The organism is Paracoccus sp. JM45, assembly GCF_003590715.1.
Lineage (GTDB): Bacteria > Pseudomonadota > Alphaproteobacteria > Rhodobacterales > Rhodobacteraceae > Paracoccus.
In genome coordinates this window covers 286,528-328,559 of sequence record NZ_QQVY01000004.1, presented here as the reverse complement: position 1 = coordinate 328,559, position 42,032 = coordinate 286,528, and the positions used below count along the sequence as shown (strand labels likewise).

General features: G+C 58.5%; 43 protein-coding genes and 1 tRNA gene. 20 read left to right on the top strand and 24 right to left on the bottom strand.

From position 1 onward, the window contains the following. Positions 1-215 precede the first annotated feature (215 nt). The 4 genes from DWB67_RS09045 to DWB67_RS09030 form a co-directional block, all read right to left on the bottom strand. Positions 216-1,208, bottom strand: coding sequence for a phospholipase D family protein (locus DWB67_RS09045; protein WP_119807199.1), 993 nt, complete (start codon positions 1,206-1,208; stop codon positions 216-218). 264 nt (positions 1,209-1,472) lie between these two features. After that, entirely contained in the window at positions 1,473-2,936 is a 1,464-nt protein-coding gene (locus DWB67_RS09040; RefSeq protein ID WP_147385916.1) for a site-specific integrase, read from the bottom strand. Positions 2,937-3,071: 135 nt separating this feature from the next. Next, positions 3,072-3,290, bottom strand: coding sequence for a DUF6538 domain-containing protein (locus DWB67_RS09035; RefSeq protein ID WP_119807197.1), 219 nt, complete (start codon positions 3,288-3,290; stop codon positions 3,072-3,074). A gap of 115 nt (positions 3,291-3,405) precedes the next feature. Beyond that, positions 3,406-3,480, bottom strand: a tRNA-Gln gene (locus tag DWB67_RS09030). Positions 3,481-3,574: 94 nt separating this feature from the next. On the opposite strand from DWB67_RS09030, the gene DWB67_RS09025 reads away from it, so the two are divergent. After that, positions 3,575-4,750: an NAD(P)/FAD-dependent oxidoreductase gene (locus DWB67_RS09025; RefSeq protein WP_119807196.1), complete on the top strand. Its 1,176-nt coding sequence runs from the start codon at positions 3,575-3,577 to the stop codon at positions 4,748-4,750. On the opposite strand, the gene DWB67_RS09020 is transcribed toward DWB67_RS09025, so the two are convergent. From DWB67_RS09020 to DWB67_RS09005, 4 genes are all read right to left on the bottom strand, one after another. Continuing rightward, the gene (locus DWB67_RS09020; RefSeq protein ID WP_119807195.1) at positions 4,747-6,048 is read right to left on the bottom strand and encodes a mechanosensitive ion channel domain-containing protein; all 1,302 of its coding nucleotides are present in this window, start codon (positions 6,046-6,048) and stop codon (positions 4,747-4,749) included. The two genes, DWB67_RS09025 and DWB67_RS09020, sit on opposite strands and share 4 nt — an antisense overlap. Further along, complete coding sequence (kdsA, locus tag DWB67_RS09015; protein ID WP_119807194.1) at positions 6,045-6,887, bottom strand: 3-deoxy-8-phosphooctulonate synthase; 843 nt, start codon at positions 6,885-6,887, stop codon at positions 6,045-6,047. Before kdsA ends, DWB67_RS09020 begins: the two co-directional genes overlap by 4 nt. Then, positions 6,884-8,578 carry a capsule biosynthesis protein gene (locus DWB67_RS09010; RefSeq protein ID WP_255418610.1) on the bottom strand — a complete coding sequence of 565 codons (1,695 nt, stop codon included), beginning with the start codon at positions 8,576-8,578 and terminating at the stop codon, positions 6,884-6,886. Before DWB67_RS09010 ends, kdsA begins: the two co-directional genes overlap by 4 nt. A 73-nt stretch (positions 8,579-8,651) precedes the next feature. Further along, positions 8,652-9,305, bottom strand: coding sequence for an ABC transporter ATP-binding protein (locus tag DWB67_RS09005; protein WP_119807192.1), 654 nt, complete (start codon positions 9,303-9,305; stop codon positions 8,652-8,654). Between the two features lie 173 nt (positions 9,306-9,478). Here DWB67_RS09005 and DWB67_RS09000 point away from each other — a divergent pair, with 173 nt between their 5' ends. From DWB67_RS09000 to DWB67_RS08985, 4 genes are all read left to right on the top strand, one after another. Then, positions 9,479-10,060, top strand: a complete 582-nt coding sequence (locus DWB67_RS09000) for a uracil-DNA glycosylase family protein (protein ID WP_119807191.1) — start codon at positions 9,479-9,481, stop codon at positions 10,058-10,060. A 93-nt stretch (positions 10,061-10,153) separates the two neighbouring features. Further along, positions 10,154-11,119, top strand: a complete 966-nt coding sequence (locus DWB67_RS08995; RefSeq protein WP_370453580.1) for a TAXI family TRAP transporter solute-binding subunit — start codon at positions 10,154-10,156, stop codon at positions 11,117-11,119. 78 nt (positions 11,120-11,197) lie between these two features. Further along, positions 11,198-14,002 carry a TRAP transporter permease gene (locus DWB67_RS08990; protein ID WP_119807190.1) on the top strand — a complete coding sequence of 935 codons (2,805 nt, stop codon included), beginning with the start codon at positions 11,198-11,200 and terminating at the stop codon, positions 14,000-14,002. After that, a complete protein-coding gene (locus DWB67_RS08985; protein ID WP_119807189.1) occupies positions 13,995-14,420 on the top strand; it encodes a universal stress protein in 426 nt (141 codons plus the stop codon). Before DWB67_RS08990 ends, DWB67_RS08985 begins: the two co-directional genes overlap by 8 nt. 160 nt (positions 14,421-14,580) lie before the next feature. Here DWB67_RS08985 and DWB67_RS08980 read toward each other — a convergent pair whose 3' ends face one another. Continuing rightward, a complete protein-coding gene (locus DWB67_RS08980) occupies positions 14,581-15,930 on the bottom strand; it encodes a hypothetical protein (RefSeq protein WP_119807188.1) in 1,350 nt (449 codons plus the stop codon). A 217-nt stretch (positions 15,931-16,147) separates the two neighbouring features. On the opposite strand from DWB67_RS08980, the gene DWB67_RS08975 reads away from it, so the two are divergent. Beyond that, a complete protein-coding gene (locus tag DWB67_RS08975) occupies positions 16,148-17,743 on the top strand; it encodes a peptide chain release factor 3 (protein WP_119807187.1) in 1,596 nt (531 codons plus the stop codon). Positions 17,744-17,797: 54 nt separating this feature from the next. Here the strand turns inward: DWB67_RS08975 and DWB67_RS08970 are convergent, their stop codons facing one another. Both DWB67_RS08970 and DWB67_RS08965 read right to left on the bottom strand, forming a co-directional pair. Then, the gene (locus tag DWB67_RS08970) at positions 17,798-18,220 is read right to left on the bottom strand and encodes an OsmC family protein (RefSeq protein ID WP_119807186.1); all 423 of its coding nucleotides are present in this window, start codon (positions 18,218-18,220) and stop codon (positions 17,798-17,800) included. 59 nt (positions 18,221-18,279) lie between these two features. Continuing rightward, the gene (locus DWB67_RS08965) at positions 18,280-19,443 is read right to left on the bottom strand and encodes a deoxyguanosinetriphosphate triphosphohydrolase (protein ID WP_119807185.1); all 1,164 of its coding nucleotides are present in this window, start codon (positions 19,441-19,443) and stop codon (positions 18,280-18,282) included. Positions 19,444-19,519: 76 nt separating this feature from the next. Here DWB67_RS08965 and DWB67_RS08960 point away from each other — a divergent pair, with 76 nt between their 5' ends. After that, entirely contained in the window at positions 19,520-19,843 is a 324-nt protein-coding gene (locus DWB67_RS08960; protein ID WP_119807184.1) for an iron-sulfur cluster assembly accessory protein, read from the top strand. Here DWB67_RS08960 and DWB67_RS08955 read toward each other — a convergent pair whose 3' ends face one another. After that, on the bottom strand, positions 19,844-20,380 hold the full coding sequence (locus tag DWB67_RS08955; protein ID WP_119807183.1) for a hypothetical protein: 537 nt from the start codon (positions 20,378-20,380) through the stop codon (positions 19,844-19,846). A 52-nt stretch (positions 20,381-20,432) separates the two neighbouring features. On the opposite strand from DWB67_RS08955, the gene xth reads away from it, so the two are divergent. Continuing rightward, a complete protein-coding gene (gene xth, locus DWB67_RS08950; RefSeq protein WP_119807182.1) occupies positions 20,433-21,218 on the top strand; it encodes an exodeoxyribonuclease III in 786 nt (261 codons plus the stop codon). On the opposite strand, the gene DWB67_RS08945 is transcribed toward xth, so the two are convergent. The 4 genes from DWB67_RS08945 to DWB67_RS08935 all read right to left on the bottom strand — a co-directional run bounded on the left by DWB67_RS08945 (position 21,215) and on the right by DWB67_RS08935 (position 24,600). Continuing rightward, positions 21,215-22,102: a cation diffusion facilitator family transporter gene (locus tag DWB67_RS08945; protein ID WP_119807181.1), complete on the bottom strand. Its 888-nt coding sequence runs from the start codon at positions 22,100-22,102 to the stop codon at positions 21,215-21,217. The genes xth and DWB67_RS08945 overlap by 4 nt on opposite strands. 229 nt (positions 22,103-22,331) lie before the next feature. Beyond that, positions 22,332-22,667, bottom strand: a complete 336-nt coding sequence (locus tag DWB67_RS08940) for a hypothetical protein (protein ID WP_119807180.1) — start codon at positions 22,665-22,667, stop codon at positions 22,332-22,334. Then, positions 22,667-22,798 carry a hypothetical protein gene (locus DWB67_RS18300; RefSeq protein ID WP_255418609.1) on the bottom strand — a complete coding sequence of 44 codons (132 nt, stop codon included), beginning with the start codon at positions 22,796-22,798 and terminating at the stop codon, positions 22,667-22,669. The genes DWB67_RS08940 and DWB67_RS18300 overlap by 1 nt, the downstream gene beginning before the upstream one ends. Further along, positions 22,798-24,600: an extracellular solute-binding protein gene (locus DWB67_RS08935; protein WP_119807179.1), complete on the bottom strand. Its 1,803-nt coding sequence runs from the start codon at positions 24,598-24,600 to the stop codon at positions 22,798-22,800. Before DWB67_RS08935 ends, DWB67_RS18300 begins: the two co-directional genes overlap by 1 nt. A gap of 322 nt (positions 24,601-24,922) precedes the next feature. On the opposite strand from DWB67_RS08935, the gene DWB67_RS08930 reads away from it, so the two are divergent. Beyond that, entirely contained in the window at positions 24,923-25,705 is a 783-nt protein-coding gene (locus DWB67_RS08930; protein ID WP_119807178.1) for a 3-hydroxybutyrate dehydrogenase, read from the top strand. A 186-nt stretch (positions 25,706-25,891) separates the two neighbouring features. Here the strand turns inward: DWB67_RS08930 and DWB67_RS08925 are convergent, their stop codons facing one another. Beyond that, a complete protein-coding gene (locus DWB67_RS08925) occupies positions 25,892-26,278 on the bottom strand; it encodes a host attachment protein (RefSeq protein ID WP_182911533.1) in 387 nt (128 codons plus the stop codon). 54 nt (positions 26,279-26,332) lie between these two features. After that, a complete protein-coding gene (locus DWB67_RS08920) occupies positions 26,333-27,535 on the bottom strand; it encodes a pyridoxal phosphate-dependent aminotransferase (RefSeq protein WP_119807176.1) in 1,203 nt (400 codons plus the stop codon). A gap of 81 nt (positions 27,536-27,616) precedes the next feature. Here DWB67_RS08920 and DWB67_RS08915 point away from each other — a divergent pair, with 81 nt between their 5' ends. The 3 genes from DWB67_RS08915 to DWB67_RS08905 all read left to right on the top strand — a co-directional run bounded on the left by DWB67_RS08915 (position 27,617) and on the right by DWB67_RS08905 (position 28,897). Further along, complete coding sequence (locus DWB67_RS08915) at positions 27,617-27,961, top strand: helix-turn-helix domain-containing protein (protein WP_119807175.1); 345 nt, start codon at positions 27,617-27,619, stop codon at positions 27,959-27,961. Then, entirely contained in the window at positions 27,954-28,265 is a 312-nt protein-coding gene (locus tag DWB67_RS08910) for a succinate dehydrogenase assembly factor 2 (protein ID WP_255418608.1), read from the top strand. Before DWB67_RS08915 ends, DWB67_RS08910 begins: the two co-directional genes overlap by 8 nt. 176 nt (positions 28,266-28,441) lie before the next feature. Beyond that, the gene (locus tag DWB67_RS08905) at positions 28,442-28,897 is read left to right on the top strand and encodes a MarR family winged helix-turn-helix transcriptional regulator (protein WP_119807230.1); all 456 of its coding nucleotides are present in this window, start codon (positions 28,442-28,444) and stop codon (positions 28,895-28,897) included. Positions 28,898-28,939: 42 nt separating this feature from the next. Here the strand turns inward: DWB67_RS08905 and DWB67_RS08900 are convergent, their stop codons facing one another. Next, on the bottom strand, positions 28,940-29,368 hold the full coding sequence (locus DWB67_RS08900) for a VOC family protein (RefSeq protein WP_119807174.1): 429 nt from the start codon (positions 29,366-29,368) through the stop codon (positions 28,940-28,942). Between the two features lie 141 nt (positions 29,369-29,509). On the opposite strand from DWB67_RS08900, the gene thyX reads away from it, so the two are divergent. From thyX to phoB, 7 genes are all read left to right on the top strand, one after another. Beyond that, complete coding sequence (gene thyX / locus DWB67_RS08895; RefSeq protein ID WP_119807173.1) at positions 29,510-30,415, top strand: FAD-dependent thymidylate synthase; 906 nt, start codon at positions 29,510-29,512, stop codon at positions 30,413-30,415. A gap of 175 nt (positions 30,416-30,590) precedes the next feature. After that, a complete protein-coding gene (locus tag DWB67_RS08890; protein WP_119807172.1) occupies positions 30,591-31,616 on the top strand; it encodes a substrate-binding domain-containing protein in 1,026 nt (341 codons plus the stop codon). A gap of 71 nt (positions 31,617-31,687) precedes the next feature. Beyond that, entirely contained in the window at positions 31,688-32,893 is a 1,206-nt protein-coding gene (pstC, locus tag DWB67_RS08885; RefSeq protein ID WP_119807171.1) for a phosphate ABC transporter permease subunit PstC, read from the top strand. Then, on the top strand, positions 32,890-34,239 hold the full coding sequence (gene pstA / locus DWB67_RS08880; protein ID WP_119807170.1) for a phosphate ABC transporter permease PstA: 1,350 nt from the start codon (positions 32,890-32,892) through the stop codon (positions 34,237-34,239). Before pstC ends, pstA begins: the two co-directional genes overlap by 4 nt. A gap of 25 nt (positions 34,240-34,264) precedes the next feature. After that, positions 34,265-35,062 carry a phosphate ABC transporter ATP-binding protein PstB gene (gene pstB, locus DWB67_RS08875; protein WP_119807169.1) on the top strand — a complete coding sequence of 266 codons (798 nt, stop codon included), beginning with the start codon at positions 34,265-34,267 and terminating at the stop codon, positions 35,060-35,062. Between the two features lie 20 nt (positions 35,063-35,082). Further along, complete coding sequence (gene phoU / locus DWB67_RS08870; RefSeq protein WP_119807168.1) at positions 35,083-35,802, top strand: phosphate signaling complex protein PhoU; 720 nt, start codon at positions 35,083-35,085, stop codon at positions 35,800-35,802. A 2-nt stretch (positions 35,803-35,804) separates the two neighbouring features. Then, positions 35,805-36,494 carry a phosphate regulon transcriptional regulator PhoB gene (phoB, locus tag DWB67_RS08865; RefSeq protein WP_119807167.1) on the top strand — a complete coding sequence of 230 codons (690 nt, stop codon included), beginning with the start codon at positions 35,805-35,807 and terminating at the stop codon, positions 36,492-36,494. Here phoB and DWB67_RS08860 read toward each other — a convergent pair whose 3' ends face one another. From DWB67_RS08860 to DWB67_RS08840, 5 genes are all read right to left on the bottom strand, one after another. Then, the gene (locus DWB67_RS08860; RefSeq protein ID WP_119807166.1) at positions 36,495-36,908 is read right to left on the bottom strand and encodes a VOC family protein; all 414 of its coding nucleotides are present in this window, start codon (positions 36,906-36,908) and stop codon (positions 36,495-36,497) included. It lies immediately after the preceding gene. A gap of 68 nt (positions 36,909-36,976) precedes the next feature. Then, a complete protein-coding gene (locus DWB67_RS08855; protein ID WP_119807165.1) occupies positions 36,977-38,041 on the bottom strand; it encodes a glycosyltransferase family 4 protein in 1,065 nt (354 codons plus the stop codon). Continuing rightward, positions 38,038-38,973: a lysylphosphatidylglycerol synthase transmembrane domain-containing protein gene (locus tag DWB67_RS08850; protein ID WP_119807164.1), complete on the bottom strand. Its 936-nt coding sequence runs from the start codon at positions 38,971-38,973 to the stop codon at positions 38,038-38,040. The genes DWB67_RS08855 and DWB67_RS08850 overlap by 4 nt, the downstream gene beginning before the upstream one ends. Beyond that, the gene (locus DWB67_RS08845; protein ID WP_119807163.1) at positions 38,970-40,517 is read right to left on the bottom strand and encodes a sulfatase-like hydrolase/transferase; all 1,548 of its coding nucleotides are present in this window, start codon (positions 40,515-40,517) and stop codon (positions 38,970-38,972) included. Before DWB67_RS08845 ends, DWB67_RS08850 begins: the two co-directional genes overlap by 4 nt. Beyond that, positions 40,514-41,155 (bottom strand): CDP-alcohol phosphatidyltransferase family protein, encoded by a 642-nt coding sequence (locus DWB67_RS08840; protein ID WP_182911532.1) that lies wholly within the window; start codon positions 41,153-41,155, stop codon positions 40,514-40,516. Before DWB67_RS08840 ends, DWB67_RS08845 begins: the two co-directional genes overlap by 4 nt. Positions 41,156-41,335: 180 nt before the next feature. On the opposite strand from DWB67_RS08840, the gene DWB67_RS08835 reads away from it, so the two are divergent. After that, the gene (locus DWB67_RS08835) at positions 41,336-41,887 is read left to right on the top strand and encodes a cytochrome b (protein ID WP_119807161.1); all 552 of its coding nucleotides are present in this window, start codon (positions 41,336-41,338) and stop codon (positions 41,885-41,887) included. The last annotated feature ends 145 nt before the right edge of the window (positions 41,888-42,032 follow it).

Genomic DNA, 42,032 nt, shown 5'->3' with positions numbered 1-42,032 from the left:
CTTCGCCTTGAACTCCGCAGAATAGCGCTTTCGTTTCGTCATCTCAGGTCAGTCCTTCGTCAATCGCTAAAGCTTAGCAACTGGTCCGAATTCCTGCGACCACCTCTCTGCTGGCTGTCGCGCAGGAACGCTACCGGAACTGGACCAAGGCATTACTGAACCGCTCCGGGTTTGCCGGAGCGGTTCAGCATGTCGTGCCCGCATGACCCACGGCGTTACGAGACAGATTCTACCAAAAGTTCACGCAATTTTTGGGCGGCAATGGGACGACCTACCAGCTTGTTTTTGGCTCTGGATATCATGGCGCTGAAATTGCCATTTTTGCTTTTCTCATCCTTGCTCAAGCTCGGGAACCCAGTGTCGGACCATGGCAACAACTCAAAATAAGAAACTACATGGCTTTCGCCCGGCTCGTTTGGATCCTCAACCGTCAAATTCCCGACGAAGCGAAGTGCCTGACTCGACATCCCTCCATGTTTCCCACGGTGAATGCCGATGTAGTAACCGTCCAGCTTTGAAGCTTTATCGAGATCACAGTAGACATCCAGCTTTCCCTTCGGCTCCCATTGGACTGTTTCATAAACTTCCGACGAACGGTCGCGCGCCTTCATTTCGAGCCGTGGGTCGATCTGTTCTCGAGTGAGCAGATATCCCCATTCGCCCACCTTCTCTTTCGGTCCGGCGATTGCTTCAAGTAGTGTCTTTGCCTCGCTCTTGCGGCCGGACGGCGCCCCGCGCTTGTTTGCTTTCCAACGAGCCTTGGCCCAGTCGATGTCCTCGGCGCTGACGCTGTCGGCATCCTCCCAAATCTTCTCGAACCAAGCTGCTGCACGTTCGGAGGCATTATCGTCGGGTTCTAGAAAAACCGAGGCCTCGATGAGTGTCGCCTGCGACAGGAACCCAACCCCGCGGTTGGAGAGATTCGCAGACCCAATTACGCAGCCTTCGTCAGAAATGTAGACCTTTGCATGAAAGTCCGGGAGGTGCCGAAGATTGTCGCCAATCTTCTCAGACAGCACGACGAGAACCTCGGGATTGGTTCCCCCCATGCTGATGTCGCATATCACGCGAGTGCCCTTTGAGATCATATCCTCCGCTCCCTTACCGAGGAATGCAGACGCGATGCGGACATTCTTCCCTGCTAGGATGCTCTTGATCTTTGGACTGCTTCCAACCTCGGCGGCTGAGCTGACGAGAAACTGTGTCAAAAACTACTTCCTTGTAATTGCCAAATAAAAAAATCTTAGCCAACCTGCTGCAACTTAGATCGGATGGCTGCAAGATCAAACGTCTGCGACGTCCCGCATCAGCTATGTTGCCCGCTCATTCTTGCTGCGGCAAGCCTGAGAGGCCCGTCTTGAGAAGCCGCACTGCGGCGTCGCTGCTCTCCCGACCGTCTGCAATGGGCAGAAACCGACATAGGCAGCAAGGAATAGCATTGGTCTGCATACACCTTGGTTGGTATTCAGCCATCAGAACACGCGCGGCAGCGCGTCTATCAGCGGCTTCAGCAGTGGCAGCGGCGTGCGCTGTCCGTAGCGGCGATCCTCTTCCGAGCTGATGGCATGGCCGAGTAGGTGATGACGCGACAGCTCGGGCACTTCCTGCTGGTAGCGCAGCTCGTCGGTGACGTAATGGCGGAAGGAGTGGAAGTTCTTCTTCGCGGCATCCTGGCCCAACTGCGCGTGCAGCAGCTTATGCCAATTGAAGCTAATGGCATCTGACAGCGTGCCGCGTCCCTTGCGCTGTTTCAGGTCAGGGAAGATCTGTCCTGTCTCAACCTGGCCGACGTGCTCCATGAAGCCAAGCTCCAACAAATGTGGATGAATCGGCACCTTGCGCTGCGAGGGTCGATTCTTGAGCCGCCTGATTTCGGTGGGGCGGAAGTGGAAGGCGGGGATGCCGTCCTCGGTGACGATGTCCTCTCGGGCCAGGCCCGCGATCTCCTCGCGCCGTGCGCCTGTATAGGCGGCAATCAGCGGCAGCCAGTAGAGCGCATCCTTGATCACCACTTCACCGAGCTGCGTGCGCCGCCCCGCGCTCAGGCAACCTTGCCAGACCGGACCTGCGAAGAGGCGCTTCAGATCCTCGCGGCTGAATGAGGCCACCTTGTCCTGTTCATCCTCGGGGTCGGTCTCGCGCAGGTCCCGCGTATCCAGAAGGGGATCGAGTGGAATGCCCTCTGACCGTGCATGCTTGATGATCTGGCCGACGAAGCCGAGGTTTCGGTTGATCGTCGCCGCAGCGAAGCCTTGCTTGCCGCCTGCGGCCTCTGCTGCGGTGATGATCTCCTGTAGAGTCATCTCCCGTTCCTTCGGGGTCTTGCGATAAGTCGGGGGCAGGGCGTGCATGATGTTGCTGAATGCCATGAGGTGCTCTTGCCGCAGCATGCGGATGTCACCCACCCCGGTCGCTTCGCGCAACAGTTCGGCGGTCTTGCGGATCTGGTAGGCGGTCTTGTCAGTTACGCGGCCACGCTTTTCCTTGCGGCCAGCGAGGCGGTCGGCCACGGCCTCCAGCGCCGGGTCGAAGGCGGGTTCAGGTTCCGGGGCAGGGGCAGGGGCAGGGTGCTGAACGGCCTGTGGCGCTGCTTGAGGCCCGTCAGGTTGCTTTCCCTCCCGAATCCGGCTGGCCATCTGCATGGCGTCCTCAAAGCCACTCTCGAGGCCATCTTTCGAGGAGAGTAGGGCCGCTGCGCGTCCGTTCAGGTAGATACGCTTGGCGTCGAAGAACTCATGCCCGCTGATCCGCTCCTTACCTGCAATCTTGGCCACACGGCGGCTGATCTTGTTCTCCATCGCTTCTGTGGCGGCAGCACGACCAAGGTGGTGCTGGTAGTGATTAATCCAGTCAAGATCGGCCTCTGAATAGCCACGCGCGGTCAGTTCGCGGCGTTCGTCCTCGTCGAGATCGACCTCTGCACCCTTGCGCGCCACTAGGCGCAAGGCCTCGCCCGCCAGTCGGTCATGGTGAACGCTCTCCACGGGATTACCGGTCTTCGGTAGGTGGAAGGCCGCGCGTGTGCGCCGTGCCGTGTCTTCCAGCTCGTCGCGGATTACCGTCTCAAGCCACTACCGCGCCACATCGGGCGTCAGACCATCCATTCCCATGCGGTCGAATACCTTCTCACTCTCTGCCGTCACGATGACGGCCAGCCTGCGCGCTGTCCACGGGCAAGCGGTGCGAAGGGAAACCTGCAGGTTCGCTGCGTCTGAATCGGCACGTTTGGGAATGCGGCGACGCCACGTGTAGATCGCGCCCCGACGGAAGATGAAATTGGCAATGCCCATGGTGGGTCCCTTAGCTGGGGACACAGACGCCATGATGGACAGTGATGATGGACAATGGTCCAGATCGGCTGTCCGTCTTCGATAAGACGATATAGTTCAACGACTTAGAAGATATTGGCTGGGGCGGTAGGATTCGAACCTACGATACACGGTACCAAAAACCGATGCCTTACCACTTGGCTACGCCCCAACTGTGTGAGGGTGTCTAGAGAAGGTCGCGGGGGGGTGCAAGTCGAAATTTCAAAAATCTTGCTCATTTTTTTATTCAACGGTATCCGAGCCTTATGGAACAGTTTGATCTTGTGATTTTAGGGGCCGGTGCGGCCGGATTATTTTGTGCAGGCTCTGCCGTCGGGCAGGGAAGGCGCGTTCTGGTGCTGGACCACGCGGCGACACCAGCCGAGAAAATTCGCATTTCCGGCGGCGGAAGATGCAACTTTACGAATATGGCAACGGCGCCCGACAGGTTCCTGTCCAGTAACCGTCGTTTCGCGGCCAGCGCCTTGGCGCGCTATAAGCCAAGCGATTTCGTGGCGCTGGTCGATCAGGCGGGAATTGCGTGGCATGAAAAGACTTTGGGTCAGCTTTTTTGCGACGGAAAGGCGACGCAAATCACAGATATGTTGCTGGTCAGGATGCAGGGCGCGGAACTGCGCCTGCGAACGACGATCGATTCGGTTGAACGCGAATCAGAGGGGTTTGTGATTCGGACATCCGGTGGCGCGATTCGCACAGCACGGGTGGTTGTCGCGACCGGGGGGAAATCCATCCCCAAGATCGGCGCCACGGGCATCGCCTATGATCTGGCGCGGCAATTCGGGTTGCGCCTTGTCGATACCCGCGCCGGACTTGTGCCGCTGACATTTGCCGAACAGGATCTGGCGCTTTGCAAACCCTTGGCCGGCCTGTCGGTCGATGCGCGGATCGATCACGGCGGCGGGTCATTCCGCGATGCACTGTTGTTCACGCATCGGGGGTTAAGCGGTCCGGTTATCTTGCAGATTTCCAGCTTCTGGCAGGTGGGTGAGGAAATGCAGATCGATCTTTGCCCTGACCGTGATGTTGCAGCGGCGTTAAAGCAGCAAAAGCAGGAAAGCGGAAAAATCGCGGTGTCGACTGCCTTGGGATATCTGTTGCCGGACAAACTGGCGCAGGCGGTGATTGCCGAAATGGGTCTGGCCAAGGCACGGCTGGCCGATCAGCCGAATGCGGTGCTGGACAAACTGGGCGCACGGGTGAACCGCTGGAAACTGCGCCCCGTCGGAACCGAGGGTTATCGCACCGCCGAGGTGACTTTGGGCGGCATCGACACGCGTGATCTGGCTGCAAAGACGATGCAGGCCCGTAGTGTGCCGGGACTGTATTTCATCGGCGAATGTGTCGATGTGACCGGCTGGCTGGGCGGGTACAACTTTCAATGGGCATGGGCCTCTGCCGATGCGGCCGGTCGCGCGCCCTAGCGCGATCCGGGGGAGAGCAGGTCGCGGCCATCGTCCACGCGGCCGCGTTCGACCATTTCCTCGAATGCGGCGTCCGGTGCGGGGTCGGCAAGGCGCCGGTCAGCGGGGCGCACAGGGCGGGTCCGCAAAGGGGCTTCTTCTTCGGGCTGTTCAAGGCGGATGCGGTGGACGGGCTCTGGCAGCAAATAGCCTTTGGCATTCAGTTCATAGCGCAGCAAACGGAACGCCTCACCCTGCGCCAGATCGAAATCAGTCCCGTCCTGTGACACCCAGCCACCTGCGCGGATTACGACATGTTCGGGGCCTTCGGCATCCAGCCACGCAATGGGTTCTGGGCGCTTCAGCACAAAGTCCATATTGGCCAGCGTACGCAGCACCAGATCACGCGCGCGCCCCAGATCTGCCGCCGGATCAATGGTCAGATTGACCATAAAGCGACGTTCGGGGTTCAGCGTGTAATTCGTCAGCGTTGCTTTATAGATGATCTGGTTCGGGATACGGATATGATTGCCATCCAGCGTCAGAAGCGTCGTGCCGCGGCTGGTCAGACGGATAACGCGACCCCGCTGGCCGTTCACCTCGATCAGGTCATTGGGGTTGAAGGGCTGGCGCAGGGACAGGATCATTGTCGCCACAAAGCCCTCGATCGTGTCGCGTGCCGCAAAGCTGAGCGAAAGGCCGAAGATACCCGCAGCACCCAGCAAGGTACCCAGCAGAGCCCGCGCGCCCATCAAATCAAGTGCAACGACCAAGGCAACGACCCATGTGCACAAACGGATGGCCTGCGCCAGAAAGCCGGCGATGAACGGATTGGGCGCGATACTTGCCAAAGTCCGGTCACGGCGTGACAGCCAGCCCCCCGCCAACACAATGACGGCCCCGACGGTCAGGCCCAGACCCATAAAGGGCAGGCCTGCGATCACTTGTGTCAGACGCGATTGGAACCTTTCACGTACCGATTCAAGACGGGTTCCAAGGTCGGTGGACAGGCTGACACGGTCCTCGATGGCGACGACGCCTTCGACGCGGGCAATCAGAGTTTTCAGCCGTTCGACGGTCGGCTGTTCTGTCACCTCACCGGACAAGCTGACGATGCCTGCGTCGACCTGCGCGGTAATTTTATCAAAATCAGGTAGTTGCGCCAGAATACTGGAAATCCGGTTCAGGATGGCCAGATCGGTGATGCCATCGTCATGGGTCGAAATCGCCCCCGTCGGGGCCAGATTCTCAGGCGGCCCTTGCGAAAATGCAGGGGCCGTCATGAAGATCAGGGCAAAGATCAGCGCGAAACGGATCATGCGAAAAGCGGGTCGGCCTTTGCAAGACGATCAAAGGACATCAGTGATGCGATCACCGCGGGCATCTGGTGAAGATGGATCATGTTCGGCCCATCCGAAGGCGCGTTGTCAGGGTCTTCATGCGTTTCAATAAAGACACCGGCAACCCCAAGCGCCACAGCTGCGCGCGCCATCACCGGAGCAAATTCACGCTGCCCGCCCGATGATCCGCCCTGACCACCCGGCTGTTGTACCGAATGGGTGGCGTCCATGATGACCGGATAACCGGTGCGCGCCATTATGGGTAACGACCGCATGTCAGCAACCAAAGTGTTATAACCGAAGCTGGCACCACGTTCGGTCAGCAGGATATTCTCGTTACCTGTCGAGGCGACTTTGGCCGCGACATTCGGCATATCCCAAGGCGCAAGGAACTGCCCTTTCTTGATATTGATCACCGCGCCGGTCTTGCCCGCGACCAGCAACAGGTCGGTCTGGCGGCACAGAAAGGCCGGGATCTGGATGATATCCACGACCTCGGCTGCGCGGATCGCCTGTTCGGCATCGTGGATGTCCGTCAGGATCGGACAGCCGATACGGTCGCGCACGGTGGCTAGAATATCCAGACCTTCTTCGATCCCCAATCCACGGCGACCCGACAGGGATGTCCGGTTCGCCTTGTCATAGCTGGCCTTGAAGACAAAGCTGGCACCGGCTGCGGCGCAAGCCTCGGCCATTTTTTCGGCGATCATCATCGCGTGGTCCAGCGATTCCAGCTGGCATGGACCGGCGATGACCGTCAGCGGCAAGTCGTTGCCGCAGGTGATCGGGCCGATATTGATATGCTTGTGATGCGTCATGTGGACACCTGTTCGCGAAGGATGGAGGCCGTCAGGGACAGCATCAGGTAGATACCTGAAAAGATCAGGAATGCCACGATCGTATTCTGGAACGCTTTGGGATAGGTCGCTTCATCCGGTGCGATCGGCGAAACAGACAAGGACAGATAGCGCGTTTGCTTGTTCGCCTCGATCCGCGCCGTTTCCATCTGTGCAGCCGAAGCCGCCAGCATTTCCTGACGGGTCGCCATTTCCGCCTCGGCCACGCGCAGCTGACCACCGATGGCCGCCAGTGAATTGCGGCTGTCGCTGCTTTCGGTCAGTTGCAAACGAGTCTCACTGATCAGATCACGCAGACGGGAAATATCGCCACGCACGGCATCCACACGGCTTTGCAGTGGCTGCGAATTGGCCAGAAGTTGTCCCAGCTCCAGCTGTTTTGCCGTAAGCTGGCTTTCCAGTTCGGACACCTTCCCCATGACAACCGAACTTTCGGCAACAGGATCAAGAACGCCAAGGCTTTGCTGCAATTCCTGCACCCGCATCTGCGCCGCCAGCATTTTAGATTCAGCATCCTCATAGGTCTGGATGGCACCGTCCATCTGATCCGAACGCATACGTGAGGTCATCGCATCAACCTGTTGTTCCGCATAGGAAATTAAGGATAGCGAAAATTCCTGACTTAGCACGGGATCGGGGGCGATGACCTCCATGTTCAACACGCCTTCGGTCGGATCATATCCGATTTTAACCGAATCCTGATAGACGCTGAACGTCGCCTCGTTCGTGGCATCCTCGGCCAGTCTTTTGACCGGATCGATATTGGGGTCCTGATAGGCGCGTTTGAAACCCTTATCGGCATCAAGACGCAGCATCGCATCGCGTGACGTCAGATAGCTTTGGACTGCGACCGAATCCGTATTTGTGCCCACCCCTGAACTGCCTAGAAGGCTGCTCATACTGCTGCCCGATCCACTATCGGCGGTCTGGATCTGGAACTGGGTAAAGGTGGCATAAAGCGGCGATGCGACCTTGGTGTAATACCAGCCCACGGCAAATGTCGGAATAACAACGAAGAACAGCAGCCGGAAGGCCAGCATCATCATCCGCTTGCGGCGACGGCGTGCCAGATCGCGCTGGATGCGATAGATTTCCGCGGCCCGTTTTTCTTCTGTCAGATCTTCGCGTGATGGCATTGCAGGCGGTTTGCCGCGCGCATCACCCGGAGTGACGGCAGGTAGGCCCGCGGGGCGGGGCTCGGGTGTTTTGGGGGCCAAAGAGGTGCCGCCACCCTGAACACGATTGCCTTCGGTCGATAGGATCTTTCCGACGGCGCTGCGATGGGACGGATCGATGCCCCTTTCACGCAGGCGGATCAACGCCTCCTCGTTCGAGGAAAACTCGATCTTGTGCATTTCCGCAATCCGGCCCGCGATACGCAACTGTCGTTCGGTCAGCTTTTCAGCGCGAATTGCGGCCAGTTGTTCGTCCGAGACCGGAGCTGTCTGATCATCTGTTGAAGGCTCTGTCGCTTTCGGCGGGGTCATGCGAAGGTCGCCGAACCCGTCGTCGATCGGTTCTGTGGCCAGAAATTTCTGCAGGCGCGCGTCTTCTGCCTCATCGGCTTTGGGGGCGGGTTTGCGCGACACTTCAAGCCGGACGGTTGATGCAGGGGCAGGGGCAGGGGCTTCGCCAGCCGCAGATTGCGTCACATTCTGATCGTCTGCCGGCGACGCTGTTCCCGGTGTAACTGATTCCGAGACTGAGGTGTGATAACGGCGGGCTTTAGGAGGTGTAGTCATAGTATTGCTTCGCCTCGTCCAAGGTCTCGAACATGTACAATTTGCCGTCCCGCAAAATCGCGGCCCGGTTACAGAATTTTTCAATGGTTTGCGGCTGGTGGGACACGATAATGGTCGTCGCTGTCTTCAGGCGGTCAAACAGCACCCGACCGGCCTTGCGGTTGAATTCGGCGTCCGTCGTCTGGGGCATGCCTTCATCGATCAGGTAGATGTCGAAATCCAGCGCGAGAAGCAGTGCGAAGTTGAACCTTTGCCGCATGCCGCTGGAATAGGTGCCGACAGGCATGTCGAAATATTCGTCGATATCAGTCAGCCAGCGTGTAAAGGCCGAAACGTAATCCGGATCAAGGCCGTAAATCCGCGCTATATAACGCGCATTTTCATTGCCGGTATGTCGTGTGACCAGACCGCCCATAAATCCCAGCGGGAAGGAAATCCGGCACTGGCGTCTGATGCGCCCCTCATCTGGTTGTTCAAGGCCGCACATCATATTGACCAGCGTCGTTTTGCCGGTGCCATTGGGGGCCAGAATACCAAGGGAATTGCCCAGCTCGACCTGAAAAGACGCGCGATCCAGAATGATCTTATGCTGCTTTCCGGTCCAAAAAGATTTGGAGACGCTATCAAACTCTAGCATGGCTTTGTTCTACCAGCAAAAATAAGCACGAGGCATGCCATGCAGGTTTCCTCGACTGCACAGCCCGACATTAGGATGCACAACCGATGGTGTCCACCCTTGGGGCACAAGTCGCCTTGTTAGGGCGATAATGCCACCCTTTTTTGCGGCAAATTTAAGTTTAAGTGACATAGATGACATCATTGACCGACCAGATAGCCGCCTGTCGCCTGTGTCAGGACCGTTTTGCGATGACCGCGACGCGCCATGCGCCGCGTCCGGTTGTCTGGTTCCGGCCCGGTGCACGGATCCTGATTGTAGGGCAGGCGCCGGGCGCGCGCGTCCATGACAGCGGGCGACCTTTCACGGACCGTTCCGGCGACAGGCTGCGCGACTGGATGGGGGTTGATGACGGTGTTTTCTATGATCTGGACCGGATTGCCATTGTGCCGATGGCTTTCTGCTTTCCCGGATATAACGCCAAGGGGTCGGATCTGCCGCCGCCGCCGATCTGTGCAGCAACCTGGCGCGACCAAGTGATGCAGCTGCTGCAACCGCGTCTGACCCTGTTGGTCGGGGGGCACGCAATGCGTTGGCATCTGGGCACGCGGAATGTCACACAGACCGTTCTGGACTGGCGCACACATGCACCATCGGTCTTCCCGCTGCCCCATCCAAGCTGGCGCAATACCGGATGGTTGCGGCGCAATCTTTGGTTCGAAACCGAGCTGTTGCCGGAATTGAAAAGGGCGGTCGGCCAGCAACTGGGCCAGTGATGACTTGTCAAATTTACGTGTTGCTTTAACCTTGGGCACAGACATGGAGACGCTGGAATGCGTTCTCCGGACAAAACCAAGGGAGATATCCGTATGAGCAAACTGAAACCGATCCTGATGGGGGCTGCCTTCGCGCTGGCAGCATCGCCGGTTCTGGCTCAGCAGGAACAGTTCATCACCATCGGCACCGGCGGCCAGACCGGCGTTTATTACGTCGTCGGCCAGTCGATCTGCCGTTTGGTCAACCGCCAGACCGCCGAAACCGGCCTGCGCTGCACCGCGCCAGCGACGGGCGGTTCCATCGCCAACATCAATGCCATCAAAGCTGGCGATATGACGATGGGCGTGGCGCAATCCGACTGGCAGTACCACGCCTATAACGGCAGCTCGGATTACGAAGGCGATGCATTCGACAAATTGCGCGCCGTCTTCGCCGTCCACCCCGAGCCCTTTACCGTTGTAGCGCGTGAAGATTCCGACATCCTCAACTTCGAGGACCTGAAGGGCAAGCGCGTCAACGTCGGCAACCCCGGTTCGGGTTCGCGCGGCACGATGGAGATTGTTCTGGGTGCCATGGGCATGACAATGGACGATTTCTCGTTGGCATCCGAATTGCGTCCGGCGGAACAATCCGCGGCACTGGGCGACAATCAGGTTGATGCGATCACCTATACCGTCGGCCACCCCAACGGCTCGATCCAGGAAGCAACCTCGACCGTTGCGTCCAAGCTGGTGACGGTTGCCGGTCCCGATATCGACAAGCTGATCGAGGAAAACCCCTATTACGCCAAGGCGGTCATTCCCGGCGGCATGTATGCCGGCAATGATGACGACGTCGAAACCTTCGGCGTCAAAGCAACCTTCGTCACCTCGGCTGATATCCCCGAGGAAACCGTCTATCAGGTTGTCAAAGCAGTCTTCGACAATTTCGATCGCTTCAAGGGCCTGCATCCTGCATTCGCCAATCTGACACCGGAAGAGATGATTGCCGACGGCAATAGCGCGCCCTTGCATCCGGGTGCCGAGCGGTATTACCGCGAACAGGGCTGGGTCGAGTAATCCAGACCTGAGCAGGGCGGTCCTTCGGGGCCGCCCTTTTAGTATGAAACAACAACAACCTACGGAAACGGGGGCAGGATGGACGAAAAAGACGCGATGAAGCGCCAGCAGCAGGCCAGTGCGGTCGAAATGCAGGCAGCAGGCCGCGGAGAGTTGTCGCAGGCCGAACTGGACGAACTTGTTGCCTCCTCTGACACGGGGGCGCGTACGCCGCCGGGTTTTGTCGGCAAATTCATTCTGGCTGTCGCTTTGTGCTGGTCGCTGTTCCAGCTGTGGATCGCGTCACCGCTTCCATTCATGTTCAACTTCGGGATCATCAGCGCCACCGATGCACGCGCCGTGCATCTGGCCTTTGCGATGTTTCTGGGCTTTATGGCCTATCCTGCTGAAAAATCACCATTCCAGTTCGCATTGGGCGTTGCCGTCCCGCTGATCCTGTCGGGTCTGTTCGTCTATGGCGCCCCATCCTCGATGCCGCTGTGGTTCATCGGTGCAGCGGCTGCCGGACTGATCGGCGCTGTCCTGATGGGCAGCCCCAAAGCGCGTATCCCGTGGTGGGAATGGGCAATTGCGATCGTCAGCGTTCTGGTGACGATGTATGTCTTTGTCTACAGCGACGAATTGGGCCGCCGTGTCGGCGCGCCGATCACACCGGACCTGATGGTTGCAGTCGTGGGTATCCTGTTGCTGCTTGAGGCAACGCGCCGCAGCCTTGGGCCGGCCCTGATGATCGTGGCGACCGTGTTTCTGGTTTATACCTTCCTTGGCCCCTATATGCCCTCGATCATCGCGCATCGCGGCAATTCCCTGACCGAGGTTGCCAACCACCAGTGGATTACGACTGAGGGCGTTTTCGGGATCGCGCTTGGCGTCTCCACCAGCTTTGTTTTCCTGTTCGTGCTATTCGGCGCGTTGCTGGATAAGGCGGGCGCGGGCAATTACTTTATCCAAGTCGCATTTTCGCTGATGGGTCACATGCGTGGCGGTCCGGCCAAAGCGGCTGTGGTCAGTTCGGCCATGACCGGCCTGATTTCGGGGTCTTCGATTGCCAACGTCGTGACCACCGGCACGTTCACCATCCCGCTGATGAAGAAAGTCGGCTTCAGTTCCGAAAAGGCCGGCGCGGTCGAGGTTGCCTCCTCGGTCAATGGTCAGATCATGCCGCCCGTCATGGGGGCCGCGGCCTTCCTGATGGTCGAATATGTCGGCATCCCCTATTTCGACGTGGTCCGCCACGCCTTCCTGCCCGCCACCATTAGCTATATCGCGCTGGTCTATATCGTCCATCTTGAGGCGATGAAGGCCGGAATGGAGGGGCTGCCGCGTGCCTATACCCCGCCGCCGATCCTGCAACGTCTGCTGTCGGCTGCGTTTATCATTGCCGGTATCTGTGCGCTGTCGATTGCAGTCTATTACGGCATGGGCTGGATCCGTCCCGCCTTTGGCGAGGCCTCGCCCTATGTCGTCTTTGCCCTGTTGACTGCCGCCTATGTCGGCCTGTTGTGGGTCGCATCGCGCGAGGAACCGCTGGAACTGGACGATCCCAACGCCCCTGTCACCGCGCTGCCTTTGCCAGGACCGACGGTCCGTTCGGGTCTGCACTTTATCCTGCCCGTCGTGGTGCTGGTCTGGTCGCTGATGATTGACCGCCTGTCGCCGGGTCTGTCGGCCTTTTGGGCGACGGCGTATATGATCTTTATCCTTGTGACACAGCGTCCGCTGATGGTGATGCTGCGCGGCAGTGACCGCACCGGCAATAACAGCACGGGTCGTGCGATCCGCGCGGGTATTGATGATCTGGTCGATGGCCTGATCTCGGGCGCGCGTAATATGATCGGCATCGGTATCGCTACGGCGACCGCCGGTATCATCGTCGGCGCTGTCAGCCAGACCGGCGTCGGTTCTGCGCTGGCCGATGTGGTCGAGGTTCTGTCGGGTGGCAATCTGCTGGCCATCCTTGGCCTGACAGCGGTGCTGTCGCTGATCTTGGGGATGGGTCTGCCGACGACGGCAAACTATATTGTCGTTTCAGCGCTGCTGGCCCCTGTCATCGTGACGCTTGGTCAGCAGAACGGTCTGATCGTGCCGCTGATCGCGGTGCATCTGTTCGTGTTCTATTTCGGCATCATGGCCGATGTGACGCCACCTGTAGGGCTTGCCTCATTCGCGGCGGCGGCGGTGTCTGGCGGTGATCCGATCAAGACCGGCGTGATCGCTTTCTTCTACAGCTTGCGGACCGCGGCCCTGCCATTCCTGTTCATCTTCAACACCGACCTTCTGCTGATCAATGTCGATTTCGTTCACGGGATTTTTGTCTTCGTCACCGCGACAATCGCCATGCTGCTGTTCGCGGCAGCGACGCAAGGCTGGTTCCTGACACGTAACCGTATCTGGGAAACCGTGGCCTTGCTGCTGATTGCGTTCAGCATCTTCCGTCCAGGGTTTTTCTGGGAATATGCCTTCCCGTCCTTCCAGGAACGTCCCGCAACAGAGTTTGTTCAGGCGCTTGGTGACAGCGACGTGGGCGAGGGGCTGCGTCTTAATATTTCGGGTCTGGATGACATCGGCAGCCCAGTCACGTTCGTTGCCCTGCTAGAGGTTCCGGAAGGTGCCACGGGCGAGGATCGCTTGGCTGCCGCCGGTATCGATCTGATCACCAATGGCGATCAGGTTGTGATCGACAATGTGGCCTTCGACAGTCCGGCGCAGAAGGCCGGTCTGGATTGGGACCAGAAGATCCTGTCTGTCAATGCGCCTGTTGCTGCACCATCGAAATACTGGATCTATATTCCGGCATTCCTGCTGCTAATGCTGGTGATCTGGGCACAGCGCCGCCGCGCGCCTGCCACTCCCCAAAGCAAGAAGGGCCACGTACATGCATGACAACATCCTGTTGCCCATCGACCTTCAACATCCGGAAAGCTGGGAAAAAGCCCTGCCGGTCGCCAAGCGGCTGGCGGGGGATACCGGCACGATCCATCTGCTGGGGGTGGTTCATGATTTCGGCAGCTCGATGGTCGCGACTTTCCTGCCTAAAGGATATGAAACCCGCATCCTGCAAGGCATGAAAGAGGCGCTGGACATCTTTGCCGATCGCGAATTCGACGATCCTACGCGTATCCGGACCCATGTCGGTCACGGTCACGTTGCCGAGACGATCCTGAAGGCTGCTAGTAAATATCAGGCCGATCTGATTGTCATGGCCAGCCATCAGCCTGATGAATTGCGCAGTATTCTGGTCAGCCGTGATGCGAATGCTGTTGTGCGCCATTCACCGGTGTCCGTGATGGTGGTCCGTTAGGACCGCTGCGCTTTATTGATGGATATGCGGATGTGTGCTGCATGTCCATCAATCATGCTTTCACGACCTATGTTATAGGCATAGCGTCCAATGTGAAATAATCAGCAACTCGCGGCGAAGCGAAAAGCAGTTGCCCCGCGAGCTGTTACTACGCGGGGTCTTATGCTGCGGCCTCTAACTGGTGGCAGGGTTGGAACAGCTGTGCCAACAGGATCAATGTCATCAGCTTTTGCATGACTGTGTCCAGATCATCGGACTTTGACCAGACCAAAGATTGCGCTGCAATCCGTCTGGCAGCAATCCTGATTTGAGGCGTAACGTCACATACGCCGAAATGCAGCGCGATACGAACACAGCGCATGAACGATGTTGTATCATTTGCCTTCGCTGCTCTTGTCCAGAGCACGACCAAAGACTTTGGCAGCGCGCCTTTTATCATCACCGGTTTACCGCGCAGCCAGTCAGCCTCGATCTTCAATATACCGCGCGGGGCAGGTATGTCGGGTAGGACGATCAGGCGCCGGATGTGACGCGCCGATACGGGATCGCGAAAGCAGATCCGCGCCAGATTTTCCGCCTCGGTCGGGCAAAGAATACCAAAAATGGCATCACTTTTGCTGATCCAGTCACGTCCTGTGGCACGGCCAAGGATCGCAGCCTGTTCCAACGTCGGACAACGATCTGCCAATAAGTCAGATGCAGTTTCGGCACAGGTTTTTATGGCATCGCGGTATGCCTGATCCGATGTCGCCACTGGGGCGGGCCTATGCCAGCGATAATGCAGCGAGACATGCATCGCCAATGTGCAAAGCAATGTCGGCAAATTGCCCGTCGCAAAATCCTGCCGGTCATCCGCCTCGCCGATTTGGGCCGGGAATGATCCGTCCGGGCATTGTGATTGTGCCAGTTCGGCAATGATTTCACTGATATCGTAATCAGGGTCGATAAGTCGCAAGGAAAAGGCGGTTAGCGCCATCGCGTTGGTGCAGCCCTGTTCGAATGCCCAATCCGCCATGATCTGCAAATTATCAAATATTTTGGTAAAAGATTTGGCACGGGACAGGCGCGGGCGTTTTGCACCACTGCTGAACATATTGATCAGCAGCTTTGTCAGTGAGCAGATGTGATCTTCGGTGAGCTCGGGCAAGGGAAGCGTCAGCGCCTGTTCCGCAACCGCCCATAGCATGGGATCATCGCTAAGGATGACACGGGTGGACAGTAAAACGGAACCGTCATCTGCCAGCGTCGCGCAGGCCATCTGGCAAATGGGGTCATGGGGCGCCACCAATCGACTTGCCAACACCAGATTCTGGTCGCTTTGACCACGTTCTCCCTTAATGATGCGTAGACAGGCGTCACGCACAACATCGGCGGTAAGGCGGCGCAGGACAATCACCTCTAATGGTGACGTTCGTCCGTAATATCCGCTTAGAACTGGTGCCATCCTGGTGGCAAGCGCCAATGCGCCGATATCAGGGTGGTCCGCCGGACAAGGGTCCGGCAGTTCCATAACCTTTTGCCGCAGCCAATCCAGGCTTCGCGACGAGAGCGACTGCGTCAACTGATTAAGGGAACTATGCATGACTACTTCCGTGGGTACGTGGTCTTATGAACCTCGAAACACACATACGGTTCAACAAAATGATGCAGAAAATTTGACGAGTTGACCAAAAGGTCCATAAAACTGCCGATTGCCAGTCCGCTTTCGGCGGGATAAAGCCCAGTTTATGACCAATCGCCACAACCTTCCCGATGAAATCGCCCGCCGCCGGACATTTGCGATCATCTCGCATCCCGACGCTGGTAAAACGACGCTGACCGAAAAATTCCTGCTTTACGGTGGCGCGATCCAGATGGCCGGACAGGTCCGCGCTAAGGGCGAAGCGCGTCGTACGCGGTCGGATTTCATGAAAATGGAACAGGATCGCGGGATTTCTGTGTCCGCCTCGGCAATGTCATTCGATTTTGACGGACATCGGTTCAATCTGGTCGATACGCCCGGTCACAGTGATTTTTCGGAAGACACCTATCGCACGCTGACGGCGGTAGATGCGGCGATCATGGTGATCGACGGCGCGAAAGGCGTGGAATCACAGACCCGCAAACTGTTCGAGGTTTGCCGCCTGCGTGATCTGCCGATCCTGACCTTCTGTAACAAGATGGACCGCGAATCCCGCGATACCTTCGAGATCATCGACGAAATTCAAGAAAATCTGGCCATCGACGTGGCCCCTGCCAGCTGGCCCATCGGGGTCGGTCGGGAATTCATCGGCTGTTACGACATGCTGCATGACCGGCTGGAACTGATGGACCGCGCCGACCGCAACAAGGTTGCGGAATCCATCGCCATCAATGGTCTGGACGACCCCAAACTGGCCGAAAGCGTGCCCGCCGATCTGTTGGCCAAACTGCGCGAAGAGGTCGAGATGGCGCGCGAGCTGCTGCCCGCCTTCGACCGTCAGTCGTTCCTTGAGGGGCATATGACGCCCATCTGGTTCGGTAGCGCGATCAACAGCTTTGGCGTGCAAGAACTGATGAAGGGGATCAGCGAATACGGTCCCCCGCCGCAGCCGCAGAATACCGCCGACCGCGAAGTTGCCCCCGAAGAAAAGCCGGTCGCCGGTTTCGTCTTCAAGGTGCAGGCCAACATGGACCCCAAGCACCGCGACCGCGTGGCATTCGTGCGGATGGCCTCGGGGCACTTCCTGCGCGGGATGAAGTTGACCCATGTGCGGACGAAAAAGCCGATGGCGATTTCGAACCCCGTGCTGTTCCTTGCCGCCGACCGCGAACTGGCGGATGAGGCATGGGCAGGTGATATCATAGGCATTCCGAACCATGGCCAGCTGCGCATCGGTGATGCCCTGACCGAGGGCGAGGCGCTGCGTTTCACCGGCATTCCCAGTTTCGCGCCGGAACTGCTGCAATCGGTGCGGGCGACCGATCCGATGAAGGCCAAGCATCTGGAAAAGGCGCTGATGCAGTTTGCCGAGGAAGGCGCCGCGAAAGTTTTCAAACCCTCGATCGGGTCGGGCTTTATTGTCGGTGTCGTCGGTGCCCTGCAGTTCGAGGTTCTGGCCAGCCGGATCGAGCTGGAATACGGCATTCCCGTCCGCTTCGAGGGATCGCAATTCACCAGCGCCCGTTGGGTCAATGGTCCGAAGGCCAAGGTTGATGCATTCGCGGAAACCAACAAGGGCCATCTGGCGCATGACCACGACGGCGATCTTGTCTATCTGACGCGGCTTCAGTGGGATATCGACCGGATCGACCGTGATTATCCCGACATTACGCTGACTGCGACCAAAGAAATGATGATCTGATAAAAAAAGCCGGCGCAGATGCGCCGGCGTTTTGCAGTTCTAAACCGGATCAGGTCAGGCGACCTTGGCATCCATGGTGATATCGGCATTCAACAGTTTGGAGATCGGGCAGCCTTCTTTGGCTTTACCGGCGATTTCCAGAACTTTCGCCTCATCGGCATCCGACGCGATCGTCGTGGTCAAATGGGCTTTCTTGACAGCAAAACCGTCGCCCTCTTTGTCCATGGAAATATCACAGGTCGTTTCGATCTTGACCCCTGATACGCCTTCCTGTTCCAGCATCATTCCCAATGCCATCGAAAAACAGGACGCATGGGCCGCGCCAATCAGTTCTTCCGGATTGGTGCCGGGCTTGTCTTCGAAGCGGGTGTTGAAGCCATAGGGCTGCGCCGAAAGGGCGCCGGATTTCGTCGAGACCTGGCCGTTGCCCTCTTTCAGGCCGCCTTCCCATTTTGCAGAACCAGTACGTGTGATCATATCAAGATCCTTCCTTGTTCATCATGTTGTCCGGTCAACGCAAGCCCATGCCTGTTGGTTCAGTCATGTCCGATCAGGCGCTGGTGTTCGGCGATGGCATAGCGGTCAGTCATGCCCGACACGTAATCCAGAACCAGACGTGCCTGTTGGGTGCGGTCATTCATGGAACGCGCCATTGTGCCCCATTGATCGGGCAGCATGGCAGGGTTTTCCAGAAACAGAGGGAACAGGTCTTCCAGCATCTTGGTGACATTGTCGCGTTCGACGATGACGGAAGGCGCGCGGTACATCCGCTGGAACAGAAAGGATTTGATCGCCTTGATGTTCTGATAGACCGGCTTGGAAAAGCGGATGATCGGGCCGTCCATATTCCGGATGTCATCCACGGACTGCGGTTGCAGCCCTGCCAGACGGTTCTGGGCGACGGCGATCACATCCTCGACCATGACGCCAAAGACGCGGCGCAATGCCTCGTACCGGCGGCGGGTGGGGTCAAGGTCGGGGTAAAGGCGGTCCACCTCGGCGAAGGCGGGACCGATAATGGGCAGTTCGGCCAGATCGGCTTCGGTGAACAATTCGGCCCGCAATCCGTCATGCAGGTCATGGTGGTTATAGGCGATATCATCGGCGACCGCGGCGACCTGCGCCTCGGCGCTGGCATTGGTGTGCAGTTCCAGATCCCATTGGTCATTCACATCGGCCAGCGCATAGGGCAGATCGCCGGTGATCGGGCCGTTATGTTTGGCAATGCCTTCAAGGCTTTCCCACGTCAGGTTCAGCCCGTCGAAATCGGCGTAATGGCGTTCCAGCTTGGTCACGATCCGCAGTGCTTGGGCATTGTGATCAAAGCCGCCGTATGGGGCCATCAGTTCCGCCAGCGCGTCTTCGCCGGTATGACCAAAGGGCGGGTGGCCAAGGTCATGGGCCAGCGCAACGGTTTCGGCCAGATCGGTGTTCAGGTCCAGCGCACCGGCGATGGTGCGGGCAACCTGCGCCACCTCGATCGTATGGGTCAGGCGCGTGCGGAAATAATCGCCGCGATAGGCGTCGCCGTCCTGTTCGACAAAGACCTGTGTTTTATGCTTCAGGCGGCGAAAGCCGCTGGAATGGATGATCCGGTCACGGTCGCGCTGCCATGGGGAACGGAATGTCGACAGTTTTTCATCATGCAGACGGCCGCGGCTGTCGGCAGGCTGGCAGGCATAAGGCGCGAAAGCAGTCACGGGGCAGGGCCCTTCCTTGCGAGAGTAAGATAGAAAGCCTATATTCCAAACCTAGGGACGAAAACGGGAAAGCGCCATGAATCTGCCGCCAAAAGTTACAGAACGCGCGTTCCAGCGCCTTGCCCAGATCAATGCCGACCGCGACGGTGTGCCCTTGCGGGTGGCCGTGCTGGGTGGCGGCTGTTCGGGGTTCCAGTATGACATCCGCTTCGACCAGCCCGAGGATGATGATCTGATCCTTGAAAGCGAAGGACAACGTGTTGTCGTCGATCCGGTTTCGCTACCGTTTCTTGCAGGCGCAGTGATCGATTTTACGGATGAGCTGATCGGTGCGCGCTTTGTGATCGAGAATCCGAACGCTTCCAGCAGCTGCGGGTGCGGGACGTCATTTTCGATGTAATCAGCCGCAAAAAACGCTGCGGGTGGTCAGGCGCAGGTCCAGATCCCGCAGCGGCGGCGTCGGGTTCACGTTTTGCCATGTGGCGAACTGGCAAATGGCCTGATCCTGCAAAGCCGCCATCATCAAACTGCCATCCTGTATCCGCAGCGTGATTTGATGCCCCTGCCGCCTGCTGCGACCTGTGATGGCAAAGGTTAAAGGCAGGTTCACCGTATCGATAGTGGTGCCAAAGCCCTTTTCCGAGCCTTGCCAGTCGTCAGGCTGCCCCACGGTAATCGTCACCAGATGATCGCCGGGCGGGACCAGCAGGCGGAAGAATTCGCCCCCACGGATGTAGCCGCTGATCACGGGTTCACCGCTGTCCTGATCGCTTAACGCCACGAAAAAATCATGACCGACAATCGTGCGGACTTGCAAAGGGATCGTCGCGGGCAGCGGGTTGTTCTTGGTAAGGATGCCCGTAACAGGACGGCTGTCCGCCAGACCGGCCGTGGGCAGCAGCGCGATCATCAGGATCAGGGCGCGTAACATGGGCATCTTCTCTCCGGTTCCGGTTGCCAAATATATGCGCCACGCTAAAGATGCGCCTATGAAAATCGCAAGCTTCAATATCAATGGCGTGAAGGCACGCATTCAGGCGCTGACCGACTGGCTGGACCAGACGGATGCCGATGTGGTGGTCCTTCAGGAAATCAAATCCATCGACGAGGCCTTCCCCCGCGAACATTTCGAGGACCTGGGATGGATGGTCGAAACCCACGGTCAGAAGGGGTTCAACGGCGTCGCGATCTTTTCCAAGCTGCCGCTTGAGGATGTGACCCGTGGCCTGCCCGGCGATGACAGTGACGAACAGGCCCGCTATATCGAGGCGACAGTTGTTGGTGACAAGGCCGTGCGGATTGCGGGGTTGTATCTGCCCAATGGCAATCCCGTACCCGGTCCGAAATATGACTATAAGCTGGCATGGATGGAACGTCTGCGCCTTCGTGCGGCGGAACTGCTGGCAATGGAAATGCCTGCGGTCATGCTGGGCGACTACAATATCATCCCCGAGGCGCGCGACGCCGCCAGCCCGCAGAAATGGGTGGATGATGCGCTGTTCTTGCCAGAAAGCCGCGCCGCCTTCCGCACCATTCTGAATCAGGGCTGGACCGAGGCGATCCGTGCCCGTGATCCTTGGGGCACCCGTGGGCCGTTCACTTTCTGGGATTATCAGGCGGGTGCGTGGAACAAGGATGACGGTATCCGCATCGATCACATGCTGCTGTCACCGCAAGCGGCAGATCTGATGCAGGATACCGGTGTCGACCGCGATGCGCGGGCGGGCGAAAAACCCAGTGATCACGTGCCGGTCTGGGTTCTGCTGGACGCCTAAATCACCAGAACGCCGGAATGTTTGGCTTGGTGTTCCGGTTCGACATGGATGGTAATCTGGGCATCCGGCAGGCGCGACTTTAGCGATGCCTCGATCCGGTCGCAAATGTCATGGGCGTCACAGACCGTGGTGTGCCCGTCCACCACCAGATGGAAGTCGATAAAGGTGACAGCGCCTGCGTGACGGGTCCGCAGGTCATGGGCCTCGATCGCGCCGGTTGCTTTGTCCGAAATAATATCCCTGATGACGTTCAGGGTTTGGGGGGGCACCGCTTCATCCATCAATCCAGACAGCGACGCGGTCATGACCTTCCAGCCCGACCAGAGAATGTTCACCCCCACCAGCATCGCCAATGCGGGGTCCAGCACCCACCAGCCCGTGGCGACTGACAACCCGACCCCCAGCATCACCCCAGCGGACGAAATCACATCGCTGAACAGATGTTTGCCGTCCGCGACAAGTGCAGGGGACCGCAAGCGCCGTCCGTGGCGGATCAACACGCTGCACCATGCCGCATTGATAACACCTGCCACCGCGTTGATGGCTAGACCGGGACCGGCGCCACTGATGGGGCGGGGGTTCTGGAACACCTGCCACGCCTCGTGCAGGATCAATAAGGCTGCGACGATAATCAGCACGCCTTCCAGCACGGCGCTGAAGAATTCGGCTTTGTGATGCCCGTAAGGGTGGCCCTGATCGGCGGGACGTTGTGCGACACGGATGGCGATGACAGCGGCCAGCGCCGTGGCGACATTCACCGTGCTTTCCAGTGCATCGGATAGCAATGCGACCGATCCGGTCACCTGCCATGCCAGCGTCTTGAGGCCAAGTACCAGCAAGCCGATGACAATACTGCCCAACGCGATTTTCAGAGTGCTTGACACGGTCCCGGCCCCTTTGTCCGTCAGTCCGATCTGTAAGCGGGCAGCATTTGTCAGATGCCCGACATAACCTCAACCCTTCTGGCGCCAATTAGATACCATTCACGTGTCTTCGCGGTGATGTGACAAGAATAAATCCTGTCGGTCTTGCAGATATTACCCAGTTCTATGGTCTTTGAATTGCGCCGCCCGACCCTGTTGATCGGGGTGGGGCGGCAGCTTTGTCTGGCAATCAGTCGTCGTCGGGGCTTTCGCCATCATCCCCGAAAGCGGCATCGTCGCTGTATTCGTCTTCGCCCTCGTTCACATATTTGGCGCTGAGCGCGATCGAATGGTTGTCATGGCTGGGGTCCATGACAATGTCCGACGGGATCTCTCCGATCAGCCATTCGCGGACTTCCTCGCGGATTTCTTCGGGTTCCTGACCGGTGGTTTCGGTTAGATACTCAAGAAAAGCGCGCTGGTCGCCGTCGATCTCGTCCAAGTCGCTCTCATCTACCTGAGGCCACTTGTCGATGATTGCCTCGTAGAAGGCAGACCAGTTTTCTTTAACGTGGTGCCACTTCATCAATAACCTCCTCCGGATATGCCGCCTTGGGACCAGCGGGCGACTCCGGTAATATCCTCGCCGACGCCGGCGACGGTGTTGCATCCGGCCAGTATTCCACAGGCCAGCAATGTAACCCAAAACATGCGCATCAGTTCGTCTCCTGCCACCAAACTTCCGGTAAAAATCCCGGCCAGTCTCCGTAGATGGGTAATTCTTGGGGATATTTTAGGCTGTCCGAATGGGCCAACCGCGAAAAGGGCGAAAAGCTGACGGGGATCACATAGCGTCCGGCGGTCAGGACGCGGTCCAACGCATGCACAGCGGCGGTGAAATCCTCGCTGGTTTTTGAGGTGACCATCGCGTCAATCATCGCCTCGGCTGCGGGGCTGTCCATGCCCATCCAGTTCCGGCTGCCCGGTGTGGTGACACCGTCAGCGCCCCAATAAAGACGCTGTTCGTTTCCAGGCGACAGCGACAAGCCACGCTCATACCATGTCATGTCGAATTGGTAATTGTTCGTGCGTTCAATATATTGTGCTGAATCCAGCAGGGTAATGCGCGGAGTTATGCCAAGCGGGCGTAATGCCTCGATATAGATATTCACGATCTGCTGGGTTTCCGACCCCGACCGCATGGCAGACCCCGACTGGTTCAGCAGAATTTCAAAGGTGAAGGGCTGCCCCTGATCATTGGCCAGCCGTCCGTCCTGAACCGTCCAGCCCGCATCCTTCATCAGCGCCATGGCGCGACGGATGGCGGGGCGGTCCATGGAACGGTCGCTGCCTTCGGGCAGGGTGTATCCTTCCAATGTGCCTTGGGGCAGGTCATGGGCAAAGGGGGCCAACAGTTCGGCCACGCGGCCTGTTGCGGGACCATCCTCCATCCCAAGCACAGAATTCGAGAAATAGGACGTAATGCGCGGATCCGACCCACCATTCAGTGTATTGTTGATAAAGCGGTAATTGAACATCTCGATCATGGCCTGCCGCACGCGCCAGTCATCAAAGATCGGATTGCGGGTGTTCATCACCAGCCCCATGATCCCCGAAGGGCGTTCGTTGCCGATATCCGACTGGACGATCTGTCCGGATGTGGCCAAGGGGAAGTTGTATTCACTGGCCCATTTCTGCGCCGAGAGTTCACGCCAGACGTTCACTTCGCCTGCCTTGAAAGCCTCGAACATCGCATTGGCATCGCCAAAATAGTCATAACGGATCGTATCAAGATTGTTCAGCCCCGCCATCAGGGGCAGATCCTTGCCCCAGTAATCAGGATTGCGTTTGAACGTGATCGAACGGCCCGGATCGACGCGGTCCACCACATAGGGGCCGGTGCCGATCGGGGGTTCCATGCTGGAATCACTGAAGTCCTGGCCTTCCCATTGGGCCTTTTTCAGAATCGGCCGCAGGCCCATCAGCAAAGGCAGTTCGCGGTCCATTTCGTTAAAGGTAAAGCGGATGCTGCGCGGGCCGGTCTGTTCCATTTTCGACACTTTCGACCACGCCCCCAAGTAACGGGGATGCCCCTGCGTGCCCAAGGTTTGGTAAGACCATATCACATCTTCGACAGTGACAGGGCTGCCATCGGAAAAGCGGGCCTCGGGGCGCAGGGTGAATTCGACCCATGAACGGTCGGGGGCAGTGTCGATTGTTTCGGCCAGAAGGCCGTAAACGGTAAAAGGTTCGTCAATCGACCGCATCATCAGCGACTCGGCCACATGGATGCCGACCCCCCATGCAGGATTTCCTTTCAGAACCCATGGCTTGAGTGAATCAAACCCCCCCGGTTCTGCCAGCCGAATCGCACCGCCTTCTGTCGCCTCGGGATTTGCATAGGGAAGATGCGTAAAATCTTCGGCAAGCGCAGGTTTCCCATACATTGCAAGGCCATGCGCGGGATCTGCAAGGGTTGCCAGCGGCATTGATGCAACACCGACGAACATGGCGGCCATCGCGGGCAGGGCCCCCCTCGATGTGCATTTGTTAAGGATTTTTAAGATTCGCATCACCAGCGGCCCCGATTGTCGTTGTTTGGCCATGATAACAACAGCCTCACCAAGCGGGCGTCAACCAAAGGGGCAAGAACTCTGTTGGACTCGGGCGGTTCCTCGCGTATAAAAGACTTACTGCTCGATAGGTTTCTTGCCTGTATGAAACCTGCCTCAAGACTTACGCCCGCCTTGTGCGGGCGTTTTTTTTTGACCATGCTGCGGGTGCAACATCGACCGAAGGTCCAGAACGGCCAAAGGTCGCGGCCAACCCAAGGAGCAGCCGATGTTCGAAAAATTCCTGACTGGCAAGACCGCAATCATCACCGGATCGAATTCCGGTATCGGGCTGGGCGTGGCCCATCGTCTGGCAAAAGCGGGCGCTGACGTGGTGCTGAACAGCTTTACAGACACTGACGAGGATCATCAGCTGGCCGAAAAGCTGGCGGACGAATATGGCGTCAACGTCCGCTATATCAGCGCCGATATGTCCAAAGGGGATCAGTGCCGCATGCTGGTCGAAAAAGCAGGTGCATGCGATATCCTGATCAATAACGCCGGCATCCAGCATGTTGCCGCAATCCCCGATTTTCCCAGCGAAAAATGGGATGCGATCATTGCAATCAACCTGTCTTCGGCATTCCACACCACAGCGGCAGCATTGCCCGTGATGCGAGAAGCGGGCTGGGGCAGGATCATCAACATCGCATCCGCCCACGGTCTGACGGCAAGTCCTTTCAAATCGGCCTATGTGGCCGCCAAGCATGGCATCGTCGGGCTTAGTAAGGTGACCGGTCTGGAAACCGCACGTGAGCCGATCACCTGTAACGCCATCTGCCCGGGGTATGTCCTTACGCCATTGGTGGAATCGCAGATTCCCGACACCATGAAGAAATACGACATGGACCGTGACGAGGTGATCGAGAAGGTTCTGCTGGAGCGCCAACCCTCGAAGGAATTCGCCACGACCGATGAATTGGGCGATACGGCGGTCTTCTTGTGCAGCGATGCAGCGGCCCAGATTACCGGCACGACAATCAGCGTCGATGGCGGCTGGACGGCACTTTAAGGGAACCTGCGACCATAGGCCGCGTTACCCGTCATATTGTGCGTAAGGAGAAACGCCATGAAGGGTATCGTCGCTTGGTTTCTGGGCATTCCGGTCGTTGTGATCATCATTCTATATGTCTTGGGCATCTTCTGATGCAAAAAGGGCGCCCTGATCAGGGCGCCCTTTATTCAAATCGGTCAGCAATCAGTTCAGCGCGGTTTCCACGGTCCGGATGTCGGAATTGGTCATAGTCTTGGCCACCTCTTTACGCAGGCGGAATTGCAATTCCTTGTGGTAATGCTTGCGCATGACCCCCAGCGTAGATGGATCAGCAATGATCGCGACGTCGTCCAGCTTGTTCTGCAGCATCATCGTGTTCAGGCGATGCGTCAGTTTGACAGCAAAATCTGCCTCGTCCTGATCCTCGCTTTCGGATGCCTCGTCATTGACTGCGATGGTTGCAGGGTTCGACAGGGAATTCGGCGTCAGATGTTCGGTCGGGGACAATTCCAGCCCGTATTTGGCGGTATTGCGGAATATGGTCGCGGAATGGCCGTCAGCGACGACCACCATGGTGTTATGGGGCAGCATGATGGATCCTTTCCTTATGTCTTCGTTCATGACCTCAACGCGCCCCACTGCGCCCTAGTTGCACCCGTCGCAGAAGCTGCGGATACGTGCGACAGCATCACGCAGCACATCGTCACTGGTGGCATAAGAAATGCGGAAGTGCGGGCTGAGGCCGAAAGCCGCCCCGAAAACCACCGCAACCCCTTGTTCATCCAGCAAGGCATTGGCGAACGTCTGGTCGTCGCTGATGACGGTCCCGCCCGCCGATGTCGTCCCGATCAACCCTGCCATCGAAGGGTAAACATAAAACGCCCCCTGCGGCACCGGACAGTCCAGCCCCTTACAGTCATTCAGCCCTGCCACCACCAGATCGCGGCGACGCTGGAAAATGGCGCGGCTGTCGCGAATGTAATCCTGCGGGCCATTCAGGGCCGCCTCGGCGGCATATTGGCTGATCGAACTGGGGTTGGAGGTCGATTGCGATTGCAACTTGGCCATGGCGCGGATCAGCGGTTCGGGCCCCGCGCCATAACCGATACGCCAACCGGTCATGGCATAGGATTTGCTGACCCCGTTCATGGTCAGCACACGGTCCTTCAGGCGCGGTTCGACCTGTGCGGGGGTGCAGAATTCGAAATCGTCAAAGACCAGATGTTCATAGATATCATCGGTCAGGACCCAGACCTGCGGATGGCGCAGCAACACATCGCACAGCGCCTGCATCTGTGCATGGTCATAGCCCGCGCCCGACGGGTTCGAAGGGGAATTCAGGATCAACCACTTGGTGCGGGGGGTAATCGCAGCCTCCAGCGCCTCGGGGGTCAGGCGGAAGCCGGACGACAGATCGCATTCGACAATGACCGGCGTGCCGCCCGCCAACAGAACCATATCAGGATAGCTGACCCAATAGGGGGCGGGGATGAGCACCTCATCCCTGTCATCCAGCGTGGCCATGAAGGCGTTAAACAGGATCTGTTTGCCGCCCGTTCCGACGGTAATTTCCGACAGCTTGTAATCCAGCCCGTTTTCCCGCGCGAATTTATCCGCAATCGCCTTTTTGAACGAAGGCGTCCCGTCAACGGCGGTATAGCGGGTGTGACCGGCGTCGATTGCCGCCTTGCCCGCATCGCGGATGTTTTCGGGGGTGTCGAAATCAGGCTCGCCCGCAGATAATCCGATGATATCACGCCCCTCGGCGCGCAGTTCGGCGGCGCGTGTCGTCATGGCAATGGTGGGTGACGGCTTGATGCGGGTCATCCGGTTGGAAATGAATGCCATGAAAGGACCTCGTCGGTTTGATCTGTGGACCGCCTTGGCATACGCTGCACGCAAGTTTGCCACAAGTAAGGGATTGGGGACATGGACAGCTATGCCGAACCGGTGGCGACATTGGGTGACCGGCTGACGGCCGCGCGCGAAGGTGCCGGTCTGGAAATCGCGCAAATGGCCGGACAGCTGGGCCTGCCCCCCGAAACACTGGAGGGGTGGGAGGTGGATCAGGATGAACCGACCGCCACCTTGCTGGGGCGGATTGCCACGCTGTCGGGTGTCTCGGTTCTTTGGCTGTTGACGGGGCAGGGCGCGGGGCCGCAAGACACAACTGCGGGTGCGCTGATGCGCGAGGAGCTGGGCGCATTACGCCAGTTGCTGGCAGAAGCCTGCGCCCGCGTGGAACGCTTGGAAGAGGCTTTGGGTCATGGCTGAGACGATGGAAACCCCCGAAAACCGGCTAAAGCGGCTGCATATGCGCAGTTGGCGTCGTGGTATGAAGGAAATGGACCTAATTCTGGGCCATTTCGCGGATGATCATCTGGCAGATTTATCAGCAGATGATTTGAACCTGTATGAACGCATGCTGGGTGAAAACGATCAGGACCTGTATCTGTGGGTCACGGCGCGTATCGGTGAAGATGAAGCAGGCATCCGCGATCCTGCCTCGGTGATGTTCGCGCCGCTGCTGGACCGCATTTCACATCACGCCAACGCGCGGTTTTCAGCAGATAGATAAAATTGTTCTGAAATCCACGCATGGGGCGGGGGTAAATTAACTGAAGATTGTCATTTATCCGCGATTGTCAGGTCATGACGAACAGGACAGGACATCTTACCGCCATGCTCGCACCCGCCCCACGCGAAACGCGCCCGACGACCGATCATTCCCATACCGCCGATGTCGTGTCGGATATGACCTCGGCCTATCTGGAATCCTTGCAGCTGCTGGAACGGATGCACAGGCTGATGCTGGATATGATCAAGGACGAATTCGAACGCCTGCATCACGGCGATCTGACGCCCGTACAGGCGATGATCCTGTATAATCTGGGCGAGGCCGAGGTATCAGCCGGAGAGTTGCGGTCCCGCGGTATGTATCAGGGATCAAACGTAAGCTATAATCTGAAAAAGCTGGTGGCGATGGGCTATATCCACCACGAACGCTGCGATTCCGATCGTCGTTCTGTGCGGGTCCGTCTGTCCGAAGAAGGCCAGATGGTCCGCGACATGGTGCGCCAGATGTTCATCCGTCACGCCAAGGGACTGGCCATGTCGGGAGTGCTAGAGGACCCGATGCTGGATCTGGTCAATCTGCAGAACCGCCGGATCGAACGTTTCTGGACGGATCAGATCCGCTATATCTATTAGCGTGTCACCGCGCGCACCCCACGGCTGCGCGCGACGGTTTTTTTACCAGTGACCGGTGTTTTCCATGCTGGCCCAAGGCTCTTGCGGGGGCAAAGGCTTACCGGCATGCAACAGCTCGATCGAGACGTTGTCGGGGCTGCGGACAAAGGCCATATGGCCGTCGCGCGGCGGGCGGTTGATTGTCACGCCGGCATCCATCAGGGTCTGGCACAGGTCATAGATATTTTCGACCCGATAGGCCAGATGCCCGAAGTGACGGCTGTCCGAGGGCAAGCCTTCGTCGCCATCCCAGTTATAGGTCAGTTCAACGGGGCATTCGGGCTGTCCTTCAGCCGCCATGAAGACCAAAGAAAAGCGGCCTTCCTCGTTATCGATGCGCTTTGTCTGCTGCAAACCCAGCAGATTAAAAAACGCCATCGTCTTTTCCAGATCCTTGACGCGAAGCATCGTGTGCAAATAGCGGATTTTCATAGATATCTCCTGTCGCTTTCGTCGCGCAGACTGTCACGCGGTTTCTCCGTGCGCAACATTCGGCGGACGAAGCAGTTCCGCGACAGTTGAAAGCGTCGCCCCCGCATGTCAAAGGAAGGCCTTCCATCCAAGAGGACCGCCATGCCCCTGACGCCCGAACAGCAGGCCGAGATCGACAGCCAACGCCAATCCCCCCGCCAGACTTTGCGGGCCGTTGCCGAGGGCATGGAACAACATCTGTATACCGCCCATCCGGTGCTGGACCACGGCTTTGTTCGCGTGATCGATTATATGGGGGATGACGCTGCCATCTGTCAGGCAGCGCGCGTCAGCTATGGCACGGGCACCAAGTCGGTCCAGAACGACGAAGGTCTGATCCGTTATCTGATGCGCCACTGGCATTCGACGCCGTTCGAAATGTGCGAGGTCAAGCTGCACGTCAAGCTGCCGGTCTTTGTCGCCCGCCAGTGGATCCGCCACCGCACCGCCAATATCAACGAATATTCCGGGCGCTATTCGGTGATGGACCGTGAATTCTATATTCCGGCCGAGGATCAGCTGGCCGCGCAATCCAGCCAGAACCATCAAGGCCGCGGTCAGGTCCTGCAGGGCGAGGAAGCGCAGCGCGTGTTGAACCTGCTGCGTGAGGATTCGATGCGCAGCTATGACAATTACGAATCCATGCTGTCACAGGACGGGCAGCAAGGCTTGGCGCGCGAACTGGCACGGATGAATCTGCCGACCAATATCTATACGCAGTGGTACTGGAAGGTCGATCTGCACAACCTGTTGCACTTCTTGCGCCTGCGTGCCGACAGCCACGCACAATACGAGATCCGCGCCTATGCGGATGTCATGTGCGACATCGTCAAGGACTGGGTTCCGGCGGCTTATGGTGCCTTCCGCGATTACCGGATGGATGCCGTCAGCCTGTCGGCGCAGGCCGCAACCGTCCTGAAACGTCGCCTTGCAGGCGAGACTGTCACACAAGAAGACAGCGGAATGAGCGCACGCGAATGGCGCGAATTCCAAGAGGCTTGGGGCTAAAACGCCAATAATTGCTGATGAACGGCTCCCGTATCGAAAGATGCGGGGGCTTTTTCATATTTGGCACCAAGTCGCGCTGTCATATAATTGTCACGAAAATCATACATAGCCGTCACCTGAAGTTACTAACCCTGCCGTCATGACATTCAGTTCAATCCAGTTTCGGAGAACACAAATGAAGACCATCGGCTTTACCGCAACCGCAATTTCCGTCATCGCCCTGACGGCTGGTGCTGCTGCTGCCCGTGATCAGGTGCAGGTTGCAGGGTCCTCGACCGTGCTGCCCTATTCGACCATCGTGGCCGAACTCTTCGGTGAAAACAGCGATTTTGGCACGCCGGTCGTGGAATCTGGCGGTTCGTCCACCGGTCTGCGCCGTTTCTGTGAAGGCGTCGGTGAAAACACCATCGACATCGCCAACTCCAGCCGCTCGATCCGCGACAGCGAAGTCGAGGAATGCGCAGCCAACGGCGTGACCGACATCATGGAAGTCCGCATCGGTTATGACGGGATCGTCTTCGCGAACCTGGCTGACGGCAATGCTTTCGAATTCACCCCGACCGACTGGTTCAAGGCTCTGTCGGCCAAGGTCGTTCAGGACGGCAAGATCGTCGACAACACCGCCGCCAACTGGTCGGAAGTGAACCCCGATCTGGCCGATCAGGAAATTCTGGCCTTCGTTCCGGGCACCCGTCACGGCACCCGCGAAGTGTTCGAGGAAAAAGTCATCCTGCAGGGTTGTGAAGACAGCGGCGCGCTTGAGGTCTTTACCGCCGAAATGGGCGAAGACGACGCCGAAGCTGCCTGCATGACGCTGCGCACCGATGGCAAATCGGTCGACATCGACGGCGATTACACGGAAACGCTGGCACGCATCAACAGCTCGCCCAATGGTATCGGTGTCTTCGGTCTGTCATTCTATGAGAACAACACCGACACGCTGCAGGTTGCGACCATGTCGGGCGTCCTGCCGTCGACCGAGACCATCGCTTCGGGCGAATATCCCGTGTCGCGCCCGCTGTTCATGTATGTGAAAAAAGCCCACATTGCCGAAATCCCGGGCGTCAAGGAATTCGCTGAATTCTTCGTCTCGGACGAGATTGCAGGTCCCGACGGCCCGCTAGCCGAATATGGTCTGGTGTCGGATCCCGAACTCGAAGCAACCCAGACCGCTGTCGCTGACGAAGCGACGATGCAATAAAATGGTCTTCGGGCCGCGCGGCAGATTGCCGTGCGGCCCGTCTTTTTCCCTTTCCAGCAAGGAACAGCCGGATGCCACTGTCCTGGGCTATGATCGCCAGCCTGTTTTTGGCCGTCGCCGGATATCTGATCGGCCGTAACCGTGCATTCGGGACCGTCGGGTCCGATGTCCGCCAGTTGCACAGCCGTCCCACCTATCACGGCCTTAGCGTTGCACTGACCGCTTTCGCTCCTGCAGCTATTGTGATCCTTCTTGCCGCGGTTTTGCGTATGGCGGGCCTGATCGGGTCCGAAAGCGGCGGGCTGGTCGGCCTTGCCGTTCTTGCTGTCGCCATCATAGGCCTTGGTTTCGGCATCACCCGCGTCACACCGCAATTCAAGGCCCGCAACACGGTCGAACGGATCATCCTGACGCTGCTGATTCTGTGTTCGATGATCGCCATTGCGACCACGCTTGGTATTGTCCTGTCGCTGATCTTCGAAACCGGCAGTTTCTTCCAGAAATACAGCTGGCACGAATTCTTCTTCGGTCTGGAATGGACACCCCGCTTTGACGGCAATTCCCAACTGGGCATGCTGCCGCTGTTGTGGGGCACGCTTTATATCTCTTTCATTGCATTGGTTGTGGCGGTTCCTACCGGTTTGTTTGCCGCGATCTATCTGTCGGAATATGCCAGCCCACGTATCCGCAGCTTTGCCAAACCCATGGTTGAGTTGCTGGCAGGTATTCCGACCATCGTTTACGGTCTTTTCGCCCTGATCACCGTCGGTCCGATGCTGCGTGACTGGATCGCGCAGCCGCTGGGTCTGGGCAATTCTGCATCATCGGTGCTGACCGCGGGTCTGGTCATGGGTATCATGCTAATCCCCTTTGTCAGTTCGCTGTCGGATGACATCATCAACGCAGTGCCGCAAAGCCTGCGCGATGCGGCTTTGGGCCTTGGGTCAACGCCATCCGAAACCGTGCGGCAGGTGGTCATGCCCGCAGCGTTGCCCGGCATCGTCGGTGCCGTTTTGCTGGCCGCAAGCCGCGCCATCGGTGAAACGATGATCGTGGTGCTGGGGGCCGGTGCCGCCGCCACCATGAGCCTGAACCCATTCGAGGCGATGACCACCATCACCGTCAAGATCGTCAGCCAGTTGACCGGCGACAACGACTTTTCGTCCCCTGAAACGCTGGTTGCCTTTGCCTTGGGTCTGACGCTGTTCGTCATCACCCTATGCCTCAACATTGTCGCGCTGATCATCGTGCGCAAATATCGCGAGCAGTACGAATGACCGATATGTCGAACCACGCCCCGCAGAAAACGCAGAAAACCTCGCTTTTCGAAACCGGTGCGCGCACCCGTCGCCGCAATGCTGCCGAAAAACGCTTTCGCGCCTATGGTGCGGCTGCCATCTGCATCGCGGTCGTTGCGCTGCTGGTGCTGGTTACCACCATTGTGCGCGACGGATCGGGGGCCTTCCGCCAGACTTATCTGTCGATGCCTGTCGCGCTGACCGCCGAACGTCTGGACCCCAAGGGTAACCGCGATCCGGCGGAAATGGCCAAAGTGCTGACGCTGTCATATGGCCGTGTGCTGGATGATGCGCTGGATGTCGCCGTACGCAATATGGACACCCAGATCGAGGGGCTGGCCGAAAGCGACATCAAGGGACTTGTCTCCAAAGAGGCATCGGCCCAGCTTCGCAGCCGTGTGTTGAACGACCCCGAACTGATCGGTCAGACGGTCGATGTGAACGTGCTGGTGAATGGCCGGATCGACGGTTACTTCAAGGGTCGCGTTACGCAGGAGAGTGCGGCACGCGACAGCAACACCTCGCCCCAGCAGCTGATGCTGGCCGATGCGCTGGCCGAGGATGGAGTGCTGGTTACGCGCTTCAACCGTGAATTCATCACCAATCCCGACGCATCCGACCAACGCCCCGAGGCAGCAGGCGTCGGTGTCGCGATCCTGGGATCGCTGTATATGATGCTGGTCGTCTTGTTCCTGTCGGTGCCGATCGGGGTCGCGGCCTCGATCTATCTTGAGGAATTTGCCCCCAAGAATCGCCTGACCGATGTGATTGAGGTGAATATCGCAAATCTGGCCGCCGTGCCGTCCATCGTCTTCGGTATCCTTGGTCTGGCCGTCTTCATCAACTTTGCGGGTCTGCCGCAATCGGCCCCCATCGTTGGCGGTCTGGTACTGACGCTGATGACGCTGCCCACCATCATTATTTCGACCCGCGCGGCGCTGAAGGCTGTGCCGCCGTCGATCCGGGATGCGGCACTTGGCGTCGGGGCATCCAAGATGCAATCGGTCTTCCACCACGTCCTGCCGCTGGCCATGCCCGGCATCCTGACCGGTACCATTCTTGGTCTGGCGCAGGCTTTGGGCGAAACCGCACCCTTGCTGCTGATCGGTATGGTTGCCTTTGTCCGCGAATTCCCCGCAGCCCCCCCCGAAGGTCTGTTTGACCCCGCATCCGCCCTGCCGGTCCAGATCTATAACTGGACGCAGCGGTCCGACCCCGCTTTTGTCGAACGGGCATCGGGCGCCATTATCATCTTGCTGATCTTCCTTCTGTGCATGAACCTGCTGGCCATCTATCTTCGCCGCAAGTTCGAGCGCCGTTGGTAACCGGCGCCAAGGAGCTTGTAGAACAATGTATGACACGACCCGAACGGAGAGCGCCGTGAGCCAGCAAGACATCAAGATCTCGGCCCGGAATGTGCAGGTCTATTATGGCGAAAAACATGCCATCAAAGACGTGAATGTCGAAATCCAGGACAAGACGGTCACCGCTTTCATCGGTCCGTCGGGCTGCGGTAAATCGACCTTCCTGCGCTGCATCAACCGGATGAACGACACCATCGACATCGCCCGCATGGAAGGCGAAATCCGCATCGACGGTGATGACATCTATGACCGCCGCGTCGATCCCGTGCAGCTGCGCGCCAAGGTCGGTATGGTGTTCCAGAAGCCGAACCCTTTCCCCAAGTCGATCTTTGACAACGTCGCTTACGGCCCCCGCATCCACGGTCTGGCCCGCAACAAGTCCGAACTGGAAGAAATCGTCGAAAGCAGCCTGCGCGGCGCCGCCCTGTGGAACGAGGTCAAGGACCGTCTGCACGAACCTGGCACCGGTCTGTCGGGCGGCCAGCAACAGCGTCTGTGCATCGCCCGTGCTGTCGCAACCGCCCCCGAGGTGTTGTTGATGGACGAACCCTGTTCGGCGCTGGACCCGATTGCCACCAGTCAGGTGGAAGAACTGATCGACCAGCTGCGCAGCCAGTTTTCGGTGGTGATCGTGACCCACTCGATGCAGCAGGCGGCCCGCGTCAGCCAGAAAACCGCCTTCTTCCATCTGGGCAATCTGGTGGAATACGGCGATACGGACGACATCTTTACCAAACCTCGTGACAGCCGGACCGAGGCCTATATCTCGGGACGTATCGGTTAAGCCGACAGAAGGAAGCGACCATGAACCGCGACAAGCATATCTCATCGGCGTTCGACCGCGATCTGGAAACGATCCAGGCGCTGGTTGTCAAAATGGGTGGCATGGTGGAAGCCTCGATCATCGATGCCTCGACCGCGCTTGACACCAACGACGAAGAACTGGCCGACGACGTGCGCCGCCGCGATAAGGCCATCGATGCGCTGGAAGTCCAGATCAACGAAGATGCGGCCCGCCTGATCGCCCTGCGCGCGCCCACCGCCACCGATTTGCGGATGGTGCTGGCCGTGATCAAGATTTCGGCCTCGCTGGAACGGGTGGGCGATTACGCCAAGAATATGGCCAAACGCACCGAGGTTCTGGCCCAGATGCCCGCCATCGAAGGTGCCGGCATGGCGCTGCGCCGGATGAGCACGGCCGTCAACAAGATGCTGCAGGATGCGCTGGACAGCTATATCCGCCGCGACGCCGAACTGGCGCAGGACGTGCGGCAGCGCGATCTTGAGGTGGACCAGATGTATAACGCGTTGTTCCGCGAATTTCTGACCCATATGATGGAAGATCCGCGCAATATCACGTCCTGCATGCACCTGCATTTCATCGCCAAGAACGTCGAGCGGATGGGCGATCATGCGACCTCGATCGCGGAACAGGTGATCTATCTGGTCACGGGCGAACTGCCCGAGGAGGCGCGCCCCAAAGGCAACAGCGTCCCCATGGTCACCCCGACCGAGAGGGCTTGATGATGTCCCGTCAGGCCCCCTGCGTTTTGATCGTCGAAGATGAGGGCGCGCAACGCGAGGTCCTGCACTACAATCTCGAAGCCGAAGGCTTCGAGTGCGTGGTGGCCGACAACGGCGAGGATGCGCTGTTGCTGGTTCAGGAAGAGATGCCCGACCTGATCGTGCTGGACTGGATGTTGCCCAAGGTATCGGGAATCGAGGTGTGCCGTCAGGTCAAGGCAGACCCCTCGACCCGTAATATCCCCATCATCATGCTGTCCGCCCGCGCCGAAGAAGTCGACCGTGTGCGCGGCCTTGAAACGGGTGCCGATGATTACGTCGTCAAACCCTATTCCGTGGTCGAGCTGATGGCCCGTCTGCGCACCCAGTTGCGCCGCACGCGTCCAGCAAGCATGGGTGAACGTCTTAGTTTTTCGGATATCATACTGGACGCATCGGAACACCGCGTGTTCCGTGCAGGTCAGGCTTTGCATCTGGGGCCGACCGAATTCCGTCTGCTGTCCACACTGATGGAAAAGCCCGGACGTGTCTGGACGCGTGAACAGCTGCTGGATCGGGTCTGGGGGCGCGACATCTATGTCGATACCCGCACCATCGACGTCCATGTCGGACGTCTACGCAAGGCGCTAATGCAGAATGGCGGCGACAATCCGGTGCGCACGGTGCGCGGCACCGGATATGCCCTTGGCTGATCAGGCCGCGAACAGCCCGTCGAAATCGGCGAAACCTTTGACCTCGATCGGATTGCCCGAAGGGTCAAAGAAGAACATCGTTCGCTGTTCGCCGGGCTGACCTTCAAAGCGGATGACCGGCGGGATGTCGAATGCAACGCCATGCGATTTCAACCGGTCCGCCAGCGCCATCCAGTCATCCAGCCGCAGCACTACGCCCATATGCGGCATCATCACCATATGGTCGCCCACTTTCCCCGTTCGCGTGGTGGGGAAAGGCGTGCCCAGATGCAGCGACAGCTGGTGACCGAAAAAGTCGAAGTCGACCCATGTGTCGGTGGACCGACCCTCGGCGCAGCCAAGGATATCGCCGTAAAAGCGGCGGGCTTCGTTAAAGTCGGTGATATGGATGGCAAGATGGAACAGGGATTTCATGCAGCGCCTCGGGCCTATGTTTCGGCGCATATTGGGGCAGGGGACAACGCCTGTCTACAGCTGCCAGCTTACAGGTTGTCGATCACCTGACCCGCAATTTCCGCAGTCTGCGCCCAATCCGGCAAGATCGCACCGGCTTCTGCCGCCGCCTTTGCGAAAATGTCGCGTCTGTGCGGGTCTGCCAGCATGTCGCGCAGGGCATTCGCGAAGGCAGTGGCATCATCAACCGGCACCAGAATACCTGCATCCTGCGGCACGGTGTCCGGCACTGCGCCGGTGCGGGTGCTGACAATCGGCAGGCCGTGGGACAGCGCCTCGTCAAAAACAATGCCATAGCCTTCGTAACGGGTTGCCAGCGCAAAGACCGAAGCTTTGCCGTAAAGCGCCTGTAGATCATCATCGGGAAGTTTGCCCGCCAGACGCAGTCTTTCACCCAGCCCGCTGGCCGTGATCCGGTCGTTCAGGTCGCGAACATAGTCCCCGTCCCACGGGTTGCCGACAATTACAGCCTGCCAGTCCAGATCGGTCAACTGGCCTAAAGCATCAATCAGCACATCATGGCCTTTGCGCGGATGCAGAATACCGACTGACAGGATCAAAGGTGGCGACGATACGGGGCCTTTGATGCTGCCTTTCCTTGCCAGCGTTCCGGGGCGGGCAATCGTGATATGCTGGGGCGCGACATCATAGCGTTCGACAAGCATCTGTTTTGTATGGGGGCTGGGCACAATGATATGGCGGGCCATACGCAGATTGGCGCGTTCCGTGCGAAACAGGTGATCGGCCAGATCGGCAGGCAGGGCGCTTTCTTGTGCCAACGGGTGGTGGATCATCGCGATGACAGGTGCACGCATGTTCTGCAGGGCGACGGTATCCAGCGCACCAAAGGCCAAGCCGTCAATGATCACGGGCACATCAGCAGGCAACGCCAGCAGCTGCGCCATTGCCGCGGCCATTTGTGACGCATCAGGTGTCGGAAAGCTGTCTGGCAGGCTTAGCACCTGAACCTGTCTGCCCTGATCGCGCAGGCCCGCGACCAGTCGACGGTCATAGATATAGCCGCCGGTCAGGGTATTGATATCTCCGGGTAGGGCGAAGACGGCTGAATGGGCATGGGCATGGGCATGGGTCACGGGTCTACCTGCATTTGGGGCGGGACGGATGTCAGAGAGGTGCGGCTCTGGAGGATCAATACCAGAAGGCCGGGAAGGGTGCTGACCAGAAACATCAGGCCGAACGCTGTACTGGCCGCCAGTCCTGCAGCACCTGTGGCGCCGATCAGGGGAAACAGAGCGGCAGCGGCACCTTCGCGGACCCCCCATCCACTGATGGTCAGGGGGATGATCATGGTCAGCAGGATTAGGGGGACCAACAATGCTGCCTGCGAAGCCGACATCATCGTGCCTGTCGCGCGGGCGCAGAAGGCGAATGCGGCAATATTGGCGGCAGTGATGGACAGGTTAAGGACAATTTGGCGGGGCAAGGAACCGTTATCCAATAAAGCACGCCGGATCAAAGATGCACAGCTGCGTGCCGTCTTGCCTATATGGCCTGTTATGAACGTTGCACCATATAGGGCACCGACAATCATCACCCCGCCTGCCAGAAGCAGGGTGATGATGCCCTGGACAGCCAATGGCAGGTCAGGGCGGGTGGGGACCAGAAAGGCCGTGGCCAGAATAACCAGAAGGCTGGCCTGCCCCAAAGCACGTTCAATCACCACGCCTGCGCCCGCACGTTGCAAGCCGCCGTCGTGGCGGGCACGAAGCGCACGGCCAGCGTCGCCCAACACGCCGCCGGGCAAAGACTGGTTCACGATCTGCGACAGGTAATATTCACTGATGCTGTGGCGCAGGCTAAAGCTTTGTCCAAGCTGACGCGCCGTGAATTGCCATCTATAGGCAGAAAGGACGGTTTGCACCGTCAGCACCAGTAAGGCAGCAACCAACCAACCAGCATCGGCCTGCCTTAGCAGTGATAAGGCGTGCGCCCCGTCAAGCCCTGCCCAAAGCAGCCCCATCAGGATGAACGCTGCCAGCAATTGAAGAATTTTTGTGCCTGTCATGCCGGGGGAACGTCGACAGGCAGGGAAAAGCTCCGCAACAGATTGTCGCGCATCTGGTCCATGGGTAAAGGCGCGGCATCATCGGGCGGGATCAGCCCCGAGGTCAGACCCCAATCCGCGGTCAGATCAACCAATGCAGCGGGTCCGATGATATGGATGGGAACCTGCCTGCGATCGTCCAACCCGATCGACGTCGCAGCCTGATGGTCACCCACCAATACCATCAACGGGGCATTCCGACCCTGACGTCCGGCATATTCCATAACCGCCTGCAGCGTATAGTCGATGGCATCGCGATATTGCGACCGGACACGGTCACGGTCGCGCCAGACCTCTTTCGGTGAATCGCCAGCCTGCGCCATGTCACTGAATATGGTGCCATCGCCGACCTGATCCCAGTCTACCATCTGCGGGACCGGAACCCAAGGCGCATGGGATGAAATCAGCGCAACCTCTGCAAAGACCGGGCGTGGCTGCGCGTTCCGGATCCGGTCCAGCGCCGTCAGGGTGAACTGGTCAGGCATGGTGATCCAGTTGAAGGGCAGCCCTTGATAGCCAAGATCACCATCGGCAAAGATCTCGTCGAAACCCATGGTCAGCCCTTCGGGCCAAGCGCGTGTGATGGCAGGCATGATGGCGGCGGTGTAAAAACCGCCGCGTTGTGCATGGTGGAACAGGGTCTGGCGACCGCTGGCAATGGACGCCTGATAACGGGTCTGATCCCCGATGGTCATTCCGTTCATAAAGGTCGAATGCGCCAGCCAGCTTTGACCCCCATGCGTGGGCGAGGTCAGAAAGCCTGATCGCATGGTAAGTCCTGCATCCGACAAGCGGCGCTGGGCCTGTGACAGTGTTTCCAAGTGGCGCTGGGCATAGAACGGAGTATCAAAGCTGGTCCGGCCATAGCTTTCCAGAAAGATCACCAGCACATCGCGGTCAATCTTCGAAAAGGGTTTCGGGATCTGCTGCATCGGGTCCAGACGCGCCTGAACGCGAAAATCACGCAACTCGGTGATGGTCGAGGCTGCAAGCAGCCCACGATCCCGTGCAAAGGTCCAGTTCGGCAACGTAACAGGTGCCAGCAGCAGGATCGCAACTGCCAGTCCCCCAATCGACCATGCCAGATAACGTCCTGACCGGCCCAGAACGCCCAGCGCCCACCATAGGGCGTAAAGCATCGTCATGCCCGCCAGAATAGCCGCAATAACCGCGCCGATGGCCGCCCAAACGCCGACGGTCCCCGCCACAAGGCGCACCAACGCATCAATCAGCGGCAAATCCGCCACCGGATTGAAGTTGCGGCCAAGGCTTTCCCGCATCGCCAGATCGGCGCATTTCAGGATGGTCACCAGTCCAAGGGCCACGGTTCCGGCAATCCGGATGATGCGGCCAAGATATCCGTCTTTAGCAAGGATCATTGCGGTGGCAAGGATCAACATATCCAGCTTGGGCACGGCAAATGCGGATAGAACCAGCGGCGAAGGCGCGGCGGGCAGGGACGTCAGCAGATGCAGGACCAGCAGTGCAAGGATCGAGCGGATCATCGCCGTGCCCTTAGCCACAGGATATCACGCCCGAACGACCATAGCAGTGCGGCCGAAGCGATGCGGGCGATGATAATACCCTGACCTTCCGACAGGAACGGCAGCTGCAGGATGATCAGTGTGGCGATCTGCAGCACACAAATGGCCTTGCGCCATATGCTGTCGCAAAGCGGGGCGGTCAGCCATGGCCAGATAAACCCTGCGCCGATGAACAGATACCGCATCAGGCCAAGAACCAGCACCTCGAGGCCGACGGGGTCGCCGATCAGGGCATGTAAGGATAGGATCAATGCAAAGGCTGCGTCCACCTCCATGTCGAAGCGTGCGCCGAAATCCGACATCAAGCCGCTGCGTCGCGCCAGAAAACCGTCGATCCCGTCCAGGGCAAGGGACACCGCAGCCACGGTTGCCACCGCCCAGCCTGCGACCTGTCCTGTCACCAGCGATGCCAGCAGGGCGCAACCCAGCGCCATTCGCGCCATCGTCACTGCATTACATGCGCCAAAGCGGCTGTGCGGGTAATGCTGTATCGCACCACGCATGATGCCGCCTGCGGCCAGCAGGAAAATCCCGCCAGACAGGATCCCGCTTTGCCCTTGATGCAGTGCAAAAGCGCCTGTCAGGACAGAAACAGCCATCCCTGCCAGAATTGCAGGAACCACGCCTGACGGAATGACGCGTCTATGATTGGTTTTCGTTGGATTTTGGGGATCGGATATCTGCATCGCGTGACCATATGGCAGCGGATCGGCGCGTCAAGCTGCCGCTTGTCGCAGGGGAAGGCCGTGTTAGCATATTGCGACAGACAGGAGATGCGGATGGCACAGGAACCGAAAAGCTATGATAGGGTCGCACGCCTGCTGCATTGGGTGGTTGCCGCCGCAATTTTGCTAATGATCCCTGCCGGCCTGGTTATGGTTCGCGACGGCTTGCCGCGTCCGGTTCAGGATGCGCTGTTTTTCTTTCATAAAAACACAGGTGCCGCACTGCTTGTGGTGATCATGCTGCGTATCCTGTGGCGGATATTCCATCACGCGCCGCCTTTGCCGCGTGACCTGCCTAACTGGCAGCGCAAGGTCGCAGGGCTGTCGCACGGGCTGCTATATGCTTTGATGATCGTCATGCCGGTCACCGGATATATCCGGGTGCGCGCAGGTGGCTTCCCGATCGAAGTTCTAGATGCAATCGGCTTTCCTGTCCTGATCCCGCGCAACAAAGCGCTTGCCGATACCGCCAGCTGGCTGCACGAGACGGCAGGCTGGGGGCTGATGGCGATACTGGCGCTGCATATCGGGGCTGCGCTTTATCACGGGCTGGTCCGTCGTGACGGGGTCTGGGGACGGATGTGGCGGCGCGGACCGCGGACCTGACGTCATGCTATTGCGAATCGACATTGGGGCGCGGCGCATTTAGACAGGCATCACAAACGGTTATCTTCGGAATGCACATCCTGTTCCATGATTATCATTTATCAGTCATTTTCCATTGAACGATTTGGCGTGCTTGTGCGTTCGA

Excerpts from the sequence above, each read along its gene's own strand:
- DWB67_RS09035 (WP_119807197.1), bottom strand. The coding sequence starts at position 3,290 with ATGGGCATTGCCAATTTCATCTTCCGTCGGGGCGCGATCTACACGTGG.
- DWB67_RS09025 (WP_119807196.1), top strand. The coding sequence starts at position 3,575 with ATGGAACAGTTTGATCTTGTGATTTTAGGGGCCGGTGCGGCCGGATTA.
- DWB67_RS09020 (WP_119807195.1), bottom strand. The coding sequence starts at position 6,048 with ATGATCCGTTTCGCGCTGATCTTTGCCCTGATCTTCATGACGGCCCCT.
- kdsA (WP_119807194.1), bottom strand. The coding sequence starts at position 6,887 with ATGACGCATCACAAGCATATCAATATCGGCCCGATCACCTGCGGCAAC.
- DWB67_RS09005 (WP_119807192.1), bottom strand. The coding sequence starts at position 9,305 with ATGCTAGAGTTTGATAGCGTCTCCAAATCTTTTTGGACCGGAAAGCAG.
- DWB67_RS09000 (WP_119807191.1), top strand. The coding sequence starts at position 9,479 with ATGACATCATTGACCGACCAGATAGCCGCCTGTCGCCTGTGTCAGGAC.
- DWB67_RS08995 (WP_370453580.1), top strand. The coding sequence starts at position 10,154 with ATGAGCAAACTGAAACCGATCCTGATGGGGGCTGCCTTCGCGCTGGCA.
- DWB67_RS08990 (WP_119807190.1), top strand. The coding sequence starts at position 11,198 with ATGGACGAAAAAGACGCGATGAAGCGCCAGCAGCAGGCCAGTGCGGTC.
- DWB67_RS08985 (WP_119807189.1), top strand. The coding sequence starts at position 13,995 with ATGCATGACAACATCCTGTTGCCCATCGACCTTCAACATCCGGAAAGC.
- DWB67_RS08980 (WP_119807188.1), bottom strand. The coding sequence starts at position 15,930 with ATGGAACTGCCGGACCCTTGTCCGGCGGACCACCCTGATATCGGCGCA.
- DWB67_RS08975 (WP_119807187.1), top strand. The coding sequence starts at position 16,148 with ATGACCAATCGCCACAACCTTCCCGATGAAATCGCCCGCCGCCGGACA.
- DWB67_RS08970 (WP_119807186.1), bottom strand. The coding sequence starts at position 18,220 with ATGATCACACGTACTGGTTCTGCAAAATGGGAAGGCGGCCTGAAAGAG.
- DWB67_RS08960 (WP_119807184.1), top strand. The coding sequence starts at position 19,520 with ATGAATCTGCCGCCAAAAGTTACAGAACGCGCGTTCCAGCGCCTTGCC.
- DWB67_RS08955 (WP_119807183.1), bottom strand. The coding sequence starts at position 20,380 with ATGCCCATGTTACGCGCCCTGATCCTGATGATCGCGCTGCTGCCCACG.
- xth (WP_119807182.1), top strand. The coding sequence starts at position 20,433 with ATGAAAATCGCAAGCTTCAATATCAATGGCGTGAAGGCACGCATTCAG.
- DWB67_RS08940 (WP_119807180.1), bottom strand. The coding sequence starts at position 22,667 with ATGAAGTGGCACCACGTTAAAGAAAACTGGTCTGCCTTCTACGAGGCA.
- DWB67_RS18300 (WP_255418609.1), bottom strand. The coding sequence starts at position 22,798 with ATGCGCATGTTTTGGGTTACATTGCTGGCCTGTGGAATACTGGCCGGA.
- DWB67_RS08935 (WP_119807179.1), bottom strand. The coding sequence starts at position 24,600 with ATGGCCGCCATGTTCGTCGGTGTTGCATCAATGCCGCTGGCAACCCTT.
- DWB67_RS08930 (WP_119807178.1), top strand. The coding sequence starts at position 24,923 with ATGTTCGAAAAATTCCTGACTGGCAAGACCGCAATCATCACCGGATCG.
- DWB67_RS08925 (WP_182911533.1), bottom strand. The coding sequence starts at position 26,278 with ATGCTGCCCCATAACACCATGGTGGTCGTCGCTGACGGCCATTCCGCG.
- DWB67_RS08920 (WP_119807176.1), bottom strand. The coding sequence starts at position 27,535 with ATGGCATTCATTTCCAACCGGATGACCCGCATCAAGCCGTCACCCACC.
- DWB67_RS08915 (WP_119807175.1), top strand. The coding sequence starts at position 27,617 with ATGGACAGCTATGCCGAACCGGTGGCGACATTGGGTGACCGGCTGACG.
- DWB67_RS08910 (WP_255418608.1), top strand. The coding sequence starts at position 27,954 with ATGGCTGAGACGATGGAAACCCCCGAAAACCGGCTAAAGCGGCTGCAT.
- DWB67_RS08905 (WP_119807230.1), top strand. The coding sequence starts at position 28,442 with ATGACCTCGGCCTATCTGGAATCCTTGCAGCTGCTGGAACGGATGCAC.
- DWB67_RS08900 (WP_119807174.1), bottom strand. The coding sequence starts at position 29,368 with ATGAAAATCCGCTATTTGCACACGATGCTTCGCGTCAAGGATCTGGAA.
- thyX (WP_119807173.1), top strand. The coding sequence starts at position 29,510 with ATGCCCCTGACGCCCGAACAGCAGGCCGAGATCGACAGCCAACGCCAA.
- DWB67_RS08890 (WP_119807172.1), top strand. The coding sequence starts at position 30,591 with ATGAAGACCATCGGCTTTACCGCAACCGCAATTTCCGTCATCGCCCTG.
- pstC (WP_119807171.1), top strand. The coding sequence starts at position 31,688 with ATGCCACTGTCCTGGGCTATGATCGCCAGCCTGTTTTTGGCCGTCGCC.
- pstA (WP_119807170.1), top strand. The coding sequence starts at position 32,890 with ATGACCGATATGTCGAACCACGCCCCGCAGAAAACGCAGAAAACCTCG.
- pstB (WP_119807169.1), top strand. The coding sequence starts at position 34,265 with ATGTATGACACGACCCGAACGGAGAGCGCCGTGAGCCAGCAAGACATC.
- phoU (WP_119807168.1), top strand. The coding sequence starts at position 35,083 with ATGAACCGCGACAAGCATATCTCATCGGCGTTCGACCGCGATCTGGAA.
- phoB (WP_119807167.1), top strand. The coding sequence starts at position 35,805 with ATGTCCCGTCAGGCCCCCTGCGTTTTGATCGTCGAAGATGAGGGCGCG.
- DWB67_RS08860 (WP_119807166.1), bottom strand. The coding sequence starts at position 36,908 with ATGAAATCCCTGTTCCATCTTGCCATCCATATCACCGACTTTAACGAA.
- DWB67_RS08850 (WP_119807164.1), bottom strand. The coding sequence starts at position 38,973 with ATGACAGGCACAAAAATTCTTCAATTGCTGGCAGCGTTCATCCTGATG.
- DWB67_RS08845 (WP_119807163.1), bottom strand. The coding sequence starts at position 40,517 with ATGATCCGCTCGATCCTTGCACTGCTGGTCCTGCATCTGCTGACGTCC.
- DWB67_RS08840 (WP_182911532.1), bottom strand. The coding sequence starts at position 41,155 with ATGGCTGTTTCTGTCCTGACAGGCGCTTTTGCACTGCATCAAGGGCAA.
- DWB67_RS08835 (WP_119807161.1), top strand. The coding sequence starts at position 41,336 with ATGGCACAGGAACCGAAAAGCTATGATAGGGTCGCACGCCTGCTGCAT.